Here is a 57,671-nt window from a genome sequence, read left to right as displayed (position 1 = left end):
TGGTATCCGCGCAAAGATTGCTGTTGTAACTTATGACAAGCGTATTGACCCTATCGGTACTTGCGTTGGTGTTCGTGGCACACGTGTTACTGCAGTCCGTAACGAAGTGGCCGGCGAAGCAGTAGATATCGTGTTGTGGTCTGAAGATCCAGCGCAGTTTGTAATTGGTGCTTTGGCTCCAGCACAAGTATCTTCAATCGTGGTTGACGAAGAGCGTCACGCGATGGACGTGGTTGTTGATGAAGAAAACTTGGCAATCGCCATTGGCCGTAGCGGACAGAACGTGCGTTTGGCAAGCGATTTGACTGGTTGGCAGATCAACATCATGACTCCTGAAGAGTCTGCTGAGAAAACTGAAAAAGAAGCTTCTTCTGTACGTCAATTGTTCATGGACAAATTAGACGTAGACCAAGAAGTGGCTGATATTTTGATTGAAGAAGGTTTCAACACATTGGAAGAAGTGGCATACGTGCCATTGTCTGAAATGTTAGAGATCGATTCATTCGATGAAGATACTGTGAATGAGTTGCGCACCCGCGCACGTGATTCTTTGTTGACGATGGAGTTGGCAAAAGAAGAGCGTATTGGCGAAGTGTCACAAGACTTGCTTTCCTTAGAAGGAATGACCACAGAATTGATTGCCAAACTTGCTGACAATCAAGTACATACCCGTGACGACCTGGCTGAACTAGCTGTTGATGAGCTAGTTGAGGCGACACAAATTGACGAAGAAACTGCGAAAACGCTCATCATGAAAGCGCGCGAACATTGGTTTACTTCATGAGAGGAAGTAGTGCATGGCAACAACAACAGTAAAAGTACTCGCTAAGGAACTGAAAAGAACTGCGGCTGACCTCTTGGAGCAATTGAAGGCAGCTGGGATCGAAAAAGGTTCTGAAGATGAGAGCATTACCGATAAGGACAAAACTGTCCTGCTCGAGTATTTGCAAAAAGCACATGGTAATACCGAAGCGGGCGCTCGCAAGAAGATCACTTTGATCAAGCGTGAGAGCTCTGAGATTCGTCAAGCAGACTCTGCTGGACGCACTCGCACTGTGCAGGTTGAAGTTCGTAAAAAGCGTGTCTTGGTAAAAGCGGGCGATAAAGCACCTGTAGCCGAAGAAGCGCCAGCCAAGCCAGCAAAAGCAGCTACAGCCGCAGCGTCAGCGAAGCCAATTTTGTCTGAAGAGGAATTAGAAAAACGCGCAGCTGAAGCTACTCGTCAAGCTGAGTTATTGGCTCGTCAAGAAGCGGAAATGAAAGCAGCAGAAGAGGCGCGTCAAAAAGAAGTTGCTGCCCCTACTGAAGCTGAATCTGGTGATGCCCCTGCTGCAGCGGCTGCTGAGAAAAAAGCCAAAGCAGATAAAGCGGCTAAAGAAATTGCTGCAAGCAAAGAAAAAGAGTTGGCTGATATTCGTGTACGTCGTGCTGCTGCTGAGGCTGAAGCCTTGGCGATTCGTGACATGATGAGTGCACCTGCTCGTGTTTTGAAAGCGCCAAGCGAAGTTGCTGCTGAAGAAGCGAAAAAAGGTACTCTACACAAACCTGCTAAAGCAGAGGGTGCTGAGGATAAGAAAAAATCACCAACGAAGGTTGGTGGTAAAACAATCAAGTCTTCCGAGACTTCATCAACTTGGCAAGAAGAGGGCGCTAAGAAGCCGGGCGGTCTCAAGACTCGCGGCGATACCTCTGGCGGTGTTGGTGGTTGGCGTTCAGGCGGTGGTCGTAAGAAACAGCGTCAAATCGCTGAAGCAAACGTCGACACCAACTTCCAAGTTCCAACTGAGCCAGTAGTACGTGATGTCCATGTTCCAGAAACGATTACCGTTGCAGAGCTTGCACACGCAATGGCAGTCAAGAGCGCAGAAGTAATCAAGTTGTTAATGGGTATGGGCCAAATGGTCACAATTAACCAAGTGCTTGATCAAGATACAGCAATGATCATCGTTGAAGAGATGGGTCACAAAGCCCATGCTGCTAAGTTAGATGATCCAGACTTAGATCTCGGTACTGACGGCCACGATGCTGAAATGTTGCCACGCCCACCAGTAGTTACTGTGATGGGTCACGTTGACCACGGTAAAACTTCTTTGCTCGACAAGATTCGTTTAGCGAAAGTAGCCTCCGGTGAAGCGGGCGGTATCACTCAGCATATCGGTGCATACCACGTAGAAACACCACGTGGCATGATTACCTTCTTAGATACCCCAGGTCACGAAGCGTTTACTGCGATGCGCGCTCGTGGTGCTAAGGCGACCGATATTGTGATCTTGGTAGTAGCAGCAGATGACGGCGTGATGCCACAAACCAAAGAGGCGATTCACCATGCGGTTGCTGGTGGGGTTCCATTGGTTGTTGCTATCAATAAGATCGATAAGCCAGAAGCCAATTCTGAGCGTGTTAAAACGGAGTTAGTTGCTGAGCAGGTCGTTCCAGAGGAATACGGTGGCGATGTGCCATTTATTCCGGTATCTGCAAAAACAGGTGAAGGTATTGATGCATTGCTCGAGAACGTTCTCTTGCAGGCTGAGATCCTGGAACTCAAAGCCCCTAAAGATGCTCCAGCACAAGGTCTCGTGATCGAAGCACGTTTGGATAAAGGTAAGGGTCCGGTTGCAACTGTATTGGTTCAATCAGGCACGCTCAAACGCGGTGATATGTTGCTCGCTGGTTCAACTTTTGGTCGCGTACGTGCCATGTTGGATGAAAACGGTAAGCCATGTAACGAAGCAGGTCCTTCTATTCCAGTAGAGATTCAAGGTTTGGCGGAAGTGCCTGCTGCTGGTGAGTCGGTACAAGTGGTTTCGGATGAGCGCAAAGCTCGTGAGATTGCACTGTTCCGTCAAGGCAAGTTCCGTGATGTGAAGTTGGCTAAACAACAGGCATTCAAGCTCGAAACCATGATGGAGAATATGGAAGAGGGTGCGATTGAAGCGAAGTTGCTACCATTAATCATCAAGGCAGACGTTCAAGGTTCGCAAGAAGCCTTGTCACAGTCCTTAATGAAACTCTCAACTCCAGAAGTCAAAGTACAAATCGTCCACGCAGCAGTTGGTGGTATCACTGAAACTGACGTGAACTTGGCTGTAGCTTCCAAAGCCGTCATTATTGGCTTTAACTCACGTGCCGATGCTGCAGCGCGTAAGTTGGCTGAGAACAATGGCGTTGATATTCGTTATCACAACATTATTTATGACGCAGTGGATGAAGTGAAACTTGCCTTGAGTGGTATGTTGACTCCTGATAAGAAAGAAGAAGTCACTGGTCTTGTTGAGATCCGTCAAGTCTTCTTGGTATCTAAAGTTGGCGCGATTGCGGGTTGCTTGGTGGTTGACGGTATCGTTAAGCGTACTTCAAGTGTTCGTCTCTTGCGTGATAACGTGGTTATCTGGTCAGGTGAATTGGATTCCCTCAAGCGCTTCAAAGATGATGCTAAAGAAGTTCGTGCCGGTGTTGAGTGCGGTCTTTCATTAAAAGGCTATAACGATATTAAAGAAGGCGATCAATTGGAAGTGTTCGAAGTTACTGAAGTCGCTCGCTCACTCTAATTGCTCAAATTTATCAAGCATGCATAAAACCAGCCCACATCGTAACCAGCGTCTTGCCGATCAAATTCAGCGAGACCTGGCTGAGCTGATTCCACGCGAATTGCGTAGCTCTAGTTTGGGTTTGATTACTTTACAAAGTATCGAACTCTCACCTGACTTGGCGCATGCCAAAGTGTTCTTCACCGTTTTGGGTGCAGAACCTGAGCATGCCCTAAAAGCGCTTCAGGAAAAAGCAGGTTATTTACATTCTTTATTGTTCAAACGTTTGCATATACACACTGTGCCAACTTTGCACTTTCACTATGACAGCTCAGTAGAGCATGGCATAGAGATGTCTCGATTGATCGACCAAGCTCTAGAGAGCGATCAATCAGGCGAGAATAAATAACATGTCCACGCGTATCGACGGCGTAGTATTGCTAGATAAGCCTGCAGGAATGAGTTCCCAAGGTGCAGTCACTGCTGTGAAGCGTGCTTTCAAGGCTGAAAAAGCTGGGCATACAGGCACCTTAGATCCAATGGCAACTGGCTTATTGCCGATTTGCTTGGGTGAGGCGACTAAGTACTCTCAAGACTTACTGGAAGCAGATAAAACCTATATCGCTCAAGTCAAGTTTGGCTCCCGCACTGATACTGGTGATGCCGAAGGCCTTGTTATTGAAGAATTACCATTACCCGCCTTTGAAAATCCAGCAGCACTGCAAAAAGCATTAGACGCTTTACTGCCCAAATTTTCTGGCTCCATTACTCAAGTGCCACCAATGTATTCTGCACTCAAGCGTGATGGCAAACCTTTATATGAATACGCCCGTGCTGGTGTTGAGTTAGAGCGCACTCCACGTGAGATCACGATTCACAAGATTCGTTGGACGAATATCCAGTGGCCTGAAGCAACTTTAGAAGTGTCTTGTAGCAAAGGTACCTATATTCGAGTATTGGCTGAAGATATTGGTAATGCCCTAGGCTGTGGTGCTCATTTGGTTGGGTTGCGTAGAACAGAAGTAGGGCATTTGAGTCTTGAACATTCTTTTACGATTGAATCAATCCAGAATGCTTTGCACGATAGTTCTAGCTACATTCTGCCGGTCGACGCACTCTTGCAGACCTTGCCACACTTAACGGTAGATGAGCAACAAGCTAAGCGTCTAGAAATGGGACAACGCGTTCCTCTAAACCTGCCTTCGATTGAAGCATTAGTGCGAATTTATCGCGCTACTGCTGCCCCCCATAACTTTATTGGTACTGCTGATTGGCGCTCTGGAGTATTGCATCCCAAGCGTTTAATTTCGCAGGCACATTAAACCATTATTACTAATAACCCTTTTACTTATCTTTAACTTTAGAAGCTTCACATGACTAAACGCGCACTTCGTAACATCGCCATCATCGCCCACGTTGACCACGGTAAAACTACTTTGGTTGACCAACTCTTGCGTCAATCTGGCACATTCCGCTCCAATGAAAAAATGACCGAACGCGTCATGGACTCAAACGATCTTGAAAAAGAACGCGGTATTACCATTTTGTCTAAGAACTGTGCGGTGGAATATGACGGCACACACATCAACATCGTTGATACCCCAGGACACGCGGACTTTGGTGGTGAAGTTGAGCGGGTACTCTCGATGGTTGACGGTGTTTTGCTCTTGGTGGATGCGGTTGAAGGCCCAATGCCGCAGACCCGTTTCGTGACCAAGAAAGCCTTGGCTCTCGGTTTGAAGCCAATCGTGGTGATCAATAAAGTAGACCGCCCAGGTGCACGTTGCGATTACGTCATCAATGCTACTTTTGAGTTGTTCGATAAGTTAGGCGCTACAGAAGAGCAGCTCGATTTCCCCATCATTTATGCATCCGGTTTAAACGGCTATGCGGGTATCAGTGAGGATGTGCGTGAGGGTGATATGCGGCCATTATTTGATGCCGTGATTGAGCATGTTCCAGTTCGTGATGATGATCCAGATGCTCCTTTGCAGTTCCAAATTTCTTCTATTGACTACAACAGTTATGTAGGAAAAATTGGTATTGGCCGTATTAATCGAGGCCGTGTTAAGTCTGGAATGGAAGTGATTTGTATGAATGGCCCAGATGGTGTGCCATTCAAAGGCCGAGTCAATCAGGTATTGAAGTTCAAAGGCCTTGAGCGTGAAGTAGTAGACGAGGCGATTGCTGGTGATATCGCCTTGATCAATGGTATTGAAGAGTTAGCGATTGGAACAACGGTTTGTGCGGTTGATAAACCAGATGCATTGCCAATGCTGAAGATCGATGAGCCAACTTTGACCATGAACTTTATGGTGAACACGAGCCCATTGGCTGGTCGTGAAGGTAAGTTTGTAACTAGTCGTCAGATCCGAGAGCGTTTAGATCGTGAGCTCAAGTCAAACATGGCTTTACGTGTCAGAGAAACTGACGACGATACTGTTTTTGAAGTATCTGGTCGCGGTGAACTGCATCTCACTATTTTGGTTGAGACAATGCGTCGTGAAGGTTACGAAATGGCTGTTTCTCGTCCGCGTGTCGTGTTCCACGAAGAAAATGGTGTCAAGATGGAGCCATATGAAAACTTAACCGTTGATGTTGAAGATGCAACCCAAGGTGCAGTGATGGAAGATTTGGGTAAACGTAAGGGTGAGTTGCAGGATATGGTGAGTGACGGTAAAGGTCGCACCCGTCTTGAATACCGTATTCCAGCGCGTGGTTTGATCGGCTTCCAAGGTGATTTCATGACCATGACCCGTGGAAATGGCTTAATGAGCCATACCTTTGATGCTTATGCACCAGCTAAAGATGGTATTTTGGGTGAGCGTCATAACGGTGTATTGATTAGTCAAGATGACGGCGAAGCAGTTGCTTATGCCATTTGGAAATTACAAGACCGTGGTCGTATGTTCGTAAAACATGGTGATCCTGTTTACGAGGGCATGATTATTGGTATTCATAGTCGCGATAACGACTTGGTTGTGAACCCCATTAAAGGTAAGCAATTAACCAACGTTCGTTCATCTGGTACTGACGAAGCAGTTCGCTTGGTAACTCCAATTGACCTCACTTTAGAATATGCAGTTGAATTCATTAGTGATGATGAGCTGGTTGAAGTTACACCAAAGAGTGTACGTGTCCGTAAGCGTTATTTGAAAGAGCATGAGCGTAAAAAAGCGTCACGCGAGTAATCCTTGCTGAGTTTCACAATCAAAGCCACCTTCGGGTGGCTTTTTAATGCTGTCATATACCTGTAATATATTTCTATATAATTGGAAATATGAAAAATATCAATGCAATCCAGGCTTTCCTGGCATTAGGGCAGGAGTCTAGACTCAATATCTTCCGGATGATTGTTCAGCGTGGAGAGATGGGCTTAACACCTAGTCAAATCATTGAGAAATTAGGTATCCCAAATGCCACACTGAGCTTTCACCTCAAAGAGTTAGTTCAGGCCGATCTGCTTTTGGTTGAAAGACAAAGTCGTAATTTGATTTATCGACCCAATGCGAAGTTGGTGCAAGACCTTAGCGAATTCCTGCTAGAAAACTGCTGTGACGGCAAGGCCTGCGCACCTATCAAAATTCAAAAGAGGGCAAAGTCAGCATGAAGCAATACAACATCCTATTTCTCTGCACCCATAACTCCGCTAGATCAGTATTGGGTGAAGCGTTAGCCTCAACTCATCTGAGCGGTAAGTTTGTTGGCTACTCTGCGGGTTCTACGCCGGGCACTAAGGTCAATCCCTTTGCGGCTGAGATCGCAAAAGAACTAGGTTATCCAGAGTCAAAGTTGCGAAGCAAGAGCTGGGATGAATATGGATTGCCAGACGCGCCTCAGATGGATTTCATTGTCACGGTGTGCGATAACGCTGCGGGTGAGGTTTGCCCACTCTGGCCAGGTAAGCCAAGTACCGCTCACTGGGGCTTTCCTGATCCATCTCAAGTGCAAGGATCCGATGAGGACAAGAGAAGGGCGTTTAGGGATGTCATGATTGGCCTTAAGAAACGCCTTGATCTATTGGCTGATATGCCCCTAGAAACGCTTGACTCATTATCTCTAAAAGAAATTCATACCAAATCATGACAGCCCTCACCAAACAACTTTCTTTTCTGGATCGCTATTTAACGATTTGGATATTTGCAGCTATGGCTGTGGGTATTGGCTTGGGATATTTCATTCCTGGGGTAGAGGGGCTGATTAACTCCTTTCAGGTGGGAACTACAAACTATCCCATTGCGATTGGCTTGATTTTGATGATGTATCCCCCATTTGCGAAAGTGCGTTACGAAGATCTGCCGGATGTCTTTAAAGATAAGCGCATCTTCGGAATCGCCTTTGTGATGAACTGGATCATTGCCCCGGTCTTTATGTTTCTCTTGGCGATCACCTTTGTGCCCAATCAGCCTGAGTACATGGCAGGACTGATTCTGATTGGTATCGCGCCCTGTATTGCAATGGTGATTGTGTGGAACGATATCGCTAAGGGCTCTACAGAATATGCTGCAGGATTAGTGGCATTCAATGCTATCTTTCAAGTACTGTTCTTCAGCCTTTATGCCTATGTGTTCTTGACCGTCTTGCCCCCATGGTTCGGTCTGTCTGGGACTAATGTCAGCGTATCTATTGGCGAGATCGCGCAGACGGTCTTTATCTATTTAGGTATCCCTTGTATTGCTGGTCTCCTAACACGCTTTGTCATGCTCAAGTTTGTCTCTAAAGATTGGTACCACGAACACTTTGTTCCCAAGATCGGCAAGATTACCTTGATTGCATTGCTTTTTACCATCGTGGTGATGTTTAGTCTTAAAGGAAAACTCATTCTCCAGTTGCCAGGTGATGTGTTAACCATTGCCATTCCGCTACTAATCTACTTTGGAGTCATGTTTGTGATTACCTTTGTGATCACCAGCAAAATGGGGATTGACTACAAGCGCTGCTGCACCTTATCTTTTACGGCCTCTAGTAATAATTTTGAATTAGCGATTGCGGTAGCTATTGCCGTATTTGGAATTAACTCTGGAGCAGCATTTGCGGCAGTCATTGGGCCTCTGGTAGAAGTGCCCATCATGATTGGCTTAGTTTCCTTGGCGCTAGCTATTAAAGAGCGCTATTTCAAGCCCAATTTGAGCTAATAATTCTTAAGCTGTAAGGAATGACTTGTTTCGGTGCATAAGATGGGTGCACCGAAGATAGTCCCGTCCAAAATTGGGCAAAGAGCGTCAAAAAAGGGCATTTTATAAATGGCATCCAATCCCATAGGAATAAGTTAACGACATAGACATTCTTCATTTTGCAAAAAAGGAGGGAAATATGGTCGTTTATATCACTCGCAATACCGTCGCCAGGATGCGTCGCAATGATGGTACTGACAAAGGCTGTTTTTCGTTAAATCCTGGTAAATATGAAGCGAACAAAACGAAGGATGGCGCCTTGGAAATTCTACAAGGTACTAATGAGCCAGTCTATTTACTGCCATTCGTTTGGTGGGAGAAGATGGAATTAGGCGATATTTTAATTGCTGCATAACAGCAGCAATAGCAATAAGACAAAGAAATAAAAAATAAGACAAAAGAAAATCCAAATGAATTATCAGTACATCAAAACAGAGCAGGCAGATCTGATTGCCACGATTCGATTTAATCATTACAGCAAACGGAATGCATTAAGCGAATGCTTAATTGAAGAGATGCACCATGCTCTAGAGGTCTTTGGTAAAGAAGACGTCCGCGTACTCGTGCTGCGATCAGACCAAAAGAATAAGGTATGGTCGGCAGGGCATGATGTGATGGAGTTACCTCGGTCAGAGCGTGACCCCTTGCCAGCTGATGATCCTGTGATGGTACTGCTCAAGTCTATTCGTGCATTTAGGGCACCAGTCATTGCGATGGTTGATGGTTCAGTCTGGGGTGCATCTACAGACTTGATCATGAGTTGTGATATTGCCATGGGTGATCATGATTCCACCTTTGCCATTACGCCAGCAAAGCTCGGGCTGCCCTATACCGCCAGTGGGATCTTGCATTTTATGTCTCGTATGCCGCTCAATGTCGTTAAGGAAATGTTCCTCACTGCCGATCCTATCGGTGCTGATCGCGCATTACAAATTGGTATCCTAAATCACCTCTATGTCTCTGGTGAATTGGAGGCAAAGACTTATCAAATGGCCAGAACGATTGCTTCACGCTCACCCCAGGCTAACTCTGTACTCAAAGCACAGGCGCAAATGCTCTCTGATGCAGCTGTCATGAATCCTGCAGTATTTGAACACCTACAATCCTTGCGCAAGAATGTCTACATGGGAAGCGATTACCGTGAAGGCATCACTGCATTCCTAGAAAGACGTGCCCCTGTGTTTGGTCAAGCAAAGTAAGCGAAAGCCAGCTCAATAAAAGCATAAAATAGAGCTCTAAGCTACGGGGCACTATGAGTATTCAGGTTAATTCAGAAGGGGTTTCAGCATCCAGGGTGTTTTTACCTGCGGATCAGTCTTACCTCAATCTTCTGCAATTCTTTGTTGCCCAGTTTCCGCATATTCAAGCAGGTGAGTGGGAGCGGCGCTTCCATGACAACCTTATTCTCGATATTGAGGGGCAGCCTCTAGCGGCAAGCGACCCATATCAACCTAATACGCATCTGATGTATTTTAGGAGATTGGCACGCGAACCAGAAATTCCTTTTGAAGAACAGATTCTATTTCAAGATGATCATATTCTGGTTGCCGATAAACCCCATTTCTTGCCGGTGACGCCGAGCGGACTTTACTTGCATCAAACTTTACTCAATCGCCTGAAGAAAAAAACAGGTATTCAGACGCTCAGCCCGCTTCATCGGATTGATCGTGATACCGCAGGCTTAGTTATCTTCTCTGTTAATCCAACAGAAAGAGCGCAATACCAAAATCTCTTTCGAGATCGTGCAGTCAAGAAGGTTTATGAAGCTATTGCGCCATACTCACAAGTCTTAGTAGACAAGCTGCCCATGATTTATCAAAGTCGCCTAGAAGAATCAGAACACTTCCTACAGATGCAGGAAGTGGAGGGCGAACCAAACGCAGATACGCTTATCGAGCTGATTCAAGTCAATAAGTCATGGGCTAAATATCGCCTCATTCCAGGCAGTGGCAAGAAGCATCAATTGCGTTGCCATCTCAATGCGCTAAGCATCCCAATCAAACAGGATCAGATTTATCCAGTTCTCACGCCATATCAAGAATATGACTTAGACGTTTCTAAGCCATTACAGCTATTGGCTAAAGAAATTGCCTTTCAAGACCCCATTACGAATCAAGCAAGGTTCTTCATCAGTCAAAAGACCTTGGAGTTCTAGTCGTTCTGCTCTTTGAGGTCATCTATTTGATTTAAATCAAGCTTATCAGCGATTTAAAGACGCTTGCAGGAGTATCCTGAAAAGGTAGTCTTTTATAACAATAGGATAAATATGTCATTAAATCATGCAGTCATCTGGATTGACCACAAAGAAGCTCACGTGATGTTCTTGAGTGAAGAGGCTAGCGAAGCAGAAGTCATTCGCAGTAAATCTACCCATAGTCATTTGCATCACAAGGGCGGAGAAGTGGGTAGCGGTAAAGCTGGCTTAGATTCTAAGTACCTTCACTCCGTTATGCAGGCAGTCAATAAATCACTGGAAATTTTGATTCTGGGGCCAGGTTCAGCCAAGTTGGAACTGATTAAGCATGCCCACCAGCATGATGCCAAGATTGCTGAAAAGATTGTTGGTGTAGAAACTGTAGATCATCCAAGCGATAAAGAAATCCTTGCATATGCCCGCAAGTTTTTCTATAAAGTAGATCAGATGCTTTAAAGAAGGAAAAAAATGAGTAAAGATACTAAAGAAGCGCTAGGGCCTGATGGCTTACCAGGCCACGATTACTTTTTGGATGCGGTAAATCATATTGATGAAGCGGTAGCCAATAATACGATTGCCGCTGGAGCAGCCAAAGGAATTGTTTTTAGTCTTGTTGAAACCTTAGGCGCTATGGTTGGCGACCCAGACCTGCCAAATCATCTGAAGTCTGGCTACATGGGCGCACTAGATCTTGCAGTAGAGCTAGAGGCTAAGCTAGCTAAGCTGAAATAGGTAAGAGCGGTATCTTCATCTTCATTAAGGGCAACTTCGGTTGCCCTTAATGATTGGGAATGACAATGGTTTTTAGAGTAGAGGTGAAGTGTTGTTTGATGGAAGGTTCTTAATCTAGGTTATATGGTGATCTTAATATATGTACAATGTACATATGAATTATTTCGGCCCGTAAGGCAAGCTCTCGAGAGTTAAAGGTTTATAAAAGGTGATTAATATGCGAAAAGAATATGATTTCTCAAAATCCCGAAAAAATCCATATGCTTCTATGCTTAAGAAGCCTATTACGATTCGATTGGATGAAGATTCTGTGACCTATTTCAAATCAATATCTGAAGAAGTAGGTATTCCTTATCAAAGTCTGATTAATCTCTATTTGCGAGATTGTGCCGCCTCTCATAAAAAGTTGAATCTTAGCTGGAAGTAAGTTAATCAGTAATGCTCAATCAATGACTGATTCAACAAAGTCCCTGTGAAAATTCAAAATAAGAAAAGATTGGCCGTAGCCCCCATGATGGAGTGGACCGACCGCCATTGCCGTTCTTTTCATCGTGCACTCACTAAAGAAGCTGTTCTCTATACCGAGATGGTGACTACTGGCGCTCTGATGCACGGGGATGTGCCACGCCATCTAGATTATTCGCAAGATCAACACCCCGTTGTTTTGCAGCTGGGTGGTTCAGAGCCAAGTGATTTGGCGAATTCTGCAGAACTAGCGCAGCAGTGGGGCTACGATGAAATTGACCTCAATTGTGGATGCCCATCAGAGCGGGTTCAACGTGGTGCCTTTGGGGCTTGTCTAATGGCCGAACCACAATTGGTTGCTCAGTGTGTCAAGGCTATGAAGGGGGCGGTGGATATTCCGATTTCAGTAAAGCATCGCTTGGGATTAGATTCCATGGATGCTGCCAGTTCAGAAAAGGATTATCAGTTTGCGCTTGATTTCATTTTAGCTGTGGCGGATGCTGGTGCTAGTCAAGTTACCATACATGCGCGCAACGCAGTACTCAAAGGTTTATCTCCTAAAGAGAATCGTAGTAAACCACCTCTACGTTATGAAGTTGCTGCTAGATTGAGATTGGATGCGCAAAAACATTTTCCTAATCTCAAAGTGTTGCTCAATGGTGGTTTAGAAACGAACGAGCAAATTGCTGGTCACTGGGATGACTTTGATGGTTTTATGGTGGGAAGAGCTGCATATCATTTCCCAGCATTACTGTTGGGATGGGATGACTTAATCAACACTGATGGAGATGCCGCAGGTTATCTGTTTAGTGAAACTGAATGGCACCGTATTCAGATTGCCTTGGTGCATCAGGTCTGGGCTTGGTTTGATGAGTGCCAAGCAAAACAGAAGCCTTTTTATATCGGCGCATTCACGAGACATATTTTGGGCTTGGCGCATGGTAGGGCAGGGTCACGCTATTGGCGTCAGCGCCTCTCAGATCACCATGCATTAGCCAAAGTCCAGAGCAAAGCGGCTATTGCAGACTTCTTTCTAGATGCCAGTCTATGCCTTGGGGATTGGGCTGCTTTTGAGCTAGAAACCGCAGAATAAGGCTGTTTTGGCTGGTTTTTACCCAAAAAGGCTATAATCTCACCTTCTACAACGGCGGACGTAGCTCAGTTGGTAGAGTCCCAGATTGTGATTCTGGTTGTCGCGGGTTCGAGCCCCGTCGTTCGCCCCACTAAATTCTGTAAAAAAGCTCCCAATAGAGATTGAGGAGCTTTTTCTATTTCTAGTTACTTTGTGTGATTATTTCTAGCGAGTCTTGCAAATTCAGCTGCCATATTCGACATCTTGACTGCTTCAGCAGCTGCGTCTGTAGCTCGCTTAGTTGATTGCGCTGCTTCTGCCGATGCTTGTACAGAGGATGCCTCTGCTTGATGAGCAACTGCGGCTGCGGCGGCTGCGGCTGCGGCTGATGCTGCAGCAGCTGCTTGAACCGCTGCTTCAGCCGATAAGGCGGCAGCTTCTGCAGATGCTTCTGCAGCCTCAATGACAGATTTGCTTGCGGCCTCTTTAGCTGCTAAAGCGCATTTATTGGTGGCAAGTGCCGCTTGCTCGGCAGCAGTGCACGCCTTCTTAGCGGCCAATGAGGCGCTATTGGTAAGCTCTTTGAGAGAGCTGAGTGCCTCTGTATAACGCTGGTTAACAACAATATAGCCTTGACGAAGATTGCTCACCTCAGTCTCTAGACCGACGATTTTGGCGTAAATCTTATCGATATCTTCTTGCATAAACCCTTAGAAAGTGACGTATCTCTTCATAATGTGCTTAATCAGTCAATATTGCAATTCTTATTCTATTTCTTGGGTAAATTCCTAATAAATTAAATAAGTATTGCTATAGCGGCCACAGTGGAATAGGGTTGTCTTATTAGATTGAATTTCATATGGTGTGCTATTCGCAAATATTTCTCATCTCGTGCTAGAAGTCCACGAATAGTTATCGCAGGTTTTTTAACTTGCATTGCTTTGGTTTTGCCACAATTGGCTTATTCCCAAGAAGTGCCCAACCTGCAAACTGGCACTGGCGCATTGGAGGAGTTGTCTTTCAGCGGCTCCGTTCGTCCAGCAGTATTTGATGCTGCACCCTATATTGAAGTCGGCTCTAGTTTTGATCAATTAACCAATAACTACGCTAATTGGAGTAGTCAATATCTCAATCTTTCATTGCCACTGCATGAAAATGGTTTAGTCAATATTCAGGCGCAAAATGTTCAGCGTTTCAGCATGGTTGATCAAGAGCTTGATGTAACTTATGCCTATCCATTGAAATACGGCGTTATTAATATTGAAGGTGGATATTCTGCTAACCCCAATTTTTTACCGCAGACATCAGTAGGTCTCGGTTGGAATGGTAGATTACCGCAAAATTTTGGCTACATCATTGCTGCGAATCAAAAGCAGTACTCACAGTCTTACTCCAATGCCTCTACCAATTTATATAACCTCGGGCTAGAAAAGTATTGGGGGCAATTTCGTTTTGCTTATGTTGGGATGATTTCATCAATCAATCGCGACCAAGGATCATTTGCGTCTAAAGTTCAGGCGCAATGGATAGGTGAGACCAATAATCGCCTTGGCGTGACTTATGCCCAAGGTATGGAGCCTACTGTCGTGGCGCTCAATAATTTATCCAGCATTCAGTTTCAGTACATTCAACTCGATGGCTTGTATTGGATAAGCAAAACTATTGGCATCACATCAGCGGTTTGGCATGGCAAAGAAGGTTCTTACTACCAACGTAATGGCGGGCAACTTGGCCTGCGAGTTTCTTTTTAGGATGATATGAATATATTAATTACTGGTGGGGCAGGGTTCATAGGATCGCATCTAGTCGCTTACCACCTTGCAAAAGGTGACACTGTGCATGTAGTTGATGATTTATCAACCGGCCAAGTCGGCAACATCTCCGCACACTTTAAAGATCCTCACTTTCAATTTGATGAGGCCAATATCCTTACATGGGATGGTTTGAAAGAGGCGGCTCGTTGGTCAAATCGCATTTACCATATGGCTGCTATTGTTGGGGTGAAGAAAGTCTTAGAGGATCCTCGCGCAGTGATGGCTACCAATATGGCAGGAACTGAGCGAGTATTTAGAGCAGTAGCTGAAGTAAACCCCATGACTCAGATCATCGTTGCTTCGAGCTCAGAGGTTTATGGATTTAATACCAAGCCAGCATTCGTGGAAACGGACGACATCGTTTTGCGTTCAGCGGGGCGATTGCGCTGGTGTTATGCGGTCACTAAATTAGCCGATGAATTTTTAGCCTACTCATTTCTCAAAAAATCCCATATTAAAGTAGTCATTGTGCGTTTATTTAATACAGTAGGTCCACACCAAACTGGTAAGTATGGCATGGTGTTTCCGAACTTTATTAGGCAAGCGGTTCATGGTGAGCAAGTCACGGTATATGGCGACGGGTCGCAAACTCGCTCATTTTGTAATGTTGACGATACCGTCAGAGCTTTGGATATGTTGGCCTCAACTCCTGCGGCCAATGGTGAAATCGTTAACGTCGGCAATGATGATGAAATTTCCATTGGTGATCTAGCTAAATTAATCATTGAAAGATCGGGCAGTAAATCGGGTATTAAATATATTGGCTATGAAGCTGCTTACGGTCTAGAGTTTGAGGACATCACACATCGTCGACCGGTGATCCAGAAATTACAAGACTTAACAGGCTTTAAGCCGCGGTGGAGTTTGTATGACACGATTGATCAGCTCATTGCTCTTGAGCGCACCACTGGTCTGAAGTGAGTAGACTATTAATCTAGGATTAAGCCCTTCGGTTTCACCCATCTTTGTATTTTTTGCATACGGAGTACTTCTCCTATTAGTACTTGTCATGGCCCTGTCTATGGGCGTGATTATTTACAACCTATATGCTAACTACCGGCAAAAGCAGTATCTCGTTCAGTATGAACTTCTAAATAGCGGAATTAGTGCTTTTCTCAAGGGTGTTATCGCCAAGAACGCTCTCAAGGGGTTGGTGCTGGTACACCAAGAATGCCTAACAAGTGTATTGGCGCAGGTTGCACAAACGGCTAGTAAGGCTGATTGCCATAAGCTCATTGATATTCTGGTCGAATGTGAATCTACAGCAGTTGTCGATAAAGAGTTGCACCAGCTAAATGTTGGTAATTGGCATGAGAGACTAAATGCAGCCACGTATCTGCCATTTATTGCGCATACTGAAATCATCAGTGAGCCATTACTGGGCGCCCTTACGGATGAATTTTTAGATGTGCGGATTGCCGCTGCGAATTCTCTTGCGCAATTAGGTGTGGTGGCTGCCATAAAGCCAATTCTCATCAACTTAGCACTTGAGGGCACATGGCCAGTGCAACGATTAATAGAAATCATTGGGCAGTTTGATGTCGATGCAATACCCCATTTAAAAGCCTACCTAGAAGATTCTCATGCTAGCCATCCTGGTAGGCAGGTGGCGATTGCCAGCTTGGGAATTATCAAAGATGAGGCATCTGTAGCTTTCTTAGAGAAACTCAGCAATGATCAAAGTGTTGATATTCGGGTTTGGGTATATCGATCCTTGGGCCAACTGCAATATCCATCCGCCTTGCCGGCGTTATTAATTGGCATCAAAGATTCAGCCTGGGAAGTGAGGGCGACTTGCGCAAAAGCTTTGAAGCATTTTTCAGGCGAGCAGAGTATTGATTCGCTGCAAAAGGGGATGAGTGACTCAGTATGGTGGGTCAGATTGAACTGCGCGACATCACTCATGGCTATGGGTGCACCTGGTAAGTTGGCTTTAGAGAAAATGAATGATAGCCCCGATCAATTTGTTCGCGACATGAGTCAAATGACTCTCTCCCAAAATACAAACAAGGGGATCGTATGAGTCCCTGGCTTGAGCAAGATCTCATTTTCATTACACGATTGCTAATTGAGGGAATATTGGTGTATTTCCTCCTAATGCATTTGATTTATTTGCTGCTGATCATCCTAGGAGCGCTTGAGCAGAAAAAATATCACCAAGGAATTCATTTTGGCGAATTTAAGCGCATTAGTGAATCTAAATTAACCTTACCAATATCCATCGTGATCTCTGCGTATAACGAAGAGAAGATGATTGTCGATACCGTCCTCAATAGCTTGCAGCTTCGTTATCCTCAGTTTGAGGTCATTGTGGTTAATGATGGGTCTGAAGATAGTACCCTCAAGATACTCATAGAGCGATTCAAGATGTATCCCGCTGAACTGGTCTATAAGAAGCAGTTGCAGACTAACCCGATTAGGGCAGTTTACCGCTCTAATGACTTTCCATCTCTATTGGTGATTGATAAAGAGAATGGTCGAAGAGCGGATGCTAATAATGCAGGTGTGGATTACGCACGTTACCCGATTATTTGCCAGATCGATGCTGATTGCGTCCTAGAAGACGATGCCTTATTAAGGATGATTCGTCCTTTTCTAGAAGATGATTCTGTCGTTGCTGCTACCGGCATGATTCGACCATCCAATGGATTAATGGTTAGCAATGGGAAGATAGTCGATCGTTCCTTGCCGCAGCATTGGCTGCCCATGTTTCAGTATGTTGAGTATTTGCGCGCCTTTCAGTGGGCAAGGGCAGGCTTGTCGCGCCTTAACAGTATGTTGTGTATGTCGGGCGCCTATACCTTCATTCGTAAGGATATCTTTTTAAAAGTAGGCGGGGCTAATGTCAATGCAGTAGTGGATGACTTTGAGTTAACAGTCGATATTCACCGTTATATTCAGGAGCATAAAGATTTAGGCCCCATGCGAATCGCTTATGTACCTGACCCCGGTTGTTATTCAGAGGTTCCGGAAACCCTAAAGGCCCTTTCTTCGCAGCGAAACTTTTGGCAGCGCGCCATTCTGCAATCCATGATTTGGAATCGAGATATGATGTTTAACCCAAAATACCGCATGGTAGGCATGTTTGGAGTGCCCTTTTTCTTTATCTTTGAAGCACTCTCAGCCTTAGTAGAGGTAGCATCTTATCTATTGGCGCCTATTGCCTATTACTTTGGAATAGCTACCTTGGATGATGTCATCTTGCTCTTTATCTTTGGTGTGGTATTGGGTACGGTGTTATCTGTCTGTGCTGTCTTACTTCAGGAGTTTTCCCGTTTTAGACAAGATAGAACAAAAGACTTAATTCGCATGCTCAGCACGGGCTTTCTAGAGCAGTTCGGCTACCACCAATTTCATACCTATAGCCGTTTGATCGGTATCTATGACCTACTCGTGCGCGGAAAGATCGCTTATGGTTACCGAGTACGCTCTGGATATCTTACCCCTACTAATAATCAATATAAGAAAGACCAAAAATGACAACCATTGCAATCGTTGGGCTAGGATACGTCGGTATACCGCTAGCAGTAGAGTTTGGAAAAATATATCCGACGATCGGATTTGATCTTTACAAAGAAAAGATTGAACTATTCAAACAGGGAATCTCACCCACAGATGAAATTACTGCCGAAGAGTTGCGCTCGGCAACCCATCTGACATTTACCGATGAGCCCGCGCAATTAAGGAAGGCAGACTTCATTATCGTGGCTGTGCCAACACTGATTGATGAGGCTAACCAGCCCGACTTTTTGCCCCTCAAAAACGCTACTGAATTGGTCGGCCGTAATATGAAAGAGGGCGCCACGGTCGTTTATGAATCCACTGTCTACCCAGGCGCTACTGAAGAGGTTTGCATTCCGATTTTGGAATCCGCCTCTGGAATGATCTGGAAGAAAGGCTTTCATGTGGGTTATTCACCAGAGCGTGTAAACCCAGGAGATAGAACCCATACGCTGGTCAAGATCATCAAGATTGTTTCTGGAGATACTCCACAGACCTTGGAGATGGTTGCAGAAATCTATAGCAAGATCATTACCGCAGGAATCTTCAAGGCATCTTGCATCAAGGTGGCGGAGGCTGCAAAAGTGGTTGAGAACACTCAACGTGATCTCAATATTGCGCTGATGAATGAAGTAGCGGTCATTTCACATCTGGTTGGTATTGATACCAATGAGGTAATTGATGCTGCATCGACCAAATGGAACTTTATGTCAGTGCGACCAGGCTTGGTTGGCGGGCATTGCATTGGTATCGTGCCTTATTACTTAACCTATAAAGCAGAGATGTTGGGATATCACCCCGACGTAATTCTTGCAGGTAGAAGAATCAATGATGGTATGGGTAAATATATTGCTGATCAGGTAGTTAAGCAATTGATAGCTAACAATACCAATATTAAGGGCGCCAAAGTCAATGTTTTTGGTTTGGCATTCAAGCCGGACGTTCAGGACACCAGTAACTCCAAAATAGTAGATGTTATTGCTGAGCTCAAAAGCTTTGGAGTCGATGTTTATGTATATGACCCAGTTGTTAAAGTGAGTGATGCTAAAGCACGTTACAACATCGATCTGATTCCATGGGATGAGCTTCCCGTTGCTGATGCCCTAGTGATGGCTACGCCCCACCAAATATTTCTAGAGATGCCGCTTGATAGACTTTTATCCAAGGTATCAAAGGGCGGCGAATTTTTTGATATTTATAGCAGCTTTGATCAAGCCCATATTGAGTTATGCGGATTAGTAGTGTGGCGCTTATAAATGACCCAGGGGATCAATATAGGAACATAATCAAAGGATGACCAACAAATCCCTTAGTAACTTCGTTTCTGATAATGCTGCTGACCTCAAGCAAGAGATGCAGAAGCGCGGAGCTGCTTTATCAGCTCTTTCAGAGGCTGCAGCAGCACTCGCGAGAGCAAGTTCGACCGATGCATTGATCCGGGAAGTTTGTTCTGCCATTGCATCAAAAACTCCCTATGTCTTAGCTTGGGTTGGCAAGGCTGAAGACGATGCCGAAAAGACAGTGACCATCATGGGTGGCTCTGGTTCTGCCATAGCCTATACAAAAGATATTTTGATCACTTGGAATGATCAAATTCCATCAGGCTTAGGTCCTGCTGGCGCTTGTATACGCTCCGGCAAAACTACTTTCGTAATAGATTCAGAGACTGATCAACAGTTTTTGCCTTGGCGTGACAGAGCACGAAAATATGGCATACGCTCTGCGATTGCTTGTCCTATTCAGGATGGTGTAGAGAAGTTGCGCCGTTGTTTATTGGTGTATTCATCCGAACCCAATTCTTTTGGAGAAACCGAAATTGAGCTTTTTCAAAGTCTTGCACATGAAATTGGATTTGGTCTTCGCTCTATCGAACGACAAAGGCAGTTGGATGAGCAAATTCATCAAAAACAGCTGACACAGGAGCGCCTGGCAAGCGCATTGCGCTCCACTATTGAGGCGATGTCTAGAACCATGGAGTGGCGAGATCCCTATACCGCAGGACATCAGAAACGAGTGGCTTTGATTGCAATGAGAATTGCGGATAAGTTGGGGTGGAGTAATGAAGATTCCCAGGCACTCTATATGGCAGGAATGGTCCACGATATTGGTAAGGTAGCAGTGCCCTCAGAAATTCTGACCAAGCCAACACACTTGACTGACTTAGAGATGAAGATGGTGCAAGGGCACGTAGAGGCTGGCTATCAAATTCTGAAAGATATTCCTTTTCCATGGCCGATAGCTGAGGCAGTCTATCAGCATCATGAGCGCTTAGATGGTAGTGGCTACCCAAATGGATTAAAAGGCGATGCAATTTCTCAAGGGGGTCGTATCTTAGCTGTGGCTGATACGATTGAGGCGATGTCCACCCATCGCCCCTATAGGCCAGCAAGGGGCTTAGCTGCTGCAATGGATGAAATTCAAGCAGAGTCCGGCGTGAAGTTAGATTCAACAGTAGTGAATGCCGCTCTAGATTTATTAAAAGAGGGCAATGAGCTGCAAAAAATTATTGAGTCTGTCTAACGATGATTCTGGCGCTATCCCTCTATTCAGTCGCATTAGCGGCTCAACTTATAGCGGTTCTTTATGCTATTTATCTTTTTACCCTTTCTAAGTCCTACCGATTAGCTGGCGGTTGCCTGGCTATTGGCCTAGGTCTAATGCTGGGTAGACGACTTAATCCGATTGTCTTTATTTGGAATGGTGGTGACATCAATATTGTCGATGCCTTTTTAGTGGTACCGATATCAGGCTTTCTATTATTGGGCGTACTTCATATCAAAGCCTTATTAAATCGCTTGGAAGTACAAAATTTTTCATTAGGCCAAATATCCAAGATAGACCCGCTCACTTTAGCCTTGAGTCGTGCCGAGACCTTCGCTAGATCTGAACTAGAAATCCTAAAAAGTTTTCGTAGTAAAAAAAGTATTGCTTTCATGATGGCGGATATCGATCACTTTAAAAATATCAATGATGCCTATGGTCATCCCATAGGGGATGTCGTGCTCACCAATTTGGTCAAGACTTGTCAAATGGAGTTGCGCGAGATTGATATTTTTGGTCGTGTAGGAGGTGAGGAGTTCCTCATTGTTTTGCCTGAAACTACTCAAGAAAAAGCCCAAGAGGTTGCGGAGCGCTTGCGCATCTTAGTTTCAGAAACTATCTGCGCAACCGCACAAGATCAAGAGATCCGCATTACGATCAGCATCGGACTGGTGATGTTTGACCCTCTCAAAGCTATGGATAACGATCCAAGCTCAATCCTAAAAGATTGTTATAACGCTTGTGATCAGGCAATGTACCGCGCTAAGCAAGCCGGCAGAAACCAGATCAGCACATAAAACACATATTTGCTTTATAAATACTGCATTGTTGACTATTTATTGCAGGTGAGTCCTTGGTATGAAAAAGTTTGATATCTCCACCATCCTCTTTGGCATATTGCTTACAGCAATTGCTGTGTATTTCATGCTGAGATCTGCGCCAAGTCAAAGTGCTCCCGCAACATCCATATCCAATACTCAGATTGGTGATTTAGTTTGGGATCAAACTGAAATGACGATCGGTGATGTTAAAACATTTGCAAATGCAACAGGATTTACCAGTCAAGCAGAAAAAAATGGCGGGGGCCTTTCTTATGAGGCAGGCTTTGTCCAAAAGAAAGGGTGGACCTGGAAGACGCCATATGGTGTGCCTGCAAGAGATGCAGAACCAGCAGTGCACCTCAATCAAAAAGAAGCTGAGTCCATTTGTCGTTATTTCGACAAACGTTTACCTACCGATGCTGAATGGGCAAGTGCTGCTTTCTTGGAGCAAAGATCTAATCCACCTAGTGGATATGTCAAAGGACAACGTTATCCATTTCCGGGTGGGGCTACCCCAACACCATCACACTGTTTAAGTGCTTGTGGAGATTACAAAGGACTTGCACCAGCAGGCGCATTGAATCGTGGAACGGGGCACGTCGCGACAAAGACAACTAAGCCGGGTGTGAATGGTTTATACGACATGGGTGGCAATGTCTGGGAGTGGACTGCCACAGAAAGAAACGGTGGCTACATTACTCGGGGTGCTTCGTGGTGGTACGGACCAGAACGACAGCAAGAGTCTGATGTGGAATCTAAGCCAGCAGATATTGCTGTTGTCTATATTGGCTTTCGTTGTGTCAGGAATCCCTAATCCATATTTACCCTGATTAAGGACGATCCTTTTGCAGTGAGTGCTTAGTATCTACATACTCTTTTGGGCCTATTTCAGCGTTTTTACTAGTTTTTACGGTATCTAGTTGTTAATCTGACGTGAATTTAATTCCTGATTTTCGTCATCGCTTTTATGGCAACTAAGCCCACCTATACAACGAGTCAAATTACGACTCAGTTAACCACCTCTTGGGGTAGTACTTATACGGGCTATCAATTTACGTGGATTTCATCTGCCACAACGCCAATCACCTATTCGATTAATACGGTAACACCCACGAACTCCGGGTCAGCGCCCTTAGAGGGCGGTGCTTCATTGGTAGCAATGACGCCAACCCAAGTCACTACAGCAAGACTTGCCTTCCAGTTGTGGGCAGATTTGATGGCCAAGCCATTGGTGGAGAGTGCTAATAATCCAGCTGCCAATATCACGCTGGATTATTCCAGCAATACGGGTGGTGGCACTTATACCGTTCCATTTGGAACCGTCAATACATCTACCAAGACCGCCTCTTTAACTGCAGAGCAAGTGTGGATGAGCTCAAGCTGGACAACGAATGCCGATAGTGGCATGGCATTGGGAGCCTATGGTCTATTGACGATGATTCATGAGATTGGGCATGCACTTGGGCTTTCACATCCAGGCGCATACAACGCGGGTAGCGGCGGCACGATAACTTATGCCACCAATGCTGTCTTTGCTCAGGACAACCGTCAATACACCGTGATGTCCTATTTTGGAGGATATTTACCGGGATCTGGCTGGCAGCAAGACGGTACAACCCTGACGTATATCTATCCTCAGACACCAATGGTGTATGACATCGTGGCTATTCAGTTTAAGTATGGTGCAAACATGAGCACCAGAACTGAAGATACAACCTATGGATTTCATTCAACAGTTGGGGGCATTGAGGCAGCGATCTATGACTTCACTATTAATAAAACACCAATTCTGACAATTTGGGATGCGGGGGGTGTGGATACGCTAGATCTCTCTGGAAGTTCAGCTAATCAAAATATTGACCTGACTCCAGGTGCTTATTCTTCTGTTGACGGGATGACAAACAATGTTGCCATTGCATTCAACACAACTATCGAGCGCGCAATAGGCGGAAGTGGCAACGACACCTTAACTGGTGGAAGTTCCAGCTCCTTTTTAGATGGTGGCGCCGGTAACGATCTATATATTATTAAACTAGCTGGTGACCATACATCAAGCAATCTGATTCAGGATTTAGCCGGTAGCAAAGATGAAATTCGCTTCACTTCAACGATCGCCTCAACCCTAAAACTAAATAGCGCCGATACTGGTATTGAGTTAGTGACTATTGGGACGGGAACAGCAGCTACAGCGGTTTCTACAGGAACAACAGCGCTCAATATAGACGCTTCAGCAATGAAATCTGCCTTAACTATCGTTGGCAATGCTGGTGCTAATAATTTAATTGGTGGATCTGGCAATGACACCATCTTTGGTGGCGCCGGAAATGATACGCTGACTGGAGGAGGTGGTGCTGATTACTTTGTATTTAATTCGACATTAAGTACATTAGCTAATTTAGACCTTATTACCGACTTTCAGGGTGGCGTAGATCACCTGCAGTTGAGCAAGTCGATATTTAAATCACTCTCAACTACAACGACATTGTCGCTAACCCAGTTTTATGAAAACACTACCACCACTACTGTTGCTGCAAATAGTGCTACTGATTACTTAATTTATATGTATAAAACAGGTGGGCTCTACTATGATGCCGATGGAAGCAAGGCTACCTCAAGCCCAATAGAAATCGCAGTTATAGGTTCTAGTACCCACCCCCACTTTACGGTTAGCGACATTCTGCTAGTTGCTTAAGCCCTCTTTAGACCCTTTCAAGAAGGGTTTCTCAATTCTTGCTTTATCAACTTATTCCTTTGGTTAGGGTAGGCCTTCTATTACGAAAGTTATAGTCCGTAATGAAGGCTAATGACCTTTCTACTAGGTGGTCTACTGATCGCAATACTAGGACATCCAAATAAAAGTTGGGATATTACTCACACTTTTTCCACTCAAAAAATAATTAAAAGTCACTATTGAGAAGAGTACGCGTTACTCATTTCTCCGCTTCATCTGATCTCTATCCTTTGTCCATGAGCAAATTGACTCTTTAAAGTACTTTTATTGGATGAGCGTGAGACAACAAATTAAAAAACACCAGCCAAGGGCGGAGCGAATTGAATCCAATATTCCTCTGCAGATCAATGGTTTGGTTACCAGCGCAAAAGACATTAGCGCAACAGGGATTTTTTTCGAACTCGATGAGACTCACGAGGTTGGATCAAAAATTCAATTCCAACTTGACATCAGAACGCCTGGGGGGCCGCTGGTAGTGATCTGCGAAGCCCAGGTCACACGAGTTGTGAAAAAGAACGGCCAATTTGGTATTGGCGCAAAAATTTTGAATCAAGAAATTAAAGCAGGGAAATAAGGAAAAATTATGGCTACTACATCAACTTACAAATTACGTTCTTTTGCCATTAATGGCTCTGATCTTTCATTCCTGTATTCGCAGGTAACCTTCAAGCCGCTCTTTGACAAGAATGGCGTGCCTATTGTTAATTGGGCAGGTACAACTGCTATTTATGACATTAATGGCAAGAAACTCTATGACCCTAATGATTTGGCCTTTAATGCAACACAAGGCCTCTCGGCCATTGATAGCGTTACGGCAGCGCTTGCTTATTTTGGTACCTCTTATGATTCTGTAACTGATGCATCTGGCCTTCGAAACGTTTCGGGCTTGATGAATAACATCATCCAGGGGCATAGTCACTGGGGTCAGGCAGATACGCCGTTCATTCGCCTGGTAAAGGCGGATTTCAATAGCTACACTAAAACTTATGCACCAGATACAACTGGCGCTAGCTATGGCAATAATTTTGCTGCTGGACAAACTGCCTATGACTCATTAGGTGTTGCTCACACAACCACTGCTAGAGCCATGACAACTGATTACTCCACTACTAAAGGAGTGAATGGAGCAGTTGTTCAGCATACTGTGACTGACTATACCCCTCGTATGATTAGTCTCTTGACGACTACAGCAGGCGTTACCTATGACACAGATCCAGTTACTGGAAGAATTGTCTTTACCAATGGCCTTGCACAGGTAAAAGACTGGGGTATGTTATCTGCTGATAATGGCGGTCAGATTGACTATCAGAATCGTGATGGCGTTACTGCAAAATTAGATGCTTATGGCCACTTAGTTAAAGATGCTAATGGCGTAGTGCAAACTCTGAATAATCACGATGCCAACGGTAATATTACTAATCCTGAACAATTTGTAGGCTCAATTAACCCAGGTGTATCTCCTAATAACGGTTGGTTTGCCTTGTTTGGACAGTTTTTTGATCACGGCCTAGACTTTGTGGCAAAGGGTGGACAAACCGATGGTGGAAAAGTCACCAAGGTTGTCATTGCTTTATCTCCTACTGATCCTTTGTATGTGGCGCCTGCCTATCCTGGAGATCCAAACGCTGTCACAAGCATGACGATTAGTCGTGCGACAGTAGCTGGGTTCGATGCAAAAGGGGATCCGTACTATAACGATCACGATTCTCCTTATATTGATCAAAGCCAAACATACGGTTCAAATAGCCAAATTACCAATTTCTTGCGCGAATGGGTATCTACCGATGGCGGTAATACCTATCATGCTGGCACTAACCTGTTTAACGGTTCCACATCTGTTGCTTGGACTAAAGCCGATGGCAGTACAACTCATGAGACATTGCCTACGATCAATGAATTACGTGCCCAGCTTTTGGCAACCCATCGTTCAGACTTAACTTGGGAAGATATTTCTAACTTTAGAAATCGTGATGCTACTGGAAATGTCCAGGTAGATGCATTTGGGAAGCTAGTCAATGGCACTTCAGGCTCAGCTCTTCTGTTGGATATGAATCCGCACTTTGATGTAACTAAGGGTACAAATACTAGCGGCCACATAACCCAAAGTTTGCTCAATCAGATTAATGCGCAGGCAGTAAAAGAAGGCCTATTAATTACTCCTACAAATCCTACTGCACCGCTGAAGTATTACGATGCTAATAATCAGTTAAGCACAGATGCAAACGGTAATCTTCCGCTCTACCCAGGAAATGGCCCGAGCCTGTTTGATTTAATTGATTTTGCAACCTTTAATCCAGTTTCTACTCTCAGTGCCACTATGAAGGCGTTGGTTGGCGAATTGTTATTGGAATCTGTAGGTGATCACTATGTAGCTGGTGATGGCCGCGTTAACGAAAACATTGGTTTAACTGCTATTCACCATGTATGGCATGAAGAGCATAACTATCAAGTTGCTAACCTACAGGCTAGTATTGCTGCTCAAGATGCGGCTGCTACATTGAAGGGTGATACAACCCATACAACCCTGCATAACTGGCAAATTGCGACAAGCGTGATGGATGCCCAAGGCAACTATCGCTTGAACACAGGCGAAATTAGTTGGGATCCCGAAAAGATCTTCAATGCTGCTAAGTTGATTAATGAGATGGAATATCAGCACGTTGCGGTTGACCAATATGCCCGTAGCGTTACTCCAAACTTACCTGAATTCGTAGGCTACAACAGTAATATTGATGCCAGCATTTCTGATGAGTTTGCTCAAGTTGCCTTCCGTTTTGGTCACACAACTATTCGTGAAACGATTGATACGATCGATCCAACGGGTGGTTTAACTGGAAGAATCATGAGTTTGACACTCAAAGATTCATTCCTGAACCCAAGTTTGTTTGCAAGCGTTGGCGCTGGATCTATTGCTTTGGGTATGTCCCATCAGCAAATGAATGCGGTCGATGAGTTTGTCACCCCGGCCTTAAATCAAGGTTTGCTTGGTCAGCCTCTCGACTTAGCAGCAATCAATATTGCTCGCGGTCGTGATATGGGCATGGCTACTCTCAATGAGATGCGGGCTGCCTTAGGCTCTGCAGGTAAGCAAAACTTTGCTGCTTATGCCAACTGGAGCGAGTTCGCTCAAAACATGAATCATCCAGATAATCTGGTGAACTTCATTGCTGCATATTCATATGATGGTGATCTTCAGCGTGCCACAGCATTATTTAATCTCTTTAATACAGGCATAGAAGTTAAAGCTGATAAAGACTACATGGCTTCCAAAGGCTATACCTACACCCTAAAAGCGGCTAGCGACATGATGTTAGTCGATAAAGGCATTGATCATGTGGATGCATGGTTGGGCGGTTTAGCTGAAAGATGTGTACTCGGTGGTTTGTTGGGTGAGACCTTTGATGCGATCTTCTTAGATCAAATTGAGCGTTTGATGGACGGCGATCGCTTCTACTACCTCTATCGCTTAGTGGGCCAACAGATGGGTGATCAGGTTGGTAACGAGCAGTTCAAGGATATCGTCGAACGTAATACGGGCGTTACCCATTTGAACGGAAATATTTTTGCTTATGCAGATCAGTACTATGATTTATCTGCAAAGGCTCTTTCATCATCAAGTCAGGGTATTGAGCATAAGTATGCCGATGCTTTAGCAGTTTATGAAGCTGCAAATCCTAGCAAGCATATTGGCGTATTTACTGACGGCACCAATAACACAGGCCTTTCAGGTGAATTGCTTAACGGCACACTTCAGACCATTAATGGTAAGCAGTACATTTATGACCTTCGCCCAGAGATGATGGTGGGTGAAACCAATCTTGATGGCACCCCAACTACAGGTGCTAATTCATCAGAAGTATTGGTTGGTACGGCATATGACGACTTCATCTCAATGCAGGGTGGTGATGACACAGCTTATGCTGATGGCGGTAACGACATCATCTACGGTGGTGATGGCATGGATAAGCTCTATGGCGGAACTGGCAGCGATACAATTTTTGGTGGCGAGGCGCCTGACGTCATCGACGGTGGTGATGGTAATGACTTAATTTACGGTCAAGGTAGTGGTACTGCCATGAACGGCTCAGACCAGTTAATTGGTGGAAGCGGTAACGACACTATTTATGGTGGTGATGGTATTGATAAGCTGTCAGGCGAAAGTGGTGATGATGTTATCTACGGCGGTGCTGATACTGACCCATTCACTCATGGTGGTGATGGTAATGACTTTATCGATGGCGGTAGTTCTGGAGATTTGCTATACGGCGATAACGGCGACGATATCATCCTTGGTGGTTCAGACCAAGACGTTCTCGAAGGTGACAACGGTGATGACATCTTGCGCCCAGGCCCAATGTCGGCGGCAGCACTTGCAGCTGGACCAGATGAAGTGTGGGGCGGTGATGGTGTAACCGATACTGGCTTTGACATTATGGATTTGAGCGATTGGGCTCTCAGTCCAACAGGCGTAACAGCCGATTTTGCTACTCAGTCAGCCCCTCAGGCAACAGTAAAAGGCGGCACTAACTTCCCAGCCTGGTTTCAGGTTGAAGGTTTAGTTGCAACTGCCAATAACGACACGATTATTGGCGATGCTAATGGCAACTGGTTAATTGGTGGTAGTGGTAATGACACCATTACTGGTGGTGCTGGTAATGACGTCATTATTGGTAACAGCATCCGCTTAGATACCCTGGATGGTACCTATCAAGTTGGTGGCACTAATACTGCCTATAGTTTCTCGATTGATGGAGCAACCAATAGGGCAGGCAGTGCTGTTACTGGCGCCACTCTAGCAAGCAATGGTCTGTTAGATAGCAATACTCTGAAATCTGGTGGTGTAGCGCTATTTGATAAGCACTTTACTGACATGCTCAGTACAGAGCTATTCAAAAATACCGTTCTTGGTGATGATGTTGCTCAGGTAGGTGGTAGCGGCACAGGTAAAAATATGGCCGTATATTCAGGTGCGCATACCGATTACACTTTTACAAAAGTAACTTATAACTCGCAAAATGAAGGCGCCATTACTAATGCCTATAAGGTTGTAGATAAAAGAGGAGATACCTTTACTGATGCCAATGGCATAGTTCAGTCTGGCGATGGTACTGACTTAGTTGTGGGTATTGATTACTTCCAGTTTAGCGATGGTGTTTACACTGCGACTGGCACTAAGATAACCCCAACAGTCATGCAGGCTCCAGCACCATCTGGTGGATTACTGCAAATTGGATCCAATCCTGTAGCACTTCCTGCCGCTGGTGTCTCTACTAATGAAAATAGTACAAGCTCGATTGTTTCTTTAGTTGCTAGTGGTGCTGCAGGAAGTCAATTTGCTATCAGTTTAAATAGGACGCAGAACGATAGTGATTTATTCCAAGTTTCTAAAGATGCTGTAACGGGTAACTGGAATCTGTCATTCAAGGCTGGCGCTAACTTTGAGAGCTTGACACATGCTCCAACGTATACCGTTAATTTGATATCTACCGATACCACATTGGGGATTTCATCGGAGCAATTGTTGACTGTCAACCTCAGCAATCTGAATGAAACTGCTACTGGTAGCATTGATATTGCGGGCTACTCTGTTGCTAAGTCAGGCGCCAATAATGTGGCAAAGTTAAATGCCGTTAATCTTGCTTATGATCCTGATTTGGTGTCACCTTCTAATCCCACTGGTGCAGTTACTGGTGTGAATGCTACTGGAACAACTGAGTACCAGTGGGAGTCATCTACTAATAATGGAACCACTTGGACCAAGATTAATGGTGCGACAGGTGCAAGCTATACGGCGCCGACGAGTGCTGGTCTATATCGTGTGACGACTACGTATACAGACCCATTTGGAGTTCAAAAAGTTATTTCGGGACAAACTGCTACTGTAGGCACTAACTCAGGCACCACAATGACAGCGTCCGGCTCTCAGTCACTTATGCTTGGCTTAGATGGCAATGACACGATGACCGGTACTGCAGGCAACGATACCTTGGATGGAGGCGCTGGTAATGACTCTATGAGCGGTGGCTTGGGCAACGATATTTATGTCGTTGATAGTGGAACTGACGCTATTTTCGAAAACGCTGGAGTTAATACAGGTACTGATACTGTCTATTCCTCAGTTAGCTACACACTACCTGCTAACGTAGAGAATCTCGTTCTCACAGGTACAGCAAATATCAACGGTACTGGAAATACTCTTGATAATGCGATTACTGGTAATACTGGTAACAACATTCTTTCGGGCCTTGCAGGTAACGATACCTTGACCGGTAGTGGCGGTAATGACACTCTGATTGGTGGTACAGGTGACGATACCTATGTTGTTACAGCACAGGTTACTAATGCAGTTAATACCCTGACCATTACTGAGAATACAAATGAAGGTATTGACACTATTCAAAGTTCTGCAACCTTTACATTGGCATCTTTAACCAATATTGAAAACCTCACTTTGATTGGTTCAAATGCGATCAATGCTACAGGTAATGCTGGCAACAACGTAATGATTGGTAATGATGGTAATAATATCCTTGATGGTGGAGCTGGTGATGACACTTTAAATGGTGGAAATGGTTCAGACCAGTTAGTGGGTGGAGTTGGCAATGATACGTATGTAGTCGATACTGCATCTGACCTCATTATTGAAAACGTTAATGCTGGTACTGATACTATTCAAAGCTCTGTCACCTTTAGCCTTGCTAATATAGTCAACGTCGAGAATCTGACCCTCACAGGTACAGGCAATATCGATGGCTCCGGAAACTCTTTAGCAAACGTGATTACCGGTAATGCCGGCAATAACCAGCTTTATGGCGGTGGAAACGATATCTTGATCGGTGGTAATGGTAACGATACTTACTATATAAATGCTATAGGCAATACTCTTACCGAACAGAGCAACGAAGGTATTGATACTGTCATTAGTTCAATTGACTTTACCTTAGGTAACAATTTAGACAACCTAACGCTCACAGGCCTTACTGCAATTAATGGCACTGGTAATTCTTTAGACAACTACATTATCGGAAATGAGATCGATAACGTATTGACTGGTAGTGCTGGTAACGATACTTTCAATGGCGGTTCAGGTAAGGACATATTAATTGGTGGCGACGGTAATGACGTTTACGATGTGGATACAACTACAGATGTCATTACCGAAGCTTCTGGAATCGCTGGTGGAGTCGATACCGTGCGGGCTTATATTGATTATGATTTACTCAATGTGGCTAACGTTGAAAACCTGACATTAATGGGTGCTGCAATCAACGGCACTGGTAATGCTGGCAATAACGTGATTACTGGTAATGCCGGCAACAATAGCCTCTCAGGCGGTGCAGGTAATGATACCTTGATTGGCGGTGGCGGCAACGACACTTTAAATGGTGGCGCTGATGACGATACTTATATTGTTGATTCACAGCTCACTTCTGGTTCCGTGATTGATAGCTCAGGAACCGATACTATTCAAAGCTCTGTCAGTTTTTCATTAGTGGACTTTAATAATGTGAATGCTGCGATTGAGAATTTGGTCCTCACGGGCTCTGCAATTGCAGGTACTGGTAATGGTCTTAACAATACGATTACTGGTAATAGCGGTAATAACGTGCTTGATGGTGGTGCTGGTGCTGACATCATGATCGGTGGCTCAGGTAATGACACCTACACGGTAGATAACATCGGTGATGTTGTAACTGAGAATGCGGCTGAGGGTACTGATACTGTATTTTCATCCCTAACCTACACTATCAGTACGAATCTAGAAAACCTCACTCTGACTGGTGCAAGCAATATCGATGGTATTGGTAATGATGTTGATAACGTGGTCACTGGTAACATAGGCAATAACAGCCTGTCAGGCGGTCTAGGTAACGACACGCTGATTGGCGGTAAAGGTAATGACACGCTGGATGGTGGTGCAGGTACTGATACGGCCAGCTATGCTAGTGCGACTGGTGCTGTTACAGTGAACTTAACAGCTGGTTTGGTCACTGGTGGTGATGGTAACGATACCTTAAGCAATATTGAAATTGTGATTGGTAGTAATTTGAATGACACCTTCACTGGGCGTAGCAGCGGTGCTGATACGATGAGCGGCGGTTTAGGCGACGACTCATACAACGTCAATAATTTAGATGATGTCATCATCGAGAATGCGAATGAGGGTACTGATACTGTAATTTCCTCATTAACAAGCTACATCCTGGGTAACGACATTGAGAATCTCACTCTCACTGGCTCCGCCATTAACGGCACAGGCAATACGCTTAATAACCTGATTATTGGTAACTCAGCTGCAAATAGCTTGGTGGGTGATGCTGGAGATGACACATTAAATGGTGGCGGTGGTACAGATACCCTTAACGGTGGCGCAGGAAATGATACTTATATCGTTACAGCACAACAATCCACAACTACTGTTGTAGATAGTGCCGGTACGGATACTATTCAAAGTTCTGCAGACTTTACACTGGCAACTCTCACGTATATTGAGAATCTCACCCTTACTGGCTCTGCTATTAATGGCACTGGTAATACAGTGGCAAACGTGATTACCGGTAATGCTAGTAATAACGTTCTTGATGGTGGTACAGGTGCCGATACCATGATTGGTGGGGCAGGTAATGATACCTATACAGTGGACAACGCTGGTGATGTGGTGACCGAGAACGCCAACGAGGGAACCGATACCGTAAATTCATCGGTAACCTACACTCTTGCTGCCAATATTGAGAATCTAACTCTCACAGGCACTACTGCCATTAACGGTACAGGTAACACTGGTAACAACGTGCTTACGGGGAACACTGCTAATAATAATTTGTCTGGTGGCGCAGGAAATGACACGCTGATTAGCGGTGGCGGTACTGACACACTCGTTGGCGGTATTGGTGACGATACCTATAGAGTTGTTAACACCCAGACAGTGGTTACCGAAAATGCTAATCTGACGTTAGCAGGATTTGTTATTGTCAATGAGGGCGTCGATACTGTGGAGGCTGATATCACTTCAGGAACCTATACCTTAGGGGCTAATATCGAGAAGCTGATTTTGTTGGGTGGTACTGCAAACATCAACGGTACTGGTAATACTCTCAACAACACTATTACTGGAAATAATGGCAATAACACTCTCGATGGTGGCACTGGCGCAGATACGATGATTGGTGGAGCAGGCAATGACACCTATGTAGTAGATAACACTGGTGATGTTGTAACTGAGGTGGCAGGCGGTGGAACGGATATCGTGAATTCATCTGTAACGTTCACATTGGGCGCTGAAGTTGAAACTCTCAACTTGACTGGAGCAGCTGCGATTAATGGTACTGGTAATGCTACCGCTAACACCATTGTTGGTAATAGTGGAGCCAATATCCTGAATGGCGGCCTTGGTAATGACAGCTTGACTGGCGGTGGTGGTGTTGATTACTTTGTTTTCAATTCTGCAACTGGATCAACTAATGTGGATACGATCACTGATTTTAAAATTAATGGCGATGCAGATCTATTGCAATTTAGTAAGGCAGTTTTTAGTAAAGTCACGGCCGCTTCAGGTTCCGGAGCAGGTACTGCGATAGGGGCAGCAGAATTTACCTCTGGTGCTGGTACCATAGCTGCGACTACTACTGCCCAGCACTTTATCTACAACACTACTGATGGTGCACTGTATTACGATGCCGATGGTAGTACCGCAACAATCGCGGCTGTTAAGGTGGCAATTATTGGAACTACTAGCCACCCAGGCTTAGCTGCGGGAGATATTCACATCATTGCTTAAGTAATGGAGATGCTGTATTCCTGCTAGGATAAGGGGTGCTTCTATTGAAGTGCCCCTATTTTTATGAAGATTCTCTTTATCCACCAAAACTTTCCAAGCCAGTTTAAGCACTTGGCCCCTGCGCTTGCCGCGATTCCTGGCAGCGAGGTGCGTGCTCTGACGATGCGTGACTTAGGTGTGAGTGACTGGCAGGGCGTTCAGGTCACTCGGTATGGAACTGATAAGAAAAATACTGTAGGTATTCATCCTTGGATATTGGATTGGGAAACCAAGATTATTCGTGGCGAAGCGTGTTATCTCGCTGCCGTCCAGTTGAAAGAGGCTGGCTTTGAACCGGATATCATTATATCTAATCCGGGCTGGGGGGAATCCCTCTTTATTAAACAGGTTTGGCCAAATGCGAAGCTAGGTATCTATGGTGAGTTTTACTATCACGCGCAAGGTGCAGATGTAGGTTTTGATCCTGAGTTTGCAGATGTTGATTTAACTACTGAACCCAAGATTCGTCTAAAGAATCTGAACAATCAGATGCATTTTGAAATCGCTGATGCAGGGATTTCTCCAACGGAGTGGCAAGCCAGTACCTTTCCAGATCCTTTTCGCTCAAAGATTACCGTTATTCATGATGGTATCGATACTGAAACGATTAAGCCAAATCCCAATGTCCAAATAACTTTAAATCAGCAATTAACACTTACCAAAAATGATGAAGTCATCACCTTTGTCAATCGCAACTTAGAGCCTTATCGCGGCTGCCACACCTTCTTCCGAGCTTTGCCAAAGATTCTAAAAGAGCGACCTAATGCTCAAATATTGATTGTGGGTGGGAATGGCGTGAGCTATGGTCAGGCACCTAAGGGCGGAGGAAGTTGGCGAGATATTTTTGTATCAGAAGTGCGAACGAAAATATCTGATGCAGATTGGAAGAGGGTGCATTTCTTGGGCTCACTGCCGTATGATCAGTTCATTGGCGTATTGCAACTCTCTACGGTTCATATTTACTTAACTTATCCATTTGTTTTGAGTTGGAGTTTGATGGAGGCGATGAGCGCTGGATGCGCCATTGTCGCTAGCAATACACAACCACTTCATGAATTGATCCAGCATGACCAAAATGGCAGGCTCGTTGATTTCTTTAGGAGCGAAGATTTAGCTAATGAAGTGATTGCATTGCTAAATGATCCGGATGCTCGAAAGCGTCTTGGCCTCGCAGCCAGAAAAACTATCCTAGAGAAATATGATTTGAAGAATGTATGCTTGCCTCAACAGATAGAGTGGGTAAAGCAATTGACGCGGCTTTGAATATCTAGCTAAAAATAGTATTTATCTACTAATTTAGTTCTAAATATCATTCATTTTCAACGTTTTAACCATAAGTTCCTAGCCTTAAATCAAGATTCTTTTTAAGATGTAGTTATTGAACTATAACTTTAGTATAAATATTGATGGCCTCCTAAATGCATCGTTTTTTTAAAATCTATACCAAATCCGGCGTTATTGCAGCTTGCGCATTTGGTCTCGCTCATGCATTGATTTCAACATTCATTCTGAAGTACTTTTCTGGTGTTGTTGGTGAGAGTGTAATTTGGGTTCCTGCTGGAATTGGTCTGGGAGCGCTTCTAGTGCTTGGTTGGCAATATTGGCCATTTATATTGTTGGGTGCAATTTTTGGTGAAAGTGGTGGCGGCCACACTATTACTATGGCATTCCTCTTGGCGAGTGGTGCCCTCATAGGTTATTTAATCGTTTTCGCGCTGTTAAAAAGATTTTTCAAGTTCGATAAAGAAATTCAATCCTTAGCGCAATATAGCCATTTATTAATTTCTAGCTTTATTGGTGCGCTAGTTAGCACCACCATCAATGTGCAATTTTTGGTTTGGGCTAATTTACTCTCGCCAGACATGGTAAAGGGTATTTATCAACAATGGTTTATTGGCGACTTCTTTGGGTTTGCATTTTTTACACCCATCATCCTTGTACTTTCTGGCCGATGGATTCAGGATTGGTCTAAGGAAAAAATAACCCAGTTTGTTTTTTTTATTCTTATTGCTGTTTTGCTTGGGCAGGCGGTATTTTTTGGTTGGCTAAAAGAATATATTGATTTAACAGGAAGAGGTTTCGGAGCCTTTTTCATCATTGCATTTTTTGGTTATCGATTTGGTCGCCAAGGTGCAATGGTGTATTTTTGTATCCTTCTTGTGCAATCTATCCTTGGTGTATTTGATGGGTCGGCATTCTTTGATCGTCAATTGATGACCCATCATGCCCCAATGGTGATTTGGGCATATTTAGGGGTTGCCTGTTTTATTGGTTTATCGGTTGGATTAGTAGTGCAAAGTTTTCAACAGAAAAGCCAAAATTTATGGGAAGCAACTAAGGTTATCCTTCAGTCAGAGGAGCGCTTTCGCGAGATTGTTGGTAATACACCCGTGTTGATGGCCACCTATAACCTCAGCACTCAAATTACGGATTACGTCAATCCATATTTTACAAAGGCACTTGGGTATACGACCGAAGACCTACTTGAACCTAATGCGTGGTGGCCGCTAGCATATCCAGATCTTGAATATCGGAAGAAGATACAAGAAGAGTGGGGTCGTCGCGCTGATGAAGTCAAGAGCTCAGGTGATCCATTTGTCCCAATTGAAACCGAAACGCGTTGTAAAGATGGTTCCGTTAGATTGATTTCCTGGGGTAGCTTCTTTGCCTCAGACCGCATGGTGATTTACGGTATTGATATTACTGAGCAAAAGCGCTCTGAAGATATTCTTAAGGTGTCCTCTGCTGTATATCGTGCCATGGGTGAAGCAGTTGTTATTTGCGATGCGAAAAATAATATTCTCTTGGCTAATGACGCCTTTAGAGAGTTAACAGGCTATTCTGAAAATGATCTACTAGGTTATGGATTCTCAGACTTCTTAGTAAAGCGCCATGGCGCTCGCTCTTATTCCGACATTTTTACTTCCCTTGATGCTACAGGGCGCTGGGAAGGTCAAGCCTGGATCAAGGTGAGGGATGGCGTCGAAGAACTGCGTTTCTTGTCCATTTACTCTACCTTCGATAAAGATGGAATTCCTTTACAGCGGGTTGCCCTGGTATCAGACGTCACGGATCAACGCAAGGCGCGAGAACTGATTAATCAGCAAGCCAACTTTGATCCACTTACCGGTTTGCCTAACCGTCGTCTGATGCTCGATCGTCTCGGGCAATTGATCAAACAATCAACCCGCTCACAAACCAGTTTGGCAGTCATTTATATTGACTTGGATAACTTTAAGGACGTGAACGATAGTCGTGGCCATGACTTTGGCGACGAGTTATTAAAAGTTGTAGCGCAACGTTTACGTTCTGAGGTCCGTGATACTGATACGGTAGCCCGAATTGGTGGCGATGAATTTGTAATCTTATTGGGTCAGCTCGACAGGCCAGAAAAAGCGGATATCATCATTCGCGAAATTCTTAAAAACTTGAGTGAGCCTGTACCAATCAATGGCGAGATGATTTATGTCACTGCCAGTTTCGGTATCTCGATGTTCCCCAATGACGGAGATGATGGTAAAGCGCTTCTCTTGGGTGCTGACCAAGCCATGTATGCAGCAAAGTCTAATGGTAGAAATGGCTTCCAGTATTTCACGAGCTCTTTGCAAGTTAAGGCTAATTACCGTGCTAGCGTGATCTCAGAACTCCGTACTGCGATGGATAACAAACAGTTCCGCTTAGAGTATCAGCCTATCTATGATTTAAAAACAGGTGTGATTACCCATGCTGAAGCCCTATTAAGATGGCATCGCGCTAGTGGCGAGGTAGTGATGCCATCCTCATTTATTGAGATCGCCGAAGAGTCTGGCCTCATTGTAGAAATTGGCAACTGGGTCATGAAAGAAGTATTAATGTATCTGAAGTCGCTTGGTCTAGATAAAGCGCCATCAATTGCGGTGAACGTTTCTGCTGCGCAGTTTCATTCAACCGATCACTCTGTGGTTCAATGGCTTGATTGGATGAAAGAATTTGGTATTTCTCCTAATAAGATTGTTCTTGAAATTACTGAGCGGATGATGTTGATTCAGTCTCAAAGGGTATTGCGCAAAATATCGATGCTACAAGAAGCAGGTTGTCAATTTAGCGTCGACGATTTTGGAACAGGCTACTCATCACTTGCATCCTTGAAAAACTTTAACTTTGATTTCTTAAAGATTGATTCTCATTTTGTTAAAACCCTGGCGCCAGATAGTCTTGATGCATCGTTGGTATCTGCGATGGTTGCCATGGCAAAAGGCTTGAATCTAGGTTCCATTGCCGAAGGGGTGGAGACAGAGCAGCAGGCTCAAATGCTCAGAGAGATGGGATGTTCTTTTGCGCAAGGCTATCTATACAGCAGGCCTTTAAGCCCAGAAGCCTTTAAAAATATCCTGATCTAGCATCTATCTGTCTAATCTCTTAATTTAGACATATTCCAGCCTTATTGATCAATATATTGTTGGATTTAGACAACTAATTATCTAGTAGTTATCTACTTTTATACACTAAAAGGCTGTCTAAATCTCTTATATATCTGTATAAATGATCTCCCGGCCATTACTTTTTATTGGACAGATAGATAAATGATCTCTAGCAAGGCATTGATAGACCAAACTGGAATATCACGTGCCACCCTTAATAACTACATTCAGCTTGGCATTTTGCCTAAGCCGGATGTGCAGTCTTTATCCGCAAGCGCAGATGAGGGTGGGGCTAGGGTATTGGGTTTCTTCCCGGACGATGCATTAGAAAGAGTGCAGGCTGTCCAAATTTTGAAGGGCCAAGGCTTATCAATGGCTCAAGTCGCTGAGCGCTTAGCTCAGACCGATGCTTTATTGGAAGTGCAAGAGCTACAGTTAGAGACAGCAGGCTCTCGTCCAGCAATGCGCCCGATTGGCAAATCTAACCAGGCCAATCAAGCGCGCGCGACGAACACTGCAAGCAAGCCTTTCTCAGATTCATTAGGCAATCTCTCCTTATCGCTTGATACCCTGACGCATCCTGCTTACATGCTCAATTACAACTTTGAGCTCACTTGGTTTAATGAGCCAGCACGTAAAGCGGTATTTGGTTTTGCAACGGCGCCATCTAAAAGTACCGATCGAAATTTACTGAACTTGCTGACAAGACCTGAAGTATGTCTAACCATGGAAGATCAGCGCTCATTGGTAGGTTTGTTATTGCAATTGGCTAGCTCTCGTATTTCTTACGAGTCGCTCTCTAAGCTAGTAGCGCAGAGTGATCCAGACCTTATGCCGCTATTGGAAGGCTTATCTTCTGAAGAACAAGCCCAAGAACAAGCAGTCAATGAAGTCGAGTTTTTTCAAAGAGATTCACGTGGTCAGATTGTTTGTTACCGAGTCTATGCGGTGTATTTCCGTGAAGGCATCTTAGTAGTCCATGCGCCTGCAGAGGAGCGAGGGGATGACTTAGTTAATTTCTTAGCTCGTCGTGATCAAGTGATTCACTCATTACTGAGCAAACGCTTGCCAGTAATGACGCCTTTAGCAGTTTTGGTGGCTGACTTGCAGAACTCCGTTCGTATTTGTTCAGAATTACCGCCAGATGAGTATTTCGCTTTGGTCAATCAGATCTGGGCGACGATGGGTCCGATATTGCGAAAATACACGGGTACTCACGGTAAGCACGTAGGTGATGGAGTCGTGTACTACTTCTTCCCACAAGCTGAAAGTAATTATTTATTTAATGCTGTTGCTTGTGCTGATGAATTACGCCAAGCGATGCGTAAGATTAGCGCTGAATGGCAGCTCAAGAAAAATTGGTTTACTGAACTGCAGCTTAATATTGGCTTACATGAAGGTCAAGAGTGGTTGGGAAGTTTCCAGTCGGCAAACCATATTGAGTTTGCCGTATTAGGTAACACGATTAACCAGGCATCGCGTCTGAGTGACTTTGCAAGACACGGCAGCATTTGGGCAACCAAGGATCTCATCAGCAAACTCAGTAACGATGAGCGTAGCCGCATTGAGTTTGGTGTTCTCAGAAAGAGCCAAGAGAATGGCGATCGCTTCGTAGCATCTTCATATGCTCAGATTGAATCGATCATCGATCTCAATCAAGATAAGCACGAAAAATTGAGAGATATCTCCCAATTAGCCGTCGCTGAGATCAAGCGCGTCAGCAATACGCGCCTCTATTGAGAAGTTAAGTACTGACTAGAATTTATTGCCGACTAAATTGGTAATCTGGCGGCGGTGGGTTGTAGCCTGGGATCTTGCTAACATCAACCTCATCAATCTGGCTCTCATCTAAAAACTTCAAGGCATATTCTTCATAGACTTTTTCCCAGATGAAGATATCAAAGAGGTCGGGGTCTACATGTTGTCCTAATTTCATCTTGCCAAGGATTTCCAGAGACTCACTGAGCGTCTTACCTTTCTTGTAGGGACGATCTTTAGCAGTTAATGCCTCAAAAATATCAGCAATACCCATGCATCGTGCTGGTACAGACATTTGCTCACGGGTTAAGCCCTTCGGGTAGCCTTTGCCATCCATCTTCTCGTGGTGACCGCCTGCGTATTCGGTGACATTGCGTAAATGCTTGGGCCAAGGGAGTTTTTCTAGCATGCTGATGGTGAGATCAATATGGTGATTGATGATTTTGCGTTCTGCATCATTCAGGGTGCCCGCACGAATCGTGAGATTGCCGATTTCTTCGTCGCTGAGGAAGGGATGATTAGTACCAGAAACATCTTGCCAGATATAGCGCTTAGCAATGTCATGCACGCGTTGTACATCTGGGTCTTTCATAAACTCACCACCGATGTTGCAGTGGCTTAAGAAGTTGTAATCATCAATCAGTTGAGAGCGACGTTGTTCTGCCTCTTCTTCAGAAATAAATTTTTGCGCTAAAGCGAGTTGAATATCACGCAATACGACTTCTGCCCGAATTTCAATCAAATTAATGCGATCAAAAATCTTTTCAAGCTTAGTCGCCTTATCTACTACGTGAACAGGAGTGGTAATTTTTCCGCAGTCATGTAATAAACCAGCAATCTTAAGCTCTTGACGATCACCATCATTGAGGGTGAACTCCTTGAGAGGTCCAGCATTACAGCGATTGACAGCATCAGCTAACATCATGGTGAGATCGGGTACCCGATTGCAATGACCACCAGTGTAGGGCGACTTATCGTCAATCGCGTGGTTAATCAAACCAATGAAAGATTCAAACAATTGCTCCAAATGCAAAATCAATATTCGGTTAGTCAGTGCTATAGCGGCTTGAGAGCTTAATGCTTCAACAATTTCCTGACTTTCAGCAGTAAAGGGAATCACTTTGCCTGTATTAGGATCGGTTGCATTAATCAGCTGCAGAACGCCAATGATCTCTGATTCGTGGTTCTTCATTGGCACAGTCAGAAATGAAATAGAGCGATAGTTATTTGCTGCATCAAACTTATGGGTACCAGTAAAGTCAAAGCCCTCGGCGTTATAAGCATCAGCAATATTGACAGTTTCATCTTTATGAACTGAATAAGTCACGATGCGGTTTAGTTCGGGCTCCCCTTTTTCATTAAATAAGGGGAGGGGCGGTATCTTAATCTCATGACCACTTTTGCCGCCTAAGTGAACGCCCTTGCTTTTGGTATGCACGATCTCAAATTTTAAGAACTTTTCATCCACCACTCTATATAGAGTGCCGGCATCTGCATTCGTTACCTGCATGGCTGTTTGGAGAATATTCTCCAAAAGCTGGTCAATATCCTTTTCGCTGCTGAGGGACGACCCAATCTTTAGCAGGTGCTGCATCATCTTTTTGTCGATTGGATTGGTAGTCATGTGAGGCACTCATTTAAGCGATTTCTCATTATCAACAATTTCGGGGAATGCGTTTTGATATCAAGAGACCAGTTTACTTAGTAGATAAGTACTAAAAAATAAATTTCAAAATCAATCGCTTAATACCATAGGAAAAAAGACATATTTTGATTTAATGAACTTCTTCCTGATAACTAAAGTTATAGCCGTGGCAAATAAGCGATCAAACCATGAAGTTCGAGTGCAAATAAAGCGCCTGCCAATCTATTTGGCCTGTATTACTTTGGCTTTATCTGGGTGCACTACGCCAATCGTAAAAGAGGGGGATGCCCCTGATGGACCAGAGTATGTACGCTGGATGCCAAATACCTTTAAGGCGCCGGTAGAACAGAGTCTGCCTCGACCAACTGAGTTATGGTGGCAGGATTTTGGTAGCGATGAATTAAATTCTTTGGTTGATACTGCCCTAACGAACAACTACGATTTAAAAGTTGCTATTGCTAGGGTGGCGCAGACCCGTGCTCAGGCTGATGTGGTTAAAGCAGCTGAGTCACCCACCATCGATGCAACTGGTAAGTATGGCAATCAAGCGCCATTGCCTGGACCAGGTTATGCAACCAGTACCTCACAGTGGGGTACACAACCACTTTGGCAAGCAGGTATCTTGGCAAACTATGAGGTGGATTTGTGGGGTAAAAAGGGCTTCAACACACAATCTGCATTCTCTTTAGCGCTGGCAAGCGAGTACAACAGACAAGCGGTTGCCCTTAGCTTAGTCGGAGATGTGGCAACCGTGTATTTCCAAGTTGTTTCTTTGGATGAGCGCATTGGAGTGGGTGAACGAAATCTAGAAGCCATTCGTGCAGTTGGGAAGGGAATGGCTAGGCGTGTGGATCTTGGTGATGCCACGATCATTGATTTATCCCAACAATTAATTTTACAAACTAATACTGATGCCCTAGTTACTGGTTTGAAGTTACAACGTGAGCGGGCATTTAACCGTTTAGCCTTGTTGATTGGTAGAACGCCATCAACTTTGAAAATCAAAGGAAGGTCTGTTGAGCCTTTGAAGGCTCCAGTAGTTGCACCAGGCCTTCCATCAGACTTACTATGCCGCCGCCCTGATATTCGCAGGGCAGAAGCTTCTCTTGAATCAGCAAAGGCTGATTTATATTCAGCGCGAGCCAATCTCTTTCCGTCATTTGCCATTACAGGCGGTGCTGGCTATGGAAGTTTCTTGTTATCACAACTAACAATGCCACAAAGTTTGTTCTACAACATTACCTCCAATCTAGTGCAAAACATTTTTGATGGCGGCAAACGCCGTGCAGAGATTCAGGTCGCTAGCGCCAAGAATGTGGAGCTATTGGAGGCTTATGCCAATACTGTTCTAGCAGCAATGCGAGATGTAGAAGATGGACTTTCTGGCGTGGCATTAACAGCAAAGCAATATGAGGCTTTAAACGATTCCAGATTACGTGCTCAGCGCCTTGCAGTGATGAGTGCCAAAGTAGTTGAGCGTGGCGGCATGGACTATGTCCAGTTATATGAAATTCAAAGAACTGTTTTGGCTGCCGAAGACTCAGCCATTGCTGCAAAAAATGATCAATTAGTTGCTTCAGTCAACCTTTACAAAGCTATTGGCGGTGGTCTGACTTTAGACAACAACCCTTGCTTCGGTGGAGGTAAGCTTCCCAAGGCTGATGCACGCTGGACTGAAAATGCAAAAGAAGTCGATTCTGCATTTGATAAAAAGCCTGCAATTGGTGTGAATGCTGCCAGTCAACCAATGTATGAGGGCAGTAAAACGCCTTTGGTAGCTAAGCCACTAGATACCTTGCAGCCACCTGCAAATGTTGCACCAAAACAGGGTGGTAGCAAAGCCAATACAGCAGCTCCTCCATTCTCCAGATTTGATTTGAACCCAGCAAATCCAATGGGTCCATCTGATTTCACGGTTACACCGCAAACCACTCCTGCCTTGGAGAGTAAGTAAATATGTCAAAACTTTCTCAATTCTTTGAAAAAGCATCGGCAAAGCTTAAGCAGCTTGCTGCCGGAGTTCTACATATTCTTGGCTTAATTGCTAAGGCTATTTCCAATATTGCTAGAGCATTTCTTCATGGGATCAAAAAAATTGCGCCCCATTTGTATCCATTTCTCAAATCGACTTTAACAAAGCTGAAGCAGTTTGGCTCGATAGGTCTCAGTATTCTTGGTTCAACTCTAGCTGCAATGACTCATATTGCTGGGAAAGTGCTCGGCTGGGTAAAGCAGACATTGCCAAAGTTATATCCTATTGCCAAGAGGACACCGGAATTATTGAAGCAGTTTGCAATGAAGGCGCTTTATGTCGCTGGAATTTGCTGGGAGTTTACGGAACGTGCAGCGGTAGCGCTTTACTCAGTAGTTCGCTCTGATCTCGAATATCTCTGGGAGAAAGTTCTTAAGCGTTTTCATCACCTCAAGCGTGAAGGTGGTCAGCTTCATCCTGACTCTTTAAAAGATCGAGCTCAAAAAACCATGCAAGCTGCCCAGCCTCAGCAATTAATGGCTGATGGCAAGCTCCACTGGAACCAGATTGTTCAGCGCTTCTTAAAAGAGTGGGAAGAATTTAAGGCTGAGATGTTGGTTCTGCGTGATCGCATACATCAGATACGCAATGAAAGTGGCACACAAAGAGCGATTGGCATGCTCTCGCCATTTAAGGACGAAAAGACAACTATCATTACTTCCAGCATCGTTATTAATGTGCTGGCACTTGCATTCCCATTGCTGATGCTGCAGTTGTACGATCGTATTTTGCCGCATCAATCGTTAGATACCTTAAGCCTATTTGCATTCGCAGTCTTTTTAGCAATTGCGATTGAATCCATTGTGCGGGTAGCTCGCTCCTATACAACAGCCTGGATCTCGGCACGTTTTGAACACAAAGCCATGATGGCTTTGGTAGAGAAATCCTTGGCTGAGCCGCTACATGAATTTGAGCGCAAGGGTACGGGCACTGTGATGGAGAGTTTTAAGTCGATTTCGACGCTCAAATACCATTATTCTGGCCAAACCTTCCAACAGTTAATGGATTTACCATTCACACTGTTATACATTTTGATTGTTTTCATCATCAGCCCATGGGTTGGTCTTTTATTAATCTTCGGCTATTCCATCTTTGTCTATATCACATGGAAAAACGGTCGCGAAGATCCTGAATTGATTCGTGAACAAAAGACTGCAGATTTGCGAAGAGGTAATTTCTTAAATGAAACTCTGAATAATGTGCATACCCTTAAATCAATGACGATGGAGTCATTGATGTTAAGACGCTATGAGCGATTACAAGAAAACTGTGCTCGTATCATGTCCCGAGTTGCATACGCATTAGATATGTCATCTGGTATTGGCAATATTTTCTCTCCGCTGATGACAATGTTGGTCGTAGCCTTGGGCGCCTGGTTAGTCATTAATCATCGCCTAACGAATGGTGAACTAGCTGCTTGCATTTTGCTCGGTATGCGTTCATTGGCACCATTGCAACGTTTAGGTGGCATGTGGGCCAAGTACCAGCAAGATGAAGTATTGCGTGATGGTTTAGCAAAATCTCTAGATCAACCTGGCTTGAAAGAGGAGCCTGCTCAAGACGTAGACCTTAAAAAAGATGCTGATCGCCCATTAAAGGCTTTAGAGCTTGAGTTAAAAAATGTTTCCTATCGTTTTCCAGGCAGCCAAACTGAGATCTTTACTAATCTTTCATTAAAAGTCGCCGCTGGTGAATGTATCGCTATTGGTGGTGAGAGTGGAGTGGGTCGCAGCACACTTTTACAGTTGATGGCTGGTGTTTTGTCACCAAGTTCTGGTCAAGTGTTGATTAACGGCAAGGATGTTCAAGAGTACGGTTTAAATGAACTTACTGAATCTGTAGCCTACTTGCCGCAAAAGACAATGATGTTTGAGGGATCATTGCTCGATAACGCCAGCGTCTATGACGCTGACCGTGTTGAGCGTGCCTTGCAAACCGCCCAATCATTGGGATTGGGCGAATTTGTTTCTAAGATGCCTAGAGGCTGGGATTCACAAGTCGGCGATATGGCAACAGATTCATTGCCACCGGGTTACCGTCAGCGTATTGCGATTGTGCGTGCGCTATCGAATCAACCCAGCATCATTTTATTTGATGATCCTACTTCGACCATTGACTCAGAGGGCGATGCCTTGTTCTTGAAGTTTATTGAGTCTGTACGTGGCAAGGTCACTTTAGTGATGGTATCTCAGAGACCTTCTTACTCCCGTTTAGCAACCCGCACTCTGTATTTGCAAGATGGCAAATTAACAGAGGCTGAGCCCGGCAAGATAATCTCTTTGAGAGATGCCTCGAATGCTAGCAATCCTGATGCAGTCGTTGCAGGAATGGTGGGTTCCTCTGGACAAGCATTAACCTACAAAGCTATTCCAAATGGTGAGTACTTTGAATCGACCTTGAAAAAAGGCCATATCGATACTAAGCGCTGGGAAAGAACTCATGAGACAGTAAGTAGCAACTTCAAAGAGCAAACTGACTTGTCTGGCTGCCTTACTTTGCTCCTGAAACTCATGAATGCTCGTGGATCGGCTCGTGACGTTGCAGAGTCTTTGCCATATTTTGCAGATAGTTTAGATTTGCCAAGCTTTCATAATGCTATGGCTCAACTTGGGTACAAGGTTGCAGAAGTGCATTGTTCTTTAGGCGAGCTCGATACAAGAGCCTTGCCATGCTTATTTGTGCCAGATGGCTCGTCTGCATTTATTGCGATGGGTAGGGTGGGTCAGCAAATGCGCGTTGCTATTAACGAAGCTGGCGAGGTAAGGCTCGAGCCAAATCTCAGCATTATGGGTCATGCGTATTTTTATGAGGTAGCAGAGTACAAGATTCCCGAGGGAAGCTCTTGGGTAGCGCGGGTACTTAGACGTTTTTCTCCGCTAATCGGTCAAGCAACACTCTCTGCATTGATTTCTGGATTGGTGATTATGGCTGGTCCACTCTTCATGATGGTGGTTTACAGCACTGTGATTCCATCAGGCGCTAAAGATACGCTGGCCTATCTTGCATTAGGCGCAGCAATTGCCTTGAGTGCATGTTATTTCTTTATGCGCCATCGTGCCAGAATTTTGGCTTATATCGCCGGCCGTATCGAATATTTATTCGGCGCCACAATCTTGCAGCAAGTATTCCAAATGCCACCTGCTTATACCGAGCGTGCTTCAGTAGGTTCACAGACTGCACGTTTGCAAAGTTTTGAGGCTATCCGTGATTTATTTACTGGACCCCTAGCGTCTACTTTGCTTGAATCTCCAGCTACATTGGTTCTATTGATTGCTTTGTCAATCATTAATCCAATTGCATTATTAGTATTTGCGATCATGGCGTCGGTCTATGCACTCTTATATTGGATTTTCTCTGGCCCAACTCATGATCGTGTTGCCGCGGTAAGTAAGGCCTCAACTAAACGCAGTGAGTTTTTGGTGGAGATGGTTGGCAAGATGCGTATTGTGCGCGAATGTGGGGCACAGCGCTTATGGCTAGAGCGTTTCCGCGAGATTTCTGCATCAGCAACGATGGCTTCTTATAAAGCAGAACAACTCTCTTCTTTGTTGGTAGGTATTTCATACTTTGTCATGATGTTGGCGGCATTAATTATTGTCTCGGCTACTGTGCCAGCAGTCTTTACGCAGGCTGTATCTTCAGGTGCCTTGATTGCATCCATGATGTTGATGTGGCGTGTTCTCACTCCAATTCAAACCGTGTTCGTCAATATGAACCGCATTGAGCGCGTGAGATCTGCAACAAGACAGATTGATGGCTTGATGAAAATTAAAGGCGAGCGTCAAGAATCAGCTTCATCACTCGTGGCACGTGGTCTTGAGGGTCGCGTTGAATTTGCCCGCGTTTCCTTTAGATATTCACTAAATGTAGACCCAGCCTTAATTGGTGTGGAGTTCAAAATCAATCCTGGTGAATTGATTGCCATTAGCGGTCCAAATGGCGGCGGTAAATCAACGCTGCTGAAATTGCTATTGGGCATGTATCAGCCCCAAGCTGGTGCCATCTTGATTGATAACGTTGATATTCGTCAGCTAGATCCAATTGAGCTGCGTCGTATGGTGGGCTATGCACCGCAAGATACGCAGCTATTTAGAGCAACCATTGCGCAGAACTTACGTTTAGCCCGTCCAGACGCAACTGATGATGAGGTTTATCAAGCATTAGATATGGCTGGTGGCCTTGAGCAAGTCCTTGCTTTACCACGGGGTATTGAATATCGCGTGGGTGATAACACTAATGAATTGCCTTCGAGTTTGAAACAAAAACTGTCTTTAGCACGTGCCTACCTAACCAGAGCTCCAATCATGGTTTTTGATGAACCAGGTGCTGGTTTAGATGCAGAGGGTGATCAGAAATTTATTCAAACCCTTAAAGACTTAAAGGGCAAAGCAACTGTCTTGTTTATTAGCCATCGTCCAAGCCATATTCGTTTAGCAGACACCTTATTGGTGTTTGACAAGGGTTACTTAAGAGCTGCTGGACCACCTGAAGTCTTATTAAAACAGCCTAGCGCTGCCTGATGTATCGATGAACCAATCAATTCACTATTGAACCTGAGAGTAGAACTATGAATACGCTAACCCCATTAGAGCCGGAAAAGAAAAATTCTTTGTCTCTGGGAAACCGCACAGACAATTACGTCGCAAAAGCGATCTTGCTAGAAGAGGCGGCGCCACCTTCGTACCTGAAGACAACGGTAAAGCTAGCAGCCTATGCTATTGGGATCTTTCTGATTTGGGCAATGTTTGCCACTTTAGATATCGTTGCTTTAGCTCCAGGTCAAATCATGCCAATTCAAGCGGTTAAAGTCATTCAGCACGTTGATGGTGGCCGTATCGCTGCGATCGAAGTTGTTGATGGGCAAACTGTGACTGCTGGTCAAGTGCTCATGAAGCTTAACTCAACAGAAGCTGGTGCTGAATACCAAACATTGGCTGCGAAGTATTGGGGTTTATATGTGCGGGTAGAGCGCCTACGTGCTTTGTTGGGTAATCGCGATGCTGACTTCTCAAAAGTGCCAGAACAATATGCACAATTGGTACAAGAGCAGGAGTTCACTCTCAAAACCTCACGCTCGCAAGTAAACCAACTGGAAGCTGAGATTAAAATCCTTGGTGAAGTCAGCTCGATTCGTGGTGATCTAGCCAGAGAAAAATTGGCTACCCGTGTGCAGGCATTAGATGCACAGCGCAATTTAAGTCAAGCGCAAGCAGAGCTATTACGCTTTAGGCGTACCAATATGGATGATTTGAATGCATCCGCAGGTGAATTAGCACAGACACAAGAGCAATTAACCAAGTTAGAAGACCGTTTACAGCGCGTAGATATTGTTTCTCCTGTAGATGGTGTTGTTCAGGATCTCAAATTCAGAACCATTGGTGGCGTGATCCCTCCGGGCGCTATCTTGATGAATGTGGTTCCCCTTGATGGAAAAATGCAAGCAGAAGTACGCGTTTCACCAACCGATATTGGTTTTGTTAAAAAAGGCCAAACTGCCCGTCTCAAAATCGGCACCTTTGACTTCATGCGTTATGGAACGATTGAGGGTACTGTGGCGATGGTTTCTTCCTACAGTACTTTGGATGAAAAGCAGACTCCGTATTTCAAAGTCATCATCAGCATTCCACAAAACTATGTAGGTAATGATCAGGCAAAACTCATCGATCCTGGTATGACAGTGCAGGCTGACATCTTGACTGATCGCCAATCTGTATTGCGTTACTTGCTAAGGCCAATCTTTATTGCCTTCTCACAAGGAATGCGCGAGCGTTAAACCATGCTGGCTATAACAGAGCAAAAGTCGACATCTAGTAAGTCTCGTCCGTCCCTTTCGGGGCGGCAGCGGGACATATTGGCTTTGCTAGCCGAAGGCAAGAGCAATAAAGAGATTGCCGATGAGCTTGCAATTGGCTACGGTACCGTGAAGCAGCATCTGTTCGTTCTGTTTCGCAAACTAAATGTCACTAACCGTGCTAAGGCAGTACTCGTTGCTACGCAGTTGATGAAGGGCATGTCTCCCGAGGACTTAGCTAAAGACGCTAAAAAATCAAAAGGACGTAATGTCGATGGCGCTCAATATGTATGGCGTCTGGTTACTGCAGTATCGGTATTTGTTCCAGATACTTCTTTGAGTTCTCCGGGTGAGATAGCTCTACGTGATCAATATCTCTCAGCGCTTAAAGAGGAAGCAGTTAATTTGGTTGATGCTTTGGATGGAAAATTCCTATCCTTACCCTATGGTGGAATGTTAGCCTGGTTTGGACACCCTGTTGCTCATTTGGATGATGCTGATAGAGCGGTCTTTTTGGCACAACATCTACAAAACTGGTCTAAAGATTTTTACCAGAAACATCCAGATCCTAGCGAACAGTCTTTGCAAAAATTTGTGGGCATTGGAGTTGCCTCTCATCCAGAGGTTGTGGCAGATAAGGCACCAGAGCTATTTGGCGCCGATGCATTCCGAATGGCTGCTATGTTGGCTCGCTACTCGAGTGGCGTAGGTCGTCCTTTTGCAGATGGTTTGACTCAAAAGTTGGCTCCGTTATGTGTACCTTGGTTGGCAGTGAAGTCCAATAATCAAGATTTGCTTGCGCAGAAGGTGCGTTTAGGCAAGGTGGCCGCAATCGGTGGCGATGAACTTTCTTTACCTGAAGTAGCTAAACGCTTTGGTGGCTTGCCATTTTTAGCGCCGATATTTCAGACGGTTGATGATGGAGTGGCGCAATGGCTTTCAGTAGAGTCTTGGCCACCAAATTCTGCCACCTTATTAATCGATGTCATTGGTAATTTGGCTAAGAGTCGTGGTTATCAAACCTTACGCTTACGTACGCCGAGCCAGAATCGACGTGATCGATTTCTAACCAGTTTCTCAATACAGAGTGAGACGGGACTTGATGAAGAGTTCAGAATTGAAGATAGTGCCAGCACTAGCGGTGGCGAACGCTTAGCAGCGATCTTAGCGGCGCACTCTCAACGTCAACCATTAGTAATCCAACTGTATGGATTGAAAGCTTTAGAAGCATTCAAGCTGGTCTTAGGGGATCGGGGAATTGATCGATTGGCTTCCAGGCAAATATTAATTGTCGCTGCCAACCTACAGGAAACGGGTACGCCCCAAACTTCAGTGCGCTTACTGGGCCCTAGACCAGTACAAATGCCCTTCTCCAGGGTATTCACATTAGCCATGCCAGTGATAGATGCTTTCCCAGAAGGCATTCGTGTGGACTTGCGTGCAATGCTTGATTCCTTATCTGATCCTAGCCGCGCATTTGTCATGAAGTATGCCCAGAATTCTGAAGTAGAAATTGAAGAGGTGTTTACTGTTTTAGCGATGCCTCACCATCAAAGTCAGGCTTGCCTACAAGAATTGACAGCGATTGGCTTGCTCAATACCAAAACCGGCGGCGGCTTTGAATTTAGAGATCGTTCGACTTTAGAGGCAATCCAGCGACTTTCTGTTAGTTTGGCAGCGGGATAGAGATAGCAAGCAATGTTGAACTTCCCATTTTTTATTAAATGTTTAGCGCTATTAATGCTTTCGGCTGGAAGTGCTATGGCACTTCAGACTTCGGCAGAGATCTCACAGAATCAAAGTGCTGACTCTGCTTCCCCGGAAAAGCGAGTGGTAGTTATGGGGATTAATGGGCAAATTTCTAAGAATGTGTTGGCTGCTGTTCGCAAGAATATCGATCAAGTGACTGGTGACCCAGTCCCTGCAGGACTTATTGTTTTACTGGATTCCCCGGGTGGTGATGGCATAGCGGCTATGAATATTGGTCGTCTACTAAGACAGGCGCATGCTCATGTATTTGTTACTGGCCAATGTGCGAGTGCCTGCATTTTTGTTCTTGCTAGTGGGGTAGTGCGCGGCGCACCAGCATATACCGTTGGTATTCATCGTGGGCGTATCACGGTGAGTGACTCCAATGCCAAGATTATTCGTGAGATTGATGTCAAAGACAATCCTGAAGCTAAGAAGTTATTAGATCAATTTGAAAAATTTGCCCCTCAGTACTTTGCAGAAATGGGTATGCCACCAGACCTATTTCAGGCAATGCAGTCGCATCAATACCGAGGCGTATATCGTTTAAGTAGTCAAGAAATCGTTTTTTATGGTTTAGGTGGTTTTGAGCCATCCTATCTTGATAAGCGTGCCCAGTTGTATGAAAGCCTGGCTAATCCTTATCGTATGGATAAAGATGAGCTACATGCCCGTACTATGAAAGTCGCTTCTCGTTGTGCTGAGTTTGACCGTAAGCATACCCAATTCATTCAGTGCTACAAGCAAGTACTGCGTGACCCTTATTTGAATTAATGATTTCACAATGAAGATGAGCCGATCACTACAGTTAATTAAACAGTTCGCACAAGAATGCGGGCTTAAGCTCATCCCGCTTGTTAAGCAAGTTGATCAAAAAGCAAAAAACTTTTACCTACTAGTAAGTCAGCGGACTTCTGAGTGCACTCAGAGCTTAGAAAAGGCATATCAGGCTTATAAGCCACTTATTAGATCTAAGGCAGATGAAACTTTTGTGCTGTCTAAGCAGATAGTTGCAAAACAGGTTATCGAATTTTTGCAGTTAAAGGCAAAAACGATCTTATTGATGCGACTGTATGCCCCAAAAGTTAAAGGCGATTTAGTACGCCAGTATCAATGGGCTCTTAATTTCTATAAGGATGGCTTAAAGAAATTAAAACACCTTGCAATTCAATTAAAAGAACTTGATTGCCAGAAAATTTGCATACGACTATATGCGAATGCTAAAAACTACTACTACTTTTATAAGAACCAGCCGTGGAAACAGTTTTGCTTAGATCTTATTCATGATATTAAGGCATTGCGCAAAATAGATCTGCGTAAAGTGCTGATTTGCATTGTATGCGGCCTGTATGGAGTGACCTCATGGTCTGATGTGCCTGATGAAATCAAGGTATTGATTGAGCAGAAAAAACCGAAAGATGCTTACGAGCTAGGCCTAAGACACCCAGAAATGATGGGCGACCCACTGTTTGATTACTTCTTCGGGGTTGCTGCGGTGGAGGCAGGGCGCGCATCCTACGGCGTATTGGCTTTAGAGCGCGTACTACTGAGTAATCCAAACGATGACTTGGCACGCTTAGAGTTAGCAAGAGCATATTTCACGCTAGGCGATTATCAAAGAGCGCGTGAAGAGTTTGAGATTGTCAAAAAATCACGTCCACCTGCTGGGGTAGTGAGCACGATCAATATTTATCTTGATGCTATTGATAGAAAAGAAGGCGAACTAAAAGTTCAGTATGGTGTATACGGAGAGCTAGGTATTGGTTATAGCAATAACGTTAATACTGCCGCGGCAATCAATAACATTATCTTGCCTTATGTAGGACCAGTTCAGCTCAGTACTACATCACAACCACAGCCCTCCATGTTCTCTTACACCTTGATCGGAGCAAATGTGAGTGTGCCGGTTGGAACCAATACCCATGTATTTGCTAATGTGAATAACAGTGCGCAACGGTATTCTCAAGTGAATGGTTATGACTTAAACGTAACCAATGCTACGACGGGTGTCAAAACTATCGATGGTGATAATGAATACAAAGTGGTTGGTTTTGGTAGCTTGGCAAAGCTAGACCAAGTGCCTGTACCAAATACCCTGGGTGCAGGCGTAGAGTATGTGCGACATTTGACCGGAACTCAGTCTATCTTGTTGGGTGGTGGCACGAGTAGCCTAGCCTACGGCAGTCAATATGGTGCCTACGACTCTAATCTTTCGGTTGCAACGGCTGGTTATCGTAAAACATTCCCAACTACTAAGTGGAGCCCTGTGGTTGATGTGATGGCAAACGTCGCCAATCAAAATAACACTAGCAATCGCCCTGATTTGGGTAGAAAAATCGCTGGCGGCAACGTGCAGTTGAGTATGTTGCCAACGGATAAGCTAGGAATCTCAGTTGGTGCGGGCTATGCACGGAGTAACTATGGCGGAACTGACCCACTGTTTTTAACGAATCGCTCTGATAATTTGCTTTCTGGTAATGCGGTAGTGCAATATAAACTCACCAAAGACCTATCTGCCCGAGCAGAGTTTACTTACTTTAATAATCAGTCCAATATCAATCTATACGGATATGAGCAATGGACTGGCGCACTTAAATTGCGTTATGAATGGAATTCCAACTAAGGAACCATGATGAGAATACTTCAACAAAAAATTACTCGCACCCTCATGCAAGCTTTTGTCTTGCTATCTTGTATCTATATGGTAGCGACCCCAACAGCATATGCACAAACAGCAGATGAGGCAGGCAAAGTACTCATGGCGATTGGTGAAGTCAAGGCGGTACGTAAAGGTCAATCGATCCCATTAACTCGTGGCGCTTCGATACAAGCTGGCGATAGCTTAATTACTGGAATTGCCAGCAATGCTCAGGTCAGAATGAGTGATGGTGCCATTATTGCTTTGCGTGCTCAAACCGAATTCAAAATCGATGAATATAAATACAACGGCAAGCAAGACGGTTCAGAAAAAGCATCCCTTAGTCTAGTCAAGGGCGGGGTGAGGGCGGTGACTGGTGCGATTGGTCAGCAAAATAAAGATAATCTCCAAGTCAATGCAGTCGTAGCAACGGTTGGTATTCGGGGTACTGGATTTAATATCAATTACTGCGAAGCCAATTGCTTTAATCAGAATAAGACTCCAGCTAAAGACGGACTCTATGCTGGTGTATTTGAAGGGCAAATTACCGTCAAGAATGAGGCTAAAACCGACACTTTAGGTGTAAACCAGTTCTTGTACGTAGCAGATAAAAACACGGCGCCAGTCAGACTCAGCACCCCACCAAATTTCCTACCAGATCCACTGAGTGGACAAAAGGCTGCCAAGAAAGATAAGAGCAATGCTGCAGAGATTCCATCGCTCAATGCGGCGGTTGCACCCCCAAGGCAACCAGCAGACTCACAAGTTGCACCCCCATTTAGTCCGCTGCTGAATGTGGGCGGCATCACCATCAACCAGGCACCAGCGATCACCGTCACTGGAAGCTTTGATCCCCCAACTACTTGGTATAACAAACCTAACTTAGGTAATGGTTATACCCTCCAATCTTTTTATCAGGATAACCCCGCAAAGCCTAATTATCTCTACTACCTTCAACTTGCTGAGACTTGGCCTGCTGGAACCCCAGGTATGGATGGTTTGCCCCCACATAACATCGGCACCTATAATGCAGATAGGGATCTTAACGAGTCACCGAATGTCAAAGCTAATTATGGTGAACAGACTTATGCAGGTCCTGGAACAACTGGGCAACCCACTAATGGATTTCAAGTTGTAAATTTTGGGACTGGTCAAACTGCTTACCCTAATCAAATTACTCTTGCTAGTGGTTATTCTGCTAAAGATCATCCTGGTGTTCGTGTTAATTTCGCAATTGGCGATGCGCAACAGAAGGAAGGTGGTAATTACGGCGTTGAAATAACTCCGGGCGTATATCAAGGCATTGTTTCTTGGGGTCGCTGGGCCAATGGGAATGTTCAACAGATTTCCGCTTATGGTACCCCTCCTGGAGATTTGGTTTACATTCCAGCTGGATCGGGCTTTCACTACGTTGTAGGTGAGCTTTTTAATATTACTCTTGCCCCTGTAGCTCCAACTTATAACTTCACATTAATGGGTGCCACAACCCCTACGGCTGTGTCTAATCCACAGGGTACTTGGTTAGTAACCGGAGGTAATCTAACGGCTAACTTAGCTACCACCGCCAGCCCTGGCATATCTGGAAATCTGTCGCTCTATACGTCTCAAACAGCTGGCTATGGAAATTACAACATGGCGTTTGCTAGTAGCGGCCCCATTAGCACCATTAGCCCTGGGAGTAATGTGGCATTAGCGCAAACTCAAGTTAGCACTGCTGTAACCAAGCAGAATGGTACTTTAGCCACTTGTGCTGGTGGCTGCGCCGGCTCTGGAAACGTTTCTTTTTATGGTTCTAGCACTGCAGCTGCAACCGGTCCACAGGCAGCCGGTTTATCTTATAACTTCAATACTGGGTCAAATGTAGTTCAAGGCGTCGCAGTCTTTAAAAGATAAGACTTTTTTCATTATTAACTATAACTTTAGTTACATAACTATTATCCGAATTGTATAGCCATTAAGTACTCAATAAAGTCTTATTAATTGGCATTTTTGACAGCATTAATTTGACCTATTGGGGCGCATATCGTGGCTGAAGCAAATACATCTGGCGTACAAGCAGCAGAGCAAATAGATAACCTTGCATTAGAGCAAGCATCTCCTGCTGAACAATCTGGCGCAACGCAGAATGCGAATGCACGTGGAGACGTCAATCTGACTCCCAACAATGCGTCATCACCAGACGGCCCTAATTCTTATAACGCGACTACAAACCCAAACAATAGCAATAGCAATTTAAATAGCGCTGGTACAAATTCTGCGCTTGCTGGCGAAGCTTTGGTTGCAGCTGGCGGAGCAGAAGGTGGTGGTGCTGATGCAGGTAACGGTGCAGCAGCAGGTGCTGCTGATGCGAATGGTGGCAATACAAACGCTAATGGTGGTGCATTAACTGCAACAGTATCTGATGCAACTATGAATACTGATAGTGGTGTTGCGGGAGGTGGTGCAGGTGGAGTAAGCGGTGTTAATGGCGCAACAGTTCGTGCTGCTATCGTTGGCGGCGCTCCCGCTGCTGAAACTGCAGCTTCAGCGCCAACTAATGAGGGGGGTACAACACCAACTGCTCCTGCGGCAAACTCACCAGCGGTTCAAAATAATCCAGTAACAAACCAGGTTCCAACAGATGCAACTGCCGGTATCCCTCCTGGCACTGATCCTAATTCAGAAAACAATGGCTCTGGGACTCCGGTTCTTGCTGGCTTAACCTGGGCTAACCCGACTCCCTTGTTGCCTGCCTTACCTCCTGCGTCGCCTGCTATTGTTAATGCATCCATCAGTGATATTGCTGATAGCGCACTACCGCATTCCGATGCTGACACTCTGAACACTTCCGGCACTATTTTTGCTAAATCTGAGTTTTCCATTACTTATGGAATTACTAACGGAAGTGATCTAAATGAGCCAATTCAGATCGGCGATATTTATTACCAACAAGAATACGTTGGTGATTACGGAACACTGTATTTAAATACTGATGTAACAAGCCCAGATCTTGGTCAGTATGTATACGTCCCCAATCAAAGCGCCGTTGATTCCCTTGCTAAAGATGAGACAAAAACAGAAACCTTTACCTTTACTGCAAAAGATGAAGCTGGATCGGAGGCTCCACCTCTTGTTTTTGATGTTGCGATTAAAGGAGCTGAAGACAAACCAGAAGTAGAGTCCACCGATGTCACTGGCGCAGTGACTGAGCTAGACACCACAACGGTAGGCAATCTGACTGACACTGGCACGATTGCCTTTAGTGATGTTGACCTGATTGATACGCATAG

General features: G+C 44.7%; 39 protein-coding genes and 1 tRNA gene (1 of these 40 running past the window's edge). 38 read left to right on the top strand and 2 right to left on the bottom strand.

Annotated features, from left to right (window positions below):
* The 16 genes from nusA to FD968_RS06300 all read left to right on the top strand — a co-directional run.
* A protein-coding gene (gene nusA / locus FD968_RS06375) for a transcription termination factor NusA (protein WP_068948790.1) crosses the window boundary here: on the top strand, nt 1–784 show its 3' portion. It extends 698 nt beyond the left edge of the window; 784 of the gene's 1,482 nt are visible here — the last part of the coding sequence; its start codon lies off the left edge, out of view; the stop codon is at nt 782–784.
* 13 nt (nt 785–797) lie between these two features.
* The gene (gene infB / locus FD968_RS06370; RefSeq protein ID WP_215364762.1) at nt 798–3,548 is read left to right on the top strand and encodes a translation initiation factor IF-2; all 2,751 of its coding nucleotides are present in this window, start codon (nt 798–800) and stop codon (nt 3,546–3,548) included.
* A gap of 19 nt (nt 3,549–3,567) precedes the next feature.
* A complete protein-coding gene (rbfA, locus tag FD968_RS06365; RefSeq protein ID WP_215364760.1) occupies nt 3,568–3,936 on the top strand; it encodes a 30S ribosome-binding factor RbfA in 369 nt (122 codons plus the stop codon).
* Nucleotide 3,937: 1 nt separating this feature from the next.
* Nucleotides 3,938–4,849 (top strand): tRNA pseudouridine(55) synthase TruB, encoded by a 912-nt coding sequence (gene truB, locus FD968_RS06360; RefSeq protein ID WP_215364758.1) that lies wholly within the window; start codon nt 3,938–3,940, stop codon nt 4,847–4,849.
* A 51-nt stretch (nt 4,850–4,900) separates the two neighbouring features.
* Entirely contained in the window at nt 4,901–6,718 is a 1,818-nt protein-coding gene (gene typA / locus FD968_RS06355; protein ID WP_215364756.1) for a translational GTPase TypA, read from the top strand.
* An 89-nt stretch (nt 6,719–6,807) separates the two neighbouring features.
* Nucleotides 6,808–7,137 carry a helix-turn-helix transcriptional regulator gene (locus tag FD968_RS06350; RefSeq protein ID WP_215364754.1) on the top strand — a complete coding sequence of 110 codons (330 nt, stop codon included), beginning with the start codon at nt 6,808–6,810 and terminating at the stop codon, nt 7,135–7,137.
* Nucleotides 7,134–7,613, top strand: coding sequence for an arsenate reductase ArsC (locus FD968_RS06345; RefSeq protein WP_215364751.1), 480 nt, complete (start codon nt 7,134–7,136; stop codon nt 7,611–7,613). Before FD968_RS06350 ends, FD968_RS06345 begins: the two co-directional genes overlap by 4 nt.
* Entirely contained in the window at nt 7,610–8,662 is a 1,053-nt protein-coding gene (gene arsB / locus FD968_RS06340; protein ID WP_215364748.1) for an ACR3 family arsenite efflux transporter, read from the top strand. The genes FD968_RS06345 and arsB overlap by 4 nt, the downstream gene beginning before the upstream one ends.
* Before the next feature lie 178 nt (nt 8,663–8,840).
* Nucleotides 8,841–9,056: a hypothetical protein gene (locus FD968_RS06335; RefSeq protein WP_215364745.1), complete on the top strand. Its 216-nt coding sequence runs from the start codon at nt 8,841–8,843 to the stop codon at nt 9,054–9,056.
* 55 nt (nt 9,057–9,111) lie between these two features.
* On the top strand, nt 9,112–9,900 hold the full coding sequence (gene scpB / locus FD968_RS06330; RefSeq protein ID WP_215364742.1) for a methylmalonyl-CoA decarboxylase: 789 nt from the start codon (nt 9,112–9,114) through the stop codon (nt 9,898–9,900).
* A gap of 53 nt (nt 9,901–9,953) precedes the next feature.
* Nucleotides 9,954–10,856, top strand: a complete 903-nt coding sequence (locus FD968_RS06325; protein WP_251367522.1) for a pseudouridine synthase — start codon at nt 9,954–9,956, stop codon at nt 10,854–10,856.
* Nucleotides 10,857–10,967: 111 nt separating this feature from the next.
* Nucleotides 10,968–11,351 carry a translational machinery protein gene (locus FD968_RS06320; protein WP_215364740.1) on the top strand — a complete coding sequence of 128 codons (384 nt, stop codon included), beginning with the start codon at nt 10,968–10,970 and terminating at the stop codon, nt 11,349–11,351.
* A gap of 12 nt (nt 11,352–11,363) precedes the next feature.
* A complete protein-coding gene (locus tag FD968_RS06315; RefSeq protein ID WP_215364739.1) occupies nt 11,364–11,627 on the top strand; it encodes a hypothetical protein in 264 nt (87 codons plus the stop codon).
* Between the two features lie 217 nt (nt 11,628–11,844).
* Nucleotides 11,845–12,054 carry a BrnA antitoxin family protein gene (locus FD968_RS06310; RefSeq protein ID WP_215364737.1) on the top strand — a complete coding sequence of 70 codons (210 nt, stop codon included), beginning with the start codon at nt 11,845–11,847 and terminating at the stop codon, nt 12,052–12,054.
* A gap of 45 nt (nt 12,055–12,099) precedes the next feature.
* A complete protein-coding gene (dusA, locus tag FD968_RS06305) occupies nt 12,100–13,185 on the top strand; it encodes a tRNA dihydrouridine(20/20a) synthase DusA (RefSeq protein WP_251367520.1) in 1,086 nt (361 codons plus the stop codon).
* Between the two features lie 54 nt (nt 13,186–13,239).
* Nucleotides 13,240–13,315: transfer RNA gene (locus FD968_RS06300), tRNA-His, on the top strand.
* A gap of 55 nt (nt 13,316–13,370) precedes the next feature.
* Here the strand turns inward: FD968_RS06300 and FD968_RS06295 are convergent.
* Nucleotides 13,371–13,868 carry a hypothetical protein gene (locus tag FD968_RS06295; RefSeq protein WP_215364736.1) on the bottom strand — a complete coding sequence of 166 codons (498 nt, stop codon included), beginning with the start codon at nt 13,866–13,868 and terminating at the stop codon, nt 13,371–13,373.
* 237 nt (nt 13,869–14,105) lie between these two features.
* On the opposite strand from FD968_RS06295, the gene FD968_RS06290 reads away from it, so the two are divergent.
* From FD968_RS06290 to FD968_RS06225, 14 genes are all read left to right on the top strand, one after another.
* The gene (locus tag FD968_RS06290) at nt 14,106–14,915 is read left to right on the top strand and encodes a YaiO family outer membrane beta-barrel protein (protein ID WP_215364734.1); all 810 of its coding nucleotides are present in this window, start codon (nt 14,106–14,108) and stop codon (nt 14,913–14,915) included.
* Between the two features lie 6 nt (nt 14,916–14,921).
* Entirely contained in the window at nt 14,922–15,899 is a 978-nt protein-coding gene (locus FD968_RS06285) for an NAD(P)-dependent oxidoreductase (protein WP_215364733.1), read from the top strand.
* An 88-nt stretch (nt 15,900–15,987) separates the two neighbouring features.
* On the top strand, nt 15,988–17,001 hold the full coding sequence (locus tag FD968_RS06280) for a HEAT repeat domain-containing protein (RefSeq protein ID WP_215364730.1): 1,014 nt from the start codon (nt 15,988–15,990) through the stop codon (nt 16,999–17,001).
* Nucleotides 16,998–18,458 (top strand): glycosyltransferase family 2 protein, encoded by a 1,461-nt coding sequence (locus FD968_RS06275; RefSeq protein ID WP_215364728.1) that lies wholly within the window; start codon nt 16,998–17,000, stop codon nt 18,456–18,458. The genes FD968_RS06280 and FD968_RS06275 overlap by 4 nt, the downstream gene beginning before the upstream one ends.
* The gene (locus FD968_RS06270) at nt 18,455–19,735 is read left to right on the top strand and encodes a nucleotide sugar dehydrogenase (RefSeq protein WP_215364725.1); all 1,281 of its coding nucleotides are present in this window, start codon (nt 18,455–18,457) and stop codon (nt 19,733–19,735) included. The genes FD968_RS06275 and FD968_RS06270 overlap by 4 nt, the downstream gene beginning before the upstream one ends.
* A 37-nt stretch (nt 19,736–19,772) precedes the next feature.
* Entirely contained in the window at nt 19,773–20,999 is a 1,227-nt protein-coding gene (locus FD968_RS06265; RefSeq protein WP_251367518.1) for an HD domain-containing phosphohydrolase, read from the top strand.
* 2 nt (nt 21,000–21,001) lie between these two features.
* Nucleotides 21,002–21,817 carry a GGDEF domain-containing protein gene (locus tag FD968_RS06260; protein ID WP_215364723.1) on the top strand — a complete coding sequence of 272 codons (816 nt, stop codon included), beginning with the start codon at nt 21,002–21,004 and terminating at the stop codon, nt 21,815–21,817.
* Nucleotides 21,818–21,878: 61 nt separating this feature from the next.
* Nucleotides 21,879–22,655 carry a formylglycine-generating enzyme family protein gene (locus tag FD968_RS06255; RefSeq protein WP_215364721.1) on the top strand — a complete coding sequence of 259 codons (777 nt, stop codon included), beginning with the start codon at nt 21,879–21,881 and terminating at the stop codon, nt 22,653–22,655.
* 153 nt (nt 22,656–22,808) lie between these two features.
* Nucleotides 22,809–24,533, top strand: a complete 1,725-nt coding sequence (locus tag FD968_RS06250) for a M10 family metallopeptidase C-terminal domain-containing protein (protein WP_215364720.1) — start codon at nt 22,809–22,811, stop codon at nt 24,531–24,533.
* Nucleotides 24,534–24,843: 310 nt separating this feature from the next.
* The gene (locus FD968_RS06245) at nt 24,844–25,146 is read left to right on the top strand and encodes a PilZ domain-containing protein (RefSeq protein ID WP_215364718.1); all 303 of its coding nucleotides are present in this window, start codon (nt 24,844–24,846) and stop codon (nt 25,144–25,146) included.
* 9 nt (nt 25,147–25,155) lie between these two features.
* Complete coding sequence (locus FD968_RS06240; RefSeq protein ID WP_215364717.1) at nt 25,156–34,350, top strand: peroxidase family protein; 9,195 nt, start codon at nt 25,156–25,158, stop codon at nt 34,348–34,350.
* Nucleotides 34,351–34,413: 63 nt separating this feature from the next.
* A complete protein-coding gene (locus tag FD968_RS06235; protein WP_215364716.1) occupies nt 34,414–35,652 on the top strand; it encodes a glycosyltransferase family 4 protein in 1,239 nt (412 codons plus the stop codon).
* Nucleotides 35,653–35,807: 155 nt separating this feature from the next.
* Nucleotides 35,808–38,768, top strand: a complete 2,961-nt coding sequence (locus FD968_RS06230) for an EAL domain-containing protein (RefSeq protein ID WP_215364714.1) — start codon at nt 35,808–35,810, stop codon at nt 38,766–38,768.
* A gap of 183 nt (nt 38,769–38,951) precedes the next feature.
* Nucleotides 38,952–40,529 (top strand): adenylate/guanylate cyclase domain-containing protein, encoded by a 1,578-nt coding sequence (locus tag FD968_RS06225; RefSeq protein WP_215364712.1) that lies wholly within the window; start codon nt 38,952–38,954, stop codon nt 40,527–40,529.
* Nucleotides 40,530–40,551: 22 nt separating this feature from the next.
* Here FD968_RS06225 and FD968_RS06220 read toward each other — a convergent pair whose 3' ends face one another.
* Nucleotides 40,552–42,171: an HD domain-containing phosphohydrolase gene (locus FD968_RS06220; RefSeq protein ID WP_215364709.1), complete on the bottom strand. Its 1,620-nt coding sequence runs from the start codon at nt 42,169–42,171 to the stop codon at nt 40,552–40,554.
* Between the two features lie 187 nt (nt 42,172–42,358).
* Here FD968_RS06220 and FD968_RS06215 point away from each other — a divergent pair, with 187 nt between their 5' ends.
* From FD968_RS06215 to FD968_RS06180, 8 genes are all read left to right on the top strand, one after another.
* Nucleotides 42,359–44,146 carry an efflux transporter outer membrane subunit gene (locus FD968_RS06215; protein ID WP_215364707.1) on the top strand — a complete coding sequence of 596 codons (1,788 nt, stop codon included), beginning with the start codon at nt 42,359–42,361 and terminating at the stop codon, nt 44,144–44,146.
* 2 nt (nt 44,147–44,148) lie between these two features.
* Nucleotides 44,149–48,744 (top strand): peptidase domain-containing ABC transporter, encoded by a 4,596-nt coding sequence (locus FD968_RS06210; RefSeq protein WP_215364704.1) that lies wholly within the window; start codon nt 44,149–44,151, stop codon nt 48,742–48,744.
* Between the two features lie 47 nt (nt 48,745–48,791).
* A complete protein-coding gene (locus tag FD968_RS06205) occupies nt 48,792–49,997 on the top strand; it encodes an HlyD family efflux transporter periplasmic adaptor subunit (RefSeq protein WP_215364701.1) in 1,206 nt (401 codons plus the stop codon).
* A gap of 3 nt (nt 49,998–50,000) precedes the next feature.
* Nucleotides 50,001–51,701 carry a LuxR C-terminal-related transcriptional regulator gene (locus FD968_RS06200; RefSeq protein WP_215364699.1) on the top strand — a complete coding sequence of 567 codons (1,701 nt, stop codon included), beginning with the start codon at nt 50,001–50,003 and terminating at the stop codon, nt 51,699–51,701.
* A 75-nt stretch (nt 51,702–51,776) separates the two neighbouring features.
* On the top strand, nt 51,777–52,538 hold the full coding sequence (locus FD968_RS06195; protein ID WP_215364697.1) for a hypothetical protein: 762 nt from the start codon (nt 51,777–51,779) through the stop codon (nt 52,536–52,538).
* Between the two features lie 16 nt (nt 52,539–52,554).
* Nucleotides 52,555–54,387 carry a porin family protein gene (locus FD968_RS06190; RefSeq protein WP_215364695.1) on the top strand — a complete coding sequence of 611 codons (1,833 nt, stop codon included), beginning with the start codon at nt 52,555–52,557 and terminating at the stop codon, nt 54,385–54,387.
* A gap of 6 nt (nt 54,388–54,393) precedes the next feature.
* Nucleotides 54,394–56,295, top strand: coding sequence for a FecR domain-containing protein (locus FD968_RS06185; RefSeq protein WP_215364693.1), 1,902 nt, complete (start codon nt 54,394–54,396; stop codon nt 56,293–56,295).
* A gap of 132 nt (nt 56,296–56,427) precedes the next feature.
* Nucleotides 56,428–57,671 (top strand): VCBS domain-containing protein (locus FD968_RS06180; protein WP_215364691.1); only part of this gene is annotated, 1,244 nt, incomplete at its 3' end.

Source organism: Polynucleobacter sp. AP-Titi-500A-B4 (assembly GCF_018688095.1).
GTDB lineage: Bacteria > Pseudomonadota > Gammaproteobacteria > Burkholderiales > Burkholderiaceae > Polynucleobacter.
This window is presented reverse-complemented; position numbering and strand designations above follow the sequence as displayed.

Coding starts and splice junctions, on each gene's coding strand:
- infB (WP_215364762.1), top strand. CDS start 798: ATGGCAACAACAACAGTAAAAGTACTCGCTAAGGAACTGAAAAGAACT.
- rbfA (WP_215364760.1), top strand. CDS start 3,568: ATGCATAAAACCAGCCCACATCGTAACCAGCGTCTTGCCGATCAAATT.
- truB (WP_215364758.1), top strand. CDS start 3,938: ATGTCCACGCGTATCGACGGCGTAGTATTGCTAGATAAGCCTGCAGGA.
- typA (WP_215364756.1), top strand. CDS start 4,901: ATGACTAAACGCGCACTTCGTAACATCGCCATCATCGCCCACGTTGAC.
- FD968_RS06350 (WP_215364754.1), top strand. CDS start 6,808: ATGAAAAATATCAATGCAATCCAGGCTTTCCTGGCATTAGGGCAGGAG.
- FD968_RS06345 (WP_215364751.1), top strand. CDS start 7,134: ATGAAGCAATACAACATCCTATTTCTCTGCACCCATAACTCCGCTAGA.
- arsB (WP_215364748.1), top strand. CDS start 7,610: ATGACAGCCCTCACCAAACAACTTTCTTTTCTGGATCGCTATTTAACG.
- FD968_RS06335 (WP_215364745.1), top strand. CDS start 8,841: ATGGTCGTTTATATCACTCGCAATACCGTCGCCAGGATGCGTCGCAAT.
- scpB (WP_215364742.1), top strand. CDS start 9,112: ATGAATTATCAGTACATCAAAACAGAGCAGGCAGATCTGATTGCCACG.
- FD968_RS06325 (WP_251367522.1), top strand. CDS start 9,954: ATGAGTATTCAGGTTAATTCAGAAGGGGTTTCAGCATCCAGGGTGTTT.
- FD968_RS06320 (WP_215364740.1), top strand. CDS start 10,968: ATGTCATTAAATCATGCAGTCATCTGGATTGACCACAAAGAAGCTCAC.
- FD968_RS06315 (WP_215364739.1), top strand. CDS start 11,364: ATGAGTAAAGATACTAAAGAAGCGCTAGGGCCTGATGGCTTACCAGGC.
- FD968_RS06310 (WP_215364737.1), top strand. CDS start 11,845: ATGCGAAAAGAATATGATTTCTCAAAATCCCGAAAAAATCCATATGCT.
- FD968_RS06295 (WP_215364736.1), bottom strand. CDS start 13,868: ATGCAAGAAGATATCGATAAGATTTACGCCAAAATCGTCGGTCTAGAG.
- FD968_RS06285 (WP_215364733.1), top strand. CDS start 14,922: ATGAATATATTAATTACTGGTGGGGCAGGGTTCATAGGATCGCATCTA.
- FD968_RS06280 (WP_215364730.1), top strand. CDS start 15,988: ATGGCCCTGTCTATGGGCGTGATTATTTACAACCTATATGCTAACTAC.
- FD968_RS06275 (WP_215364728.1), top strand. CDS start 16,998: ATGAGTCCCTGGCTTGAGCAAGATCTCATTTTCATTACACGATTGCTA.
- FD968_RS06270 (WP_215364725.1), top strand. CDS start 18,455: ATGACAACCATTGCAATCGTTGGGCTAGGATACGTCGGTATACCGCTA.
- FD968_RS06265 (WP_251367518.1), top strand. CDS start 19,773: ATGACCAACAAATCCCTTAGTAACTTCGTTTCTGATAATGCTGCTGAC.
- FD968_RS06260 (WP_215364723.1), top strand. CDS start 21,002: ATGATTCTGGCGCTATCCCTCTATTCAGTCGCATTAGCGGCTCAACTT.
- FD968_RS06255 (WP_215364721.1), top strand. CDS start 21,879: ATGAAAAAGTTTGATATCTCCACCATCCTCTTTGGCATATTGCTTACA.
- FD968_RS06250 (WP_215364720.1), top strand. CDS start 22,809: ATGGCAACTAAGCCCACCTATACAACGAGTCAAATTACGACTCAGTTA.
- FD968_RS06245 (WP_215364718.1), top strand. CDS start 24,844: ATGAGCGTGAGACAACAAATTAAAAAACACCAGCCAAGGGCGGAGCGA.
- FD968_RS06240 (WP_215364717.1), top strand. CDS start 25,156: ATGGCTACTACATCAACTTACAAATTACGTTCTTTTGCCATTAATGGC.
- FD968_RS06235 (WP_215364716.1), top strand. CDS start 34,414: ATGAAGATTCTCTTTATCCACCAAAACTTTCCAAGCCAGTTTAAGCAC.
- FD968_RS06230 (WP_215364714.1), top strand. CDS start 35,808: ATGCATCGTTTTTTTAAAATCTATACCAAATCCGGCGTTATTGCAGCT.
- FD968_RS06225 (WP_215364712.1), top strand. CDS start 38,952: ATGATCTCTAGCAAGGCATTGATAGACCAAACTGGAATATCACGTGCC.
- FD968_RS06220 (WP_215364709.1), bottom strand. CDS start 42,171: ATGACTACCAATCCAATCGACAAAAAGATGATGCAGCACCTGCTAAAG.
- FD968_RS06210 (WP_215364704.1), top strand. CDS start 44,149: ATGTCAAAACTTTCTCAATTCTTTGAAAAAGCATCGGCAAAGCTTAAG.
- FD968_RS06205 (WP_215364701.1), top strand. CDS start 48,792: ATGAATACGCTAACCCCATTAGAGCCGGAAAAGAAAAATTCTTTGTCT.
- FD968_RS06200 (WP_215364699.1), top strand. CDS start 50,001: ATGCTGGCTATAACAGAGCAAAAGTCGACATCTAGTAAGTCTCGTCCG.
- FD968_RS06195 (WP_215364697.1), top strand. CDS start 51,777: ATGGCACTTCAGACTTCGGCAGAGATCTCACAGAATCAAAGTGCTGAC.
- FD968_RS06190 (WP_215364695.1), top strand. CDS start 52,555: ATGAGCCGATCACTACAGTTAATTAAACAGTTCGCACAAGAATGCGGG.
- FD968_RS06185 (WP_215364693.1), top strand. CDS start 54,394: ATGATGAGAATACTTCAACAAAAAATTACTCGCACCCTCATGCAAGCT.